Annotated in this window: 51 protein-coding genes and 3 pseudogenes (1 of these 54 only partly in view); 32 read left to right on the top strand and 22 right to left on the bottom strand. The window is 62.0% G+C overall.

The window, feature by feature from the left end; all coding sequences use genetic code 11:
• Positions 1-838 carry the 3' portion of a GNAT family N-acetyltransferase gene (locus tag AC0L14_RS07655; protein WP_473749094.1) on the top strand. It extends 5 nt beyond the left edge of the window, so the window shows 838 of its 843 coding nt (coding positions 6-843); the start codon falls outside the window, past its left edge; its stop codon occupies positions 836-838.
• A gap of 13 nt (positions 839-851) precedes the next feature.
• A complete protein-coding gene (locus AC0L14_RS07650) occupies positions 852-2,228 on the top strand; it encodes an aminotransferase class III-fold pyridoxal phosphate-dependent enzyme (RefSeq protein WP_473749093.1) in 1,377 nt (458 codons plus the stop codon).
• 40 nt (positions 2,229-2,268) lie between these two features.
• Here the strand turns inward: AC0L14_RS07650 and AC0L14_RS07645 are convergent, their stop codons facing one another.
• The 3 genes from AC0L14_RS07645 to AC0L14_RS07635 all read right to left on the bottom strand — a co-directional run bounded on the left by AC0L14_RS07645 (position 2,269) and on the right by AC0L14_RS07635 (position 5,238).
• Positions 2,269-2,745, bottom strand: coding sequence for an Lrp/AsnC family transcriptional regulator (locus AC0L14_RS07645; protein WP_123145906.1), 477 nt, complete (start codon positions 2,743-2,745; stop codon positions 2,269-2,271).
• 10 nt (positions 2,746-2,755) lie between these two features.
• Complete coding sequence (locus AC0L14_RS07640) at positions 2,756-3,829, bottom strand: tartrate dehydrogenase (RefSeq protein ID WP_473749091.1); 1,074 nt, start codon at positions 3,827-3,829, stop codon at positions 2,756-2,758.
• 83 nt (positions 3,830-3,912) lie between these two features.
• Positions 3,913-5,238 carry an NAD(P)/FAD-dependent oxidoreductase gene (locus AC0L14_RS07635; protein WP_473749090.1) on the bottom strand — a complete coding sequence of 442 codons (1,326 nt, stop codon included), beginning with the start codon at positions 5,236-5,238 and terminating at the stop codon, positions 3,913-3,915.
• A gap of 783 nt (positions 5,239-6,021) precedes the next feature.
• On the opposite strand from AC0L14_RS07635, the gene AC0L14_RS07630 reads away from it, so the two are divergent.
• The 10 genes and pseudogenes from AC0L14_RS07630 (at position 6,022) to AC0L14_RS07585 (ending at position 18,836) form a co-directional block, all read left to right on the top strand.
• Complete coding sequence (locus AC0L14_RS07630) at positions 6,022-7,686, top strand: ABC transporter ATP-binding protein (RefSeq protein ID WP_473749089.1); 1,665 nt, start codon at positions 6,022-6,024, stop codon at positions 7,684-7,686.
• 38 nt (positions 7,687-7,724) lie between these two features.
• On the top strand, positions 7,725-9,395 hold the full coding sequence (locus AC0L14_RS07625; protein WP_473637560.1) for a peptide ABC transporter substrate-binding protein: 1,671 nt from the start codon (positions 7,725-7,727) through the stop codon (positions 9,393-9,395).
• Between the two features lie 66 nt (positions 9,396-9,461).
• On the top strand, positions 9,462-10,412 hold the full coding sequence (locus AC0L14_RS07620; RefSeq protein WP_473637559.1) for an ABC transporter permease: 951 nt from the start codon (positions 9,462-9,464) through the stop codon (positions 10,410-10,412).
• 35 nt (positions 10,413-10,447) lie between these two features.
• On the top strand, positions 10,448-11,326 hold the full coding sequence (locus AC0L14_RS07615) for an ABC transporter permease (protein WP_473637558.1): 879 nt from the start codon (positions 10,448-10,450) through the stop codon (positions 11,324-11,326).
• Between the two features lie 57 nt (positions 11,327-11,383).
• Entirely contained in the window at positions 11,384-12,694 is a 1,311-nt protein-coding gene (locus AC0L14_RS07610) for an NAD(P)/FAD-dependent oxidoreductase (RefSeq protein WP_473749088.1), read from the top strand.
• Between the two features lie 65 nt (positions 12,695-12,759).
• Positions 12,760-14,187, top strand: coding sequence for a threonine synthase (gene thrC, locus AC0L14_RS07605; protein WP_473749087.1), 1,428 nt, complete (start codon positions 12,760-12,762; stop codon positions 14,185-14,187).
• A gap of 33 nt (positions 14,188-14,220) precedes the next feature.
• The gene (locus AC0L14_RS07600; RefSeq protein ID WP_473749086.1) at positions 14,221-15,165 is read left to right on the top strand and encodes a homoserine kinase; all 945 of its coding nucleotides are present in this window, start codon (positions 14,221-14,223) and stop codon (positions 15,163-15,165) included.
• Between the two features lie 38 nt (positions 15,166-15,203).
• Positions 15,204-16,290, top strand: a pseudogene (locus AC0L14_RS07595) (PLP-dependent aspartate aminotransferase family protein).
• Positions 16,290-17,324, top strand: a complete 1,035-nt coding sequence (tdh, locus tag AC0L14_RS07590; protein ID WP_473749084.1) for an L-threonine 3-dehydrogenase — start codon at positions 16,290-16,292, stop codon at positions 17,322-17,324. The pseudogene AC0L14_RS07595 and the gene tdh overlap by 1 nt, the downstream one beginning before the upstream one ends.
• A gap of 204 nt (positions 17,325-17,528) precedes the next feature.
• Positions 17,529-18,836, top strand: coding sequence for an NAD(P)/FAD-dependent oxidoreductase (locus AC0L14_RS07585; RefSeq protein WP_473749083.1), 1,308 nt, complete (start codon positions 17,529-17,531; stop codon positions 18,834-18,836).
• Between the two features lie 159 nt (positions 18,837-18,995).
• Here AC0L14_RS07585 and AC0L14_RS07580 read toward each other — a convergent pair whose 3' ends face one another.
• Complete coding sequence (locus AC0L14_RS07580; protein WP_473749082.1) at positions 18,996-19,934, bottom strand: ornithine cyclodeaminase family protein; 939 nt, start codon at positions 19,932-19,934, stop codon at positions 18,996-18,998.
• A 352-nt stretch (positions 19,935-20,286) separates the two neighbouring features.
• Here AC0L14_RS07580 and AC0L14_RS07575 point away from each other — a divergent pair, with 352 nt between their 5' ends.
• From AC0L14_RS07575 to AC0L14_RS07560, 4 genes are all read left to right on the top strand, one after another.
• Positions 20,287-21,105, top strand: coding sequence for a GNAT family N-acetyltransferase (locus tag AC0L14_RS07575; RefSeq protein ID WP_473749080.1), 819 nt, complete (start codon positions 20,287-20,289; stop codon positions 21,103-21,105).
• Between the two features lie 19 nt (positions 21,106-21,124).
• The gene (locus tag AC0L14_RS07570; protein WP_473749210.1) at positions 21,125-22,294 is read left to right on the top strand and encodes an alanine racemase; all 1,170 of its coding nucleotides are present in this window, start codon (positions 21,125-21,127) and stop codon (positions 22,292-22,294) included.
• Positions 22,295-22,355: 61 nt separating this feature from the next.
• Positions 22,356-23,630, top strand: a complete 1,275-nt coding sequence (locus tag AC0L14_RS07565; protein WP_473749079.1) for an NAD(P)/FAD-dependent oxidoreductase — start codon at positions 22,356-22,358, stop codon at positions 23,628-23,630.
• The gene (locus AC0L14_RS07560) at positions 23,627-25,081 is read left to right on the top strand and encodes an aldehyde dehydrogenase family protein (protein ID WP_473749077.1); all 1,455 of its coding nucleotides are present in this window, start codon (positions 23,627-23,629) and stop codon (positions 25,079-25,081) included. Before AC0L14_RS07565 ends, AC0L14_RS07560 begins: the two co-directional genes overlap by 4 nt.
• A 207-nt stretch (positions 25,082-25,288) precedes the next feature.
• Here the strand turns inward: AC0L14_RS07560 and AC0L14_RS07555 are convergent, their stop codons facing one another.
• The 5 genes and pseudogenes from AC0L14_RS07555 to AC0L14_RS07535 all read right to left on the bottom strand — a co-directional run bounded on the left by AC0L14_RS07555 (position 25,289) and on the right by AC0L14_RS07535 (position 30,910).
• A complete protein-coding gene (locus tag AC0L14_RS07555) occupies positions 25,289-25,969 on the bottom strand; it encodes an aspartate/glutamate racemase family protein (protein ID WP_473749076.1) in 681 nt (226 codons plus the stop codon).
• Between the two features lie 179 nt (positions 25,970-26,148).
• A pseudogene (locus AC0L14_RS07550) lies at positions 26,149-27,473 on the bottom strand (NAD(P)/FAD-dependent oxidoreductase).
• Positions 27,474-28,030: 557 nt separating this feature from the next.
• Positions 28,031-28,720: a 4-hydroxythreonine-4-phosphate dehydrogenase gene (locus tag AC0L14_RS07545; RefSeq protein WP_473749074.1), complete on the bottom strand. Its 690-nt coding sequence runs from the start codon at positions 28,718-28,720 to the stop codon at positions 28,031-28,033.
• 20 nt (positions 28,721-28,740) lie between these two features.
• The gene (gene pdxA / locus AC0L14_RS07540) at positions 28,741-29,754 is read right to left on the bottom strand and encodes a 4-hydroxythreonine-4-phosphate dehydrogenase PdxA (protein WP_473749073.1); all 1,014 of its coding nucleotides are present in this window, start codon (positions 29,752-29,754) and stop codon (positions 28,741-28,743) included.
• A complete protein-coding gene (locus AC0L14_RS07535) occupies positions 29,741-30,910 on the bottom strand; it encodes a four-carbon acid sugar kinase family protein (protein WP_473749071.1) in 1,170 nt (389 codons plus the stop codon). Before AC0L14_RS07535 ends, pdxA begins: the two co-directional genes overlap by 14 nt.
• 75 nt (positions 30,911-30,985) lie before the next feature.
• On the opposite strand from AC0L14_RS07535, the gene AC0L14_RS07530 reads away from it, so the two are divergent.
• From AC0L14_RS07530 to AC0L14_RS07515, 4 genes are all read left to right on the top strand, one after another.
• A complete protein-coding gene (locus AC0L14_RS07530; protein WP_473749069.1) occupies positions 30,986-31,882 on the top strand; it encodes a LysR family transcriptional regulator in 897 nt (298 codons plus the stop codon).
• A 192-nt stretch (positions 31,883-32,074) separates the two neighbouring features.
• Positions 32,075-32,743, top strand: a complete 669-nt coding sequence (locus tag AC0L14_RS07525; RefSeq protein ID WP_077378182.1) for a haloacid dehalogenase type II — start codon at positions 32,075-32,077, stop codon at positions 32,741-32,743.
• Between the two features lie 173 nt (positions 32,744-32,916).
• On the top strand, positions 32,917-34,047 hold the full coding sequence (locus tag AC0L14_RS07520) for a phosphotransferase enzyme family protein (RefSeq protein WP_473749068.1): 1,131 nt from the start codon (positions 32,917-32,919) through the stop codon (positions 34,045-34,047).
• A gap of 85 nt (positions 34,048-34,132) precedes the next feature.
• Positions 34,133-35,461 carry an aspartate aminotransferase family protein gene (locus tag AC0L14_RS07515; protein WP_473749067.1) on the top strand — a complete coding sequence of 443 codons (1,329 nt, stop codon included), beginning with the start codon at positions 34,133-34,135 and terminating at the stop codon, positions 35,459-35,461.
• A gap of 92 nt (positions 35,462-35,553) precedes the next feature.
• Here AC0L14_RS07515 and AC0L14_RS07510 read toward each other — a convergent pair whose 3' ends face one another.
• From AC0L14_RS07510 to AC0L14_RS07480, 7 genes are all read right to left on the bottom strand, one after another.
• Positions 35,554-36,831, bottom strand: a complete 1,278-nt coding sequence (locus AC0L14_RS07510) for an NAD(P)/FAD-dependent oxidoreductase (protein ID WP_473749066.1) — start codon at positions 36,829-36,831, stop codon at positions 35,554-35,556.
• Between the two features lie 201 nt (positions 36,832-37,032).
• On the bottom strand, positions 37,033-37,725 hold the full coding sequence (locus tag AC0L14_RS07505; protein ID WP_473526713.1) for an amino acid ABC transporter permease: 693 nt from the start codon (positions 37,723-37,725) through the stop codon (positions 37,033-37,035).
• Between the two features lie 19 nt (positions 37,726-37,744).
• On the bottom strand, positions 37,745-38,452 hold the full coding sequence (locus AC0L14_RS07500; RefSeq protein WP_473526712.1) for an amino acid ABC transporter permease: 708 nt from the start codon (positions 38,450-38,452) through the stop codon (positions 37,745-37,747).
• 56 nt (positions 38,453-38,508) lie between these two features.
• Positions 38,509-39,333 (bottom strand): amino acid ABC transporter substrate-binding protein, encoded by an 825-nt coding sequence (locus tag AC0L14_RS07495; RefSeq protein ID WP_473526711.1) that lies wholly within the window; start codon positions 39,331-39,333, stop codon positions 38,509-38,511.
• 16 nt (positions 39,334-39,349) lie between these two features.
• Positions 39,350-40,090 carry an amino acid ABC transporter ATP-binding protein gene (locus AC0L14_RS07490; RefSeq protein ID WP_192363894.1) on the bottom strand — a complete coding sequence of 247 codons (741 nt, stop codon included), beginning with the start codon at positions 40,088-40,090 and terminating at the stop codon, positions 39,350-39,352.
• Positions 40,083-41,597, bottom strand: a complete 1,515-nt coding sequence (locus tag AC0L14_RS07485; protein WP_473526710.1) for an NAD(P)-binding domain-containing protein — start codon at positions 41,595-41,597, stop codon at positions 40,083-40,085. Before AC0L14_RS07485 ends, AC0L14_RS07490 begins: the two co-directional genes overlap by 8 nt.
• A complete protein-coding gene (locus AC0L14_RS07480; protein WP_123151309.1) occupies positions 41,594-42,592 on the bottom strand; it encodes a LysR family transcriptional regulator in 999 nt (332 codons plus the stop codon). The genes AC0L14_RS07485 and AC0L14_RS07480 overlap by 4 nt, the downstream gene beginning before the upstream one ends.
• A 161-nt stretch (positions 42,593-42,753) precedes the next feature.
• Between AC0L14_RS07480 and AC0L14_RS07475 the strand changes: the two genes are divergently transcribed.
• Both AC0L14_RS07475 and AC0L14_RS07470 read left to right on the top strand, forming a co-directional pair.
• The gene (locus AC0L14_RS07475) at positions 42,754-43,236 is read left to right on the top strand and encodes a CMD domain-containing protein (protein ID WP_473526709.1); all 483 of its coding nucleotides are present in this window, start codon (positions 42,754-42,756) and stop codon (positions 43,234-43,236) included.
• On the top strand, positions 43,233-43,808 hold the full coding sequence (locus tag AC0L14_RS07470; protein ID WP_123151311.1) for a peroxidase-related enzyme: 576 nt from the start codon (positions 43,233-43,235) through the stop codon (positions 43,806-43,808). Before AC0L14_RS07475 ends, AC0L14_RS07470 begins: the two co-directional genes overlap by 4 nt.
• A gap of 121 nt (positions 43,809-43,929) precedes the next feature.
• On the opposite strand, the gene AC0L14_RS07465 is transcribed toward AC0L14_RS07470, so the two are convergent.
• Entirely contained in the window at positions 43,930-44,217 is a 288-nt protein-coding gene (locus AC0L14_RS07465) for a pyocin activator PrtN family protein (protein WP_473749064.1), read from the bottom strand.
• Between the two features lie 99 nt (positions 44,218-44,316).
• Here AC0L14_RS07465 and dusA point away from each other — a divergent pair, with 99 nt between their 5' ends.
• Positions 44,317-45,312: a tRNA dihydrouridine(20/20a) synthase DusA gene (dusA, locus tag AC0L14_RS07460; RefSeq protein ID WP_473526707.1), complete on the top strand. Its 996-nt coding sequence runs from the start codon at positions 44,317-44,319 to the stop codon at positions 45,310-45,312.
• 80 nt (positions 45,313-45,392) lie between these two features.
• On the opposite strand, the gene AC0L14_RS07455 is transcribed toward dusA, so the two are convergent.
• Positions 45,393-46,328, bottom strand: a complete 936-nt coding sequence (locus AC0L14_RS07455) for an AraC family transcriptional regulator (protein WP_473526706.1) — start codon at positions 46,326-46,328, stop codon at positions 45,393-45,395.
• A 174-nt stretch (positions 46,329-46,502) separates the two neighbouring features.
• Between AC0L14_RS07455 and AC0L14_RS07450 the strand changes: the two are divergent.
• Positions 46,503-46,748: pseudogene (locus tag AC0L14_RS07450) on the top strand (SDR family oxidoreductase); the annotation flags it as partial.
• 72 nt (positions 46,749-46,820) lie between these two features.
• The gene (locus tag AC0L14_RS07445) at positions 46,821-47,564 is read left to right on the top strand and encodes an SDR family oxidoreductase (protein WP_473749209.1); all 744 of its coding nucleotides are present in this window, start codon (positions 46,821-46,823) and stop codon (positions 47,562-47,564) included.
• A 24-nt stretch (positions 47,565-47,588) separates the two neighbouring features.
• Here AC0L14_RS07445 and AC0L14_RS07440 read toward each other — a convergent pair whose 3' ends face one another.
• Both AC0L14_RS07440 and AC0L14_RS07435 read right to left on the bottom strand, forming a co-directional pair.
• Positions 47,589-48,293, bottom strand: a complete 705-nt coding sequence (locus AC0L14_RS07440; protein ID WP_473526705.1) for a TIGR02281 family clan AA aspartic protease — start codon at positions 48,291-48,293, stop codon at positions 47,589-47,591.
• A gap of 7 nt (positions 48,294-48,300) precedes the next feature.
• Positions 48,301-48,534, bottom strand: coding sequence for a DUF1289 domain-containing protein (locus AC0L14_RS07435; RefSeq protein ID WP_095492971.1), 234 nt, complete (start codon positions 48,532-48,534; stop codon positions 48,301-48,303).
• 182 nt (positions 48,535-48,716) lie between these two features.
• Between AC0L14_RS07435 and AC0L14_RS07430 the strand changes: the two genes are divergently transcribed.
• Positions 48,717-49,712, top strand: a complete 996-nt coding sequence (locus tag AC0L14_RS07430; protein ID WP_473526704.1) for a nicotinate-nucleotide--dimethylbenzimidazole phosphoribosyltransferase — start codon at positions 48,717-48,719, stop codon at positions 49,710-49,712.
• Between the two features lie 104 nt (positions 49,713-49,816).
• Here the strand turns inward: AC0L14_RS07430 and AC0L14_RS07425 are convergent, their stop codons facing one another.
• Positions 49,817-51,337 carry a sensor histidine kinase gene (locus AC0L14_RS07425; RefSeq protein ID WP_473526703.1) on the bottom strand — a complete coding sequence of 507 codons (1,521 nt, stop codon included), beginning with the start codon at positions 51,335-51,337 and terminating at the stop codon, positions 49,817-49,819.
• A 75-nt stretch (positions 51,338-51,412) separates the two neighbouring features.
• Between AC0L14_RS07425 and AC0L14_RS07420 the strand changes: the two genes are divergently transcribed.
• From AC0L14_RS07420 to AC0L14_RS07405, 4 genes are all read left to right on the top strand, one after another.
• The gene (locus AC0L14_RS07420; protein ID WP_473526702.1) at positions 51,413-52,036 is read left to right on the top strand and encodes a thermonuclease family protein; all 624 of its coding nucleotides are present in this window, start codon (positions 51,413-51,415) and stop codon (positions 52,034-52,036) included.
• Between the two features lie 145 nt (positions 52,037-52,181).
• On the top strand, positions 52,182-52,793 hold the full coding sequence (locus AC0L14_RS07415) for a glutathione S-transferase (RefSeq protein ID WP_473526701.1): 612 nt from the start codon (positions 52,182-52,184) through the stop codon (positions 52,791-52,793).
• Positions 52,794-52,809: 16 nt separating this feature from the next.
• Positions 52,810-53,427 carry a uracil-DNA glycosylase family protein gene (locus AC0L14_RS07410; RefSeq protein WP_473526700.1) on the top strand — a complete coding sequence of 206 codons (618 nt, stop codon included), beginning with the start codon at positions 52,810-52,812 and terminating at the stop codon, positions 53,425-53,427.
• Between the two features lie 120 nt (positions 53,428-53,547).
• Positions 53,548-54,039 carry an Lrp/AsnC family transcriptional regulator gene (locus AC0L14_RS07405; RefSeq protein WP_006333679.1) on the top strand — a complete coding sequence of 164 codons (492 nt, stop codon included), beginning with the start codon at positions 53,548-53,550 and terminating at the stop codon, positions 54,037-54,039.
• A gap of 11 nt (positions 54,040-54,050) precedes the next feature.
• Here the strand turns inward: AC0L14_RS07405 and AC0L14_RS07400 are convergent, their stop codons facing one another.
• Entirely contained in the window at positions 54,051-54,617 is a 567-nt protein-coding gene (locus AC0L14_RS07400) for a DUF3299 domain-containing protein (protein WP_473526699.1), read from the bottom strand.
• A 436-nt stretch (positions 54,618-55,053) separates the two neighbouring features.
• Here AC0L14_RS07400 and AC0L14_RS07395 point away from each other — a divergent pair, with 436 nt between their 5' ends.
• Positions 55,054-56,181 carry a DUF7986 domain-containing protein gene (locus tag AC0L14_RS07395; protein ID WP_473749062.1) on the top strand — a complete coding sequence of 376 codons (1,128 nt, stop codon included), beginning with the start codon at positions 55,054-55,056 and terminating at the stop codon, positions 56,179-56,181.
• Between the two features lie 224 nt (positions 56,182-56,405).
• A partial coding sequence (locus tag AC0L14_RS07390) for a transposase (RefSeq protein ID WP_473749061.1) occupies positions 56,406-56,967 on the top strand: 562 nt, incomplete at its 3' end.

Raw genomic sequence — 56,967 nt, 5'->3', positions numbered from 1 at the left:
CACACAACAGATCATCCTTGAAGAGATGACACCGGGGCACCTGGAAGGTGCTGTCGAGTTGTCTCGCCAAGTTAGATGGCCGCATCGCCGCGAGGATTGGGAGCTGGTCCAGTCGGTCAGCCGGGGGATCGTCGCTCTGGAAGAAGAACGCGTGGTGGCGACCATCATGATGACCCCCTACGGCGACGATGCCGCCGCCATCAACATGGTGATCGTCGATGCGGCCATGCGCGGCCGCGGGCTCGGCCGAAAGATGATGGAAGAGGCGCTTGCCAAGGCGGGTGAGCGCACCTGTTGCCTGGCGGCGACACGGGAAGGTCTGCCGCTCTATGAGAAGTTGGGCTTCGTCACGAGTGGCGAGATCGAACAGCATCAGGGCGAGGCATTGCCTGTTTCCGCACCGGCCCGTGTATCCTGGGCCGAGAGCGGCGATCTTGCCCGCCTCGGGGTGCTGGATCGCGAGGCATTTGGCCATGACCGTTCGGCGCTGATGAAGCTGCTTCGCGAGCGCGCGAAGTTCGCTGTCATTCGCGATGAAGGCGATACCCAGGCCTTTTCCGCCATCCGGCCATTCGGCCGGGGGCTGGTCATTGGGCCGGTGGTGGCGAGAAACGGTACCGAGGCCAAAGCCCTGATCGACTTTCTGCTCGCCCATCATCAGGGCCAGTTCGTCCGTGTCGATACCGACGTTTCAACGGATCTTGCTGAATGGCTCACCGGGCGCGGGCTCGCGCCCGTCGGCGGTGGGATCACGATGCGACGCTCCATGGCCACGCCCAAAGAAAGCAAGCCCGTGCATCACCGCACATATGCGTTGGTCAGTCAGGCACTCGGTTGAATCGGAGGAAGAAATGCTGGCAAACTCACTGATCGAACTCGATCGCGCGCATCTGGTTCACCCGTTTTCATGCTATCGGAGCCACGAGGAAACCGGTGTGCGGGTGCTCAAATCCGCCAAGGGCGCGATGGTGACCGATGCAAGCGGGAAAACGCTGCTGGACGGATTCGCGGGTCTATGGTGTGTAAACATCGGATACGGGCAGGAAAGCGTCGTTGAGGCAGCGGCCAAGCAGCTAAGAGAGCTTCCCTATGCGACGGGATACTTCGGGCTGGGGTCCGAGCCCGCCATTCGTCTTGCTGCCAGACTTGCCGAACTGGCGCCCGGCGATCTGAACCATGTCTATTTCACGCTGGGCGGTTCCGACGCAGTCGACAGCACGATCCGTTTCATCCGCTACTACTACCATGCCAAGGGTACGCCGCAAAAGGACCAGTTCATCTCGGTCGAGTATGGCTACCACGGATCCTCGACGGCAGGGTCCGGTCTGACCGCGATCCCCGCTTTCCATGCGGGCTTCGGCGTGCCTTACGACTGGCAGCACAAGATTCCCTCGCACTACGCCTATCGCAATCCGGTCGGTTCCGATCCGCAGACGATTATCGACGCATCGGTCGCGGCCCTGCGCGCCAAGATCGCGGAACTCGGCGCGGACCGCGTTGCGGCCTTCTACGCCGAACCCATTCAGGGTTCGGGCGGTGTCCTCGTTCCACCGACAGGCTGGCTGAAGGCCCTGCACGCCGTGTGCAAGGAACACGACATTCTGTTCGTTGCCGACGAAGTCATCACTGCCTTTGGCCGCACCGGTCCGCTCTTCGCCTGTGAAGAGGACGATGTGGTGCCGGATTTCATAACCACGGCGAAGGGACTGACCTCGGGCTACGTGCCGATGGGCGCAGTCTTCATGTCGGACCATGTCTACAATACGATCGCGGACGGAGCCGGCAAAGCGCCTGTCGGCCATGGCTACACCTATTCAGCCCATCCTGTGAGCGCGGCGGTGGGGCTGGAATGCCTGCGTCTCTACGAAGAGGGCTTGCTCGAGAACGGGCGGAAGGCCGGGAAGCGCTTGATGGAAGGCCTTCGCTCGCTCGCCGACCACCCGCTGGTTGGCGATATTCGCGGTCGCGGCATGCTGGCCGCGGTCGAGTTGGTCACTGACAAGGAGCGCAAGACGCCGCTGCCGGCGGCAGCCGATCCGGGTCGCCGTATTTTCGACCGCGCATGGGCGAACGGCCTCATCATCCGCGCCTTCAACAGCGGCATCCTGGGCTATGCGCCGCCGTTGTGCTGCACGGAGGACGATATCGATGGAATCCTCGAACGCACGCGGATGACGCTGGACCACACCCTCGAAGACAAGGACGTGCGGGCAGCAATGAAAAGATGATCGTCCAGACTGCCGCCGCATGCGCGGGGCAGCCTCTTCCTCATCTGCCGAATATGGCGTCGAGCGGCAGGTGAGATTTCACGATAGGGGATTTCAGCACGACGAAGCTGAAATATTTGTCGATGCCGATGTCCATTTCGACAAGGCGCTCCATGACCGTCTGGTATTCGGTGATTCCCGCTGTGACAAACTTCACCAGGTAGTCGTAGCCGCCTGAAACAAGATGGCATTCGATGACGGAATCGATCTTCTCGACAGTGGCAAGAAACCGCGCGAAGTCGTTCTGCCGATGGTTCCTGAGCGTGATCTCGGTGAAGACCGTCAACGTCTGCCCGAGCTTGGAGACATCGATCTGGGCGGAATAACCGGTGATGAAGCCTTCCGCCTGAAGCTTCTTGACCCGCATCAGGCAGGGGCTCGGTGACAGATACACCAGCTCGGCAAGCTCGACGTTGGATATCCGCCCGTTCTTTTGCAGCTCGGAGAGAATTTTGATGTCGATCTTGTCGAGCTTCATCAGAAACCTGTCACACGTTCGAACCGCGGATCGTCCGGCAAACGGCGTCCGTTACTTCCTGCGTGGTCGCGGTGCCACCAACGTCCGGCGTCAGCACGCCTTCCCTTGTCACCGATTCCACAGCGCGCATCAGCCGGTCGGCCGCTTCGCTTTCCCCCAGATGGTCGAGCATCTGGGCGGCGGTCCAGAAGGTGGCGACAGGGTTGGCGATACCTTTGCCGGCAATGTCGAACGCCGAGCCGTGGATAGGCTCGAACATCGAGGGATGGCGCCGCTCGGGATCAATATTGGCGGTCGGTGCTACGCCGAGACTGCCCCCAAGCGCGCCTGCAAGGTCCGACAATATGTCGGCGTGAAGATTGGTGGCGACGATCGTATCGAGGCTCCGTGGTTTCAGCGTCATACGCGTCGTCATAGCATCGACCAGCATCTTGTCCCACGTGACGTCCGGGAATTCCCGTGCCACCTCGGCGGCGATTTCGTCCCACATTACCATGCCGTGCCGCTGCGCGTTGGATTTCGTAACAACTGTCAGGAGCTTTCGCGGCCGTGACTGCGCCAGCCGGAATGCATAGCGCATTATGCGGGTGACGCCGACGCGCGTGAAGATCGCGACCTCGGTTCCGACTTCCTCGGGAAGGCCGCGATGGGCGCGGCCGCCGTGGCCCGAATACTCGCCCTCGGAATTCTCCCGCACGATCACCCAATCCAGATCGCCAGGGCCAACGCCCGCCAGCGGCGAAGCAATGCCCGGCAATATCCTGGTCGGCCGCACGTTCGCGTACTGATCAAAGCCTTGGCAAATCGGCAGCCGGAGGCCCCAGAGAGTGATGTCGTCGGGCACATCGGGAGCACCGACCGCGCCAAAGAAGATAGCGTCGAAACGCTTCAGCTGCGTCACACCGTCCTCGGGCATCATCCGACCATGGGCCTTGTAGTAGTCTGAGCCCCAGTCGAAGTGCTGGACGCGCAGCTTGAAGTCGCCGCAGCGCTCTTCAAGTGTCTCAAGCGCCTGGAGACCGGCGGCAATGACCTCTGGGCCGATCCCGTCGGCCGGAATGGCGGCAATCTCATATACGCGCATCGTCACTTTCCCTGTTTTCGAGCTGGCCGCCTCGCGGCCTCGATCTCGTGTGCGACCGGTTGGACGTTGGCAAATCGGTCTTCTTAGAATTCAGCGACCTTGCCCCACGCAGCGGTCTTCAGACGCTCCGGCCTATAGGGACGCGGATCGACGATCGGCTCGCTGCCGGTGATGATGTCGGCGATCATATGCCCGGCGCCGGGGCCGATCCCGAAGCCGTGGCCGCTAAATCCCGCCGCCAGGATGAAGCCCGGAATCCCCTCGATTTCACCGACTGCCGGGATGCCATCGGGCGTGCTGTCGACATAGCCCGCCCAAGCATGAGAAATCGCGGTGCGCTGGAGTTCGGGCAGCAATTCGCAGGCTCTTTGATATGTCAGGCGAATCTGCCTCATGTCAGGTTTGGGGTCGAGAATCCGATTCCGTTCCATTGGTGTCACGTCGTCAAGTACCCATTTCCTCAGGCTTTCATGACCTTGACGCCAGCCCTCGAACGCTCCCGGGGCCAGACCGCGCCAGCGGCGGGCGAACATGGGCACGAACTCGCGGCTGAACCTGAGCTGCTGCGGCGTTGGATCGACGCGCGCCCGCCCGCTGATCGCCAGCGCGTATCCACCGTTGCCGCGCCGCGTCAGCGAGACGCGCGCGGTATGCAGGGCATCCGGCAGGCCATTTGCGCCCGGCGCTACGGCTAGAATGGACTGACGCACGGCAGCTTGCGGGAAACGAATACCAAGCTGGTTGCAGAAGGAAGAAGCCCACGCGCCTCCGGCCATGACCACGGTCGTTGTCCGGATGGTTCCCGCTTCTGTAACGACACCGCTGACCCGGCCGGCGCTCAACTCTATGCCGCGAGCCGCGCAGTATTGATGTACCGTGCCGCCGGCCGCCATGATGCCGCGCGCGGCAACGGGCACCGCCTTTGAAGGATCCGCCGTTCCGTCAGTTGGCGAGAACACGCCGCCCTTCCATTTGCGGCCGGTCGCCTTGCCCCGTTCGGTGGCTTCTTCCGCGCTCAGCATATGTGTCGTGACGCCGACCGTCCTTGCAAAATCGCGCCACTTTGCCCAACCTGCGAGTTCATCGTCGTTCTGCGAGAGATAGAGCAGCCCGCAACGGCGAAAGCCGGTGTCTTCGCCAGTCTCCTGCGCCACTTTTTCCCAGAGATCGAGGCTCTTGGTTGCCATCGGCAACTCGCGCGCGTCACGGTTCTGCTGGCGGCACCAGCCCCAGTTGCGGCTGGACTGTTCGGCGGCAACGCGCCCCTTCTCCAGCAGGGCAACGCTGACACCGCGGCGTGCGAGATAATATGCCGTGAATACGCCTACCACGCCGCCGCCGATGACGACGACGTCCGCCTCGCGAGGCAGGGAAGGGCTGGCATCGATGTGCATGAGCGGCGCGGGCATGGATGGGGACTCCGGTAATTTGAAGCATCCTAACCTGCCGCCTGCAGAGGCAGGCTGCGAAGTTTGTGCCTGGACGGAATATCGTGCGGCCAGCGGCCCCTAGGACGGGCAATTGTTCGGAGAAAAGCTCGCTGTCACCGGGGCAAGCAGGAGTACACTTCATACAGTCGCGTCATCCAAGGCATGGCTACTCACAGCGCGACGCACAGTTGCCGACCCTGATCGGCAGTGCCTTGGCCGACATTGCGATGGGCCGCACCGACACTGATCCGCTCGACCGAATTCTGGCACAGGGTGCCGACGCACGCCGGAAGCCCTGATTCCTGCCCGTCGTGGGGCCTATTACCGCATGAAGGATATGGTTGCCTGATCATGTCGCGGACGCCGAACAGCTGCAGAGTGAAATGCCGAACTGGACGTTCTTTTCAGAAGTTCCTGCCGCGCGAGGGCCAAGTTTCGATGACTCTGCGGAAACAAAACAGTCAAACTGGCTGAAAGAACGGAGCAGCCCTTCCTTATGGCAGGCAAGCTCCAGAGGACTTCCGATAGGCTGGCTTACGCCTTCGGAGATTTCTCCAAGAAAAGGGAACAGTGTCCGGTACACGGACCGGATTTCATCAAGGGAGCCGCCAGGATGAGCAGAATCCGTTTCTCGCAGCCTCAGGGCGCGAAGCGCCGAGATGGCCAGACGACGGCCGCTACAGTGAGGCGCTTCTGCTCAAAGGGCGATGATGCGGTCCGCAATAGCGTGGACCCGCTCGGTTGAAAGGGGAGGTGATCTCGATGATCGCAAGCATTCAGGCCGTAGCCCCCCACGATGTGGCGCTTTCGATACGCGACCTCACGGTGAATTTGCCGGAAGGCATGGAACGGACCCATGCCGTCGAGAACATCTCCTTTGATCTGAAGCGCGGACAGATCCTGTGCATCATCGGCGAATCCGGATCGGGAAAGTCTGTCACAGCCAATGCGATCATGGGGCTTCTGCCCAAGGTGATCCGGGTCTCCTCGGGCGCCATCCAGCTGGATGGGATGAACATCATAGGCCTGTCGCCCGACAAGCTGCGCAGCTTACGCGGCCGGGTTGTCTCGATGATTTTCCAGGATCCACTCTCGGCACTCAACCCGCTGATGACGGTGGGGGCGCAGATCGACGAAGTCATGGCGGCGCATGGCGTCGGCACTCCGAAATCCCGTCGCGGCCGCGCTGTCGAGTTGCTGACCGAGGTGGGGCTGCCCGACCCCGAACTCATGTATCATCAGTATCCGTTCCGGCTTTCTGGCGGGCAGCGGCAGCGGGTTATGATCGCCATGGCGTTGGCACTCGAGCCGACGATCCTGATTGCGGATGAACCGACGACCGCGCTCGACGTGACCACCCAGGCACAGATTCTGGACCTGATCCGCGACATTCAGCGCCGCAAGGGAATGAGCGTCATGTTCATCACCCACGACTTCGGGGTGGTGGCCGAGATCGCAGACAGTGTCGTCGTGATGGAGAAGGGCCACATCGTCGAACAGGGTAGCGCCCAACAGGTCCTGAAGTCGCCGGGCCATCCCTACACCCGGCGCCTTATCGCAGCCGTCCCGCACCTGACCGGTGAGGACCGCGTTCCTCTGGAGACGGCCGACAAGGCGCCGATCCTGAAGGTCGAAGGCCTGGTGAAGACCTACCGCAGCGGCAGTTCCCTGTTCAGCGCGCAGCGCGTCGTGCCCGCGGTCAACGAGGTGTCGTTCGATCTGGCGCCTGGACGCACGCTGGGCGTTGTGGGCGAAAGCGGTTCCGGCAAATCGTCGCTTGGCCGGCTTTTGATCAAGCTGCTGGACAGCGACGGCGGCGGGATTCTGTTCGAGGGCCGCGACATCGCCAAGCTTTCCGAAGCCGAATTCCGCCCGCTGCGGCCGCGGGTTCAGATGATCTTCCAGGATCCCTTCGCCTCGCTCAACCCGCGCTCGACGATCGGCCACATCCTGACCGTTGGCCCAGTCGCGCACGGGACGCCCTATGCCCAGGCGCGTGATGAGGCGAAGGCGCTCCTGGCCCATGTCGGACTCGATGCCGGCGCCTTTGGCCGCTTTCCGCATGAATTTTCCGGTGGGCAGCGCCAGCGCATAGGTATCGCTCGGGCACTGATGTTCAAGCCAAAGCTGCTGATCGCCGATGAAGCTGTGTCGGCGCTGGACGTGTCGATCCAGGCCCAGATCCTGCAGCTGCTCGACCAGATCCAGCGGGAGACCGGCGTGTCGATGATCTTCATCACCCACGACCTGCGCGTCGCCAGCCAGATCTGCGACGAGATCGCGGTGATGCAGAAAGGGCGGATCGTCGAACGGGGACCGCCCTCGCAAATCTTCCTCGACCCGCAATCAGCCTACACGCGTGAGCTGGTGGCGGCGATTCCTGGAGAGCAGCCGGGATCTACCCGTCCGGTTGCAGCAAATGGGTAAGAGCCACGGCGGATACCGCCAGAACAAGGGGAATTCCAATGACTGAACGCTCAGACACCAAATCAAACTACTCGCGGCGCGATGCACTGCGATTGATGGCGATAGGCGGGGCGGCAGGCCTCATTGCGCCCAATCTGTTGGGCAAGCCCGCCTTCGCCCAGACCCCGCCAGCGAGCCCAACCGGTCGCGTCGTCGTCGGACTTTCGCAGGAACCCACCGTGTTCAACCCTTTGATGCCGCATATCGAGGTCGACGACGCTGTGCATTTTTCGCTTTTCGATGCGCTCTTCCGCATGGATCCCAAAGGCGTTCTTCAGCCCAATCTTGCGGTCGAAGTGCCAAGCCAGAAAAACGGCGACATTTCAGAGGACGGTCTTAAGTGGCGCATCCGCCTGCGTGACGACGTCCGCTGGCACGACGGCAAGCCCTTCACGGCTGAGGATGTGAAATTCACTCTTGAGCTCATCACCAATCCGCAATTCCGCGCCTGGCGCACGGCCGGCCATTCGCTGGTGCGCGATATCAAGGTGGTCTCGCCGACCGAGCTCACCTGGCGGATGGAAGAGGCTTTCGCCCCCTACCTGTCGTTTCTCGCCGAAACCTTCATGGTTCCCAAGCACATCCTCGAAAAAGAGGCCGACCCCAACGCCGCCGCCTTCAATCAGGCGCCTGTCGGCACTGGCGCATTCAAGTGGGCGCAGCGCGTTGCTGGTGATCATATCGAACTCGTCGCGAACGCGGATTATGTCGGGGAGGGCCCCTATTTGGAGCGGCTCGTCTTCAAATACATCCCCGACATGACGGTGCTCTACACCCAGTTCAAGAGCGGCGACATCGATCTTGTCGACCAGGCATTCATAACCGCCGACCACTACGCGGAAGCCAGCAAACTATCGGATCGTGTGGTCAAGCTGGAGCCTGGGGCATCGGTCGAGTCGATCTATCTCAATCTTGAGAAGCCGCAATTCAAGGACCCGGCGGTCCGCCAGGCGCTCTACGCCGCAATCGATAGGAAAGCGATCCTCGAAGCAATTTATTACGGGGTCCACACTCCCACCGAGACGTTCATGCCGCAGAGTTCCTACTACTACAATCCGAACCTGCCGGCCCAGGAGTTCAACCTCGAGCGCGCGGGCCAGATCCTCGACGAGGCCGGCTGGGTACCCGGAGCCGATGGAATACGGGTGAAGGACGGGGTGCGTCTGTCGTTCGCCAACTCCACCACCTCCGGCAACCACCTGCGCGAGCAGACGCAGCAGTTCCTGCAGCAGACATTCGCCGAGATCGGGGTGGAGATGACCATCTCGAACCTGCCGGCCGCCGTCATGTGGGGCGATTTCTGGCTCAAATCGCAGTTCGAGTCAGCCATCTCCGGTGTAACAAATGTCATCGCGGGCGACCCCGACGTTTCCAACCGCCTGCACACCAAGGCGATCGTCGCGAAGGGCGGAAAGGGCTCGAACACAGGCCAATACTCCAACCCGGAGGTCGATGCGCTGCTTGAGAAGGGCACCCGCACCTTCGATCGGGAAGTGCGGCGCGCCATTTATCTGCGTGTGCAGGAAATCGTCCGTCAGGATCTGCCGTTCCTGCCTCTGTTTGCCTCCACCAACGTGTTCGGCCGCAAGGAAGGGCTGGAGGGTTTCGAGGCAAATTCCAACACCCGCGTCGCATCCTGGCATGCCGCCGGATGGTATTGGAAGGGCTGACATACATACGCCCCCGCCTCGCGGCGGAGGCCCGTCTTCGGCGCTGTCTTGAAAGAGGAGAGTTGAATGCGCGGCTTCCTGCTGAACCGGCTCTCGCAGAGCCTCATCCTGCTCCTGATCGTCTCGCTCATCGGGTTCCTCGTCCTGAACCTGCTACCGGGGGGGCCGCTGGCGCAATTCGGGCTGGATCCCGGCATGACGCAGGACGATCTCGATCGCCTGAAAGAACAATTGGGGCTGAACCGTCCGCTGTTGATGCAATATTTCGACTGGGCCTGGCGGCTTCTCCAGGGCGACTGGGGCCACTCCTTCCGCGACGGCGCGCTTGTGCTGGCAGTGATTGGCCGGCACGTCTTTGCCACGCTGCTGCTGATGGGTACGTCCACCGCGATTGCGATCGCGATCGGCACCTGGATCGGTATCCGCGGCGCCACGCACCGCTATTCGCTGTTCGACCATATGGCGACCGTCGGAGCCATGGTCGCGCTGTCGATCCCGACCTTCTGGTTCGGGCTCGTCGGCATCTACATCTTCTCCCTGCAGCTGGGCTGGCTGCCTGCAGGCAACATGTACACGATCGGCGACGGTTCTGTTCTGAACTATCTCCATCACCTGATCATGCCAAGCATCGTGCTGTCGCTGGTGCATGTCGCGATCTGGAGCCGCTACATGCGCACGGCGACGCTCGACGTGATCAGCCAGGATTTTGTCAACACCGCCCGCGCCAAGGGCCTGAGCGAGCGCCGAGTCATAATGAAGCACGTCGTCGGCAATGCGCTTTTGCCGATGATAACACTGGCCGGGGTGCAGCTTCCCAGCATCCTGACCGGCGCGCTGGTGACGGAGACAGTGTTTACCTGGCCGGGAATGGGTCGACTGTTCCTGGACAGCCTCGGCTACAGCGACTACCCGGTCGTGATGGGACTGCTGATGTTCTCAGCCATCCTCGTCATTCTCGGCAACCTGATCGCAGACATCGTGGTGGCGATCGTCGACCCGCGTATTCGTCTGGGTTGAGCGCGTAACCTCACGCCCAACAGGAGGCACCCGAAATGACCGCTCTCGCCGCAAATGCAGAACCAAGCCGCTGGTGGCGCAGCCGCACCGTGCGCCGGTTCATGAGCCATCACCTGGCGTTGCTGGGGGTGGCGATGATCATCGTTCTCACGCTGGCATGCGTGTTCGGCCCTCATCTCCTGCCCTATGATTCCCTATACATCGATTTGCGCGCCCGCTTTTCACCGCCGCTGACCGGCGACCACTATCTCGGGACCGATCCTTTGGGGCGGGACGTGGCGGCGCGACTGTTCATGGCGGGGAGGACCTCACTGCTGGTGGCTTTCTCTGCCATGCTGCTGTCGACGCTTATCGGAACGTTCGTCGGCGTGATCGCGGGCTACCGCGGCGGCTGGATCGGCGCAGCGCTGATGCGCACGGTCGACGGTTTCCTGTCATTCCCCTCCATCTTCCTGCTGCTGGCCTTGGCCGCGGCACTGAAGCCAAGCCCGGCCATGGTCACCGTGATCGTCGCTGTCACCAGCTGGATGGAGGTAGCCCGAATTGTCGAGGCCGAGGTGCGGTCATTGCGCGAGCGCGAGTTTGTGCTGGCCGGGCGCATGCTGGGACTGAGCGGCACGCACATCATGTTCCGCGAAATCCTTCCAAACGCCATGGGTCCGATCATCGTGGCCGCTACCCTGACAGTGGCGCGCGCGATCCTGCTGGAAGCCTATATCAGTTTCCTGGGTTATGGCATTCAGCCGCCGCTACCCAGCTGGGGCAACATGCTCGAGGGCGCCCAGCAGTATCTGGACAGTGCGCCCTGGCTGGCGATCATTCCCGGGGCCGCCATCACCATGGCAGTGACAAGTTTCAATTTCATCGGCGACGGGCTGCGTGATGCGCTCGACGTGCGAGACGACCGTGTCTGATCTGTCGACAAATGCGGCCCAATTCCGATCCCGAAAACCCAGTGAGAAGTGACTCACATGCACGAGCCGAAAGTCGCCGACAAGAACACACCCTACTGGTGGGAAGCGGCGCCCGTCATGCCGCTGCCGCCGCAGCCCCTGGCCAGGAAGGTCGATGTGGCGATCGTCGGCGCCGGCTACGCCGGCCTTTCGGCCGGGCTTGCGCTGGCGCGCGAGGGGCGTTCGGTTGCAGCTTTTGATGCGATGAATCCGGGCGAGGGTGCTTCAACGCGCAATGGCGGAATTACCAGCGGGAGTATCCGGCTGGACTACGCCACGATCACCCGGCGCTTCGGCGAAGAAAAAGCCATGACGATCGAGGCCGAGGGCAAGGTCGCGCGCGAATTCCTTTACGACTTCATCAAGTCGGAAAAGCTCGACTGCGACTTTCAACTGGTTGGCCTGTTCAAGGGCGCCATCGGATATGAACAGTACGAGAAGATGGCCCGCGGCGCCGAGGCGTTGGCGAAGAAACTGGGGATCGAATCTTACGCTGTTCCATATGCAAAGCAGCGCAACTACGTCGGCACCGACTTCTATCGCGGCGGCATGGTCCGGATGGACATCGGTGGGCTGCACCCGGCCAAATTCCACGCGGAGCTCCTGCGGGTGGCGCTCGCTTCGGGACTGGCGGTGCATTCGAACACGCCCGTGACCTCAATTGAAAGGGATAGCTCCGGGTTCCGCGTCGCGACTTCGGCCGGAACGGTGCAGGCGCGGCAGGTGCTGGTCTGCACAAATGGCTACACGGATGGCGCCAGTCCCTTCCTGCGCCGTCGGCTGGTTCCGGTTCGCAGCCGGATCATTGCCACCGAGGAACTCGCGCCTGAGGTGATGGCGCGCCTGATGCCGAAGCGGATGATGATGGGCGAGGGCCGCGAGCTTGGCTTCTATTACCGCCCTTCGCCCGACGGCAGACGCATCCTGCTCGGCGGGCGCGACAGCTCGCGTGCAGGCGATCCGGCAGCCCCCACGCTCCGTCTGCGAAACGGGCTGGGCGAAATTTTCCCAGAACTGGAGAAGGTTCGCCTTTCGCACAGCTGGTTCGGCAATGTGGCGATGCACCGCGACATGCTGCCCCGCATCTTCGAGAAGGACGGCGTGGTCTATGCCACCGGCTTCTGCGGCTCGGGCGTGGTCTGGGCGCCATGGGTCGGCACGCGTGCGGCTCACAAGCTGATGGGACATAGCGATCGGGCGCGCACCGCATTCGATTTCCGACCGCCTGCAGCCATCCCGCTCTATCGTGGCAATCCGTGGTTCCTGCCGGCCGTTATCAAGGGCTACGCCCTGCAGGACCGTATCGCCTGGTGGCGCGCCAGCCGCTGACAGGCCGAAGGGTGGCGGTCACTCGACCCTTGCCGAACAATTGCGGCGACAAGGAACAGCATCACATGCACTACATCTCCACGCGCGGCCATCCCGAACGCAGGAAGTTCTGCGAAATTCTGCTTGAAGGCCTTGCCCCGGATGGCGGCCTCTATGTGCCCGAGGTCTACCCTCGGCTGGATGATGCCACGCTGGATCGGTGGCGGGGCTTGTCCTACCCAATGCTCGCCTTTGAAATCCTGTCGCTCTACATCGACGATATTCCGCCCGCTGACCTGAAGGCCATCTGTGCAAAGACCTACAAGCCCGAGGTTTTTGGGACCGCCAGGATCGCGCCCGTGCGAACGCTTGAGACGGGTCTCCATGTGGCGGAACTGTCGAACGGTCCCACCCTGGCGTTCAAGGACATGGCGATGCAGTTGCTCGGCAATCTGCTCGAGTATGAACTGGCGCGGCGCGATGAGGAGCTGAATATCCTCGGGGCAACCAGTGGCGACACGGGCAGCGCGGCGGAATATGCCATGCGCGGCAAGAAGGGCATCCGCGTCTTCATGATGTCGCCGCACGGACGCATGAGCGCCTTTCAGCAAGCCCAAATGTTCAGCCTGCAGGACGACAACATTCAGAACATTGCCATCGAAGGGGTGTTCGACGATTGCCAAGACATCGTGAAAGCCGTGTCCGGCGATGCTGACTTCAAGAGGCGCCACCGGATCGGCGCCGTCAATTCGATCAACTGGGCCCGGCTGGTCGCTCAGGTGGTGTATTACTTCTCTGCCTATTTTCAGGTGACTGAAGAGAATTCGTCAGAGGTCGACTTCGCCGTTCCCTCGGGCAATTTCGGCAACGTCTGCGCCGGTCATGTTGCGCGCATGATGGGCCTTCCCATATCCCGTCTCGTCATTGCGACCAACGAGAACGATGTGCTCGATGAGTTTTTCCGCACCGGGGTGTATCGCGTGCGGGGCCGGGCGGATACCTATGAAACCTCGAGCCCATCCATGGACATTTCCAAGGCCTCCAATCTCGAGCGTTTCGTGTTCGACTTGCTCGGTCGCGACGCCAGCCGGACGAGATCGCTGTTCGACGATCAACTGCGCGAAAGCGGGTCGGTCGATCTCAGCGGAGATCCGGCCTTCGGAAGGGCGGCGGACCATTTTGGTTTCCGCAGCGGGAAGAGCACCCACGCCGACCGGTTGGAGACGATCCGTGGCGCGTGGCACCGCTTCAACGCGGAGATCGATCCACACACTGCAGACGGCGTGAAGGTCGCGCGCGAGCATTCGGTTTCGGATGTGCCGATGATCGTGCTCGAGACGGCCCTGCCGGTCAAATTTGCGGAGACCATCAGAGAGGCCCTGGGCCGAGAGCCAGTTCCTCCGCAACGGTTCGATGGCATAGAGGGTTTGCCGAGACGGTTCAAACTGCTTCCCGCCGATGCACAGACCGTAAAGACCTACATCGCCGAAACCCTGCAGGCCGCGGTCTGCTGAAAGGCTGCTTCCGCGACCGGGACCTTTTTCGCCATGGCCGTATATACCGAGCTGTCACCCGACGAAGTCGCAACCTTCTTTCAGGCTCTGGGCCTGGGACAGCCGAATTCCGTTCGCGGCAGCACGAGCGGAATTGAGAACACGAACTACTTTGTGGATACCGAGGCAGGCGAATATGTGCTGACCCTGTTCGAGCGGCTCACGTTCGAGCAATTGCCCTTCTACCTTCACCTGATGAAGCACCTTGCGGCGCGGCGAATGCCGGTCCCGGATCCGGTTGCCAACGTCAGAGGCGAAATCCTTCACACGCTAAAAGGCCGGCCTGCCGTGATCGTCAACAGGCTTCCTGGCGAGAGCGTGACGGCGTCGACAGAGTCGCATTGTCGCGCTGTCGGGGAGATCCTGGCGCGAATGCACGTGACCGGGAGCGACTACCCACGGCGACAGGCCAATCCGCGGGGCCTCGAATGGTGGAAAGAGGTGGTGCCGGTGGTCGGCCGCTGCGTATCTGAGGGACAGCGCTCGCTGCTCACAAGCGAACTGGCCTTTCAGAACCAAATTGCTGTGTCCTCTACCTACGAGCGACTCCCCAGGGGGCCGGTGCACGCTGATCTCTTTCGTGACAACGTGTTGTTTGAAGGTGGTCACCTGACCGGCGTCTTCGATTTCTACTTCGCCGGATGCGACACCTTTTTGTTCGATATTGCCGTGTGCCTCAATGACTGGTGCGTCGATAGTGGCACCGGCCGCCAAGACACTAAGCAAGTTGCCGCCTTTCTCGGCGCGTATGAGTCAGTTCGCGCGCTCACTGGACCCGAACGCTTATTGCTTCCTGCAATGCAGCGCGCTGGAGCATTTCGTTTTTGGCTATCGCGTCTCTGGGATCTGTACCAGCCCAGGGAAGCTGCGCTCCTCAAAGCACACGATCCAAGCCACTTCGAGCGCATGTTGCGCGTGCTCCGGGCAGAAATCGCATGAGCAAGACCGCGAAGATCACCAATGGAAGTGGAAGCACGATGGCACCGACTCTCAAAGACCACCTTCGCGAGCTGCTTTCGCAGATCGAGACGGAGGGCCTGTACAAGCGCGAGCGCGTCATCACCTTGCCCCAGTCGTCCGAGATCGAGGTTGGCGGCCGCAAGCTGCTCAATTTCTGCGCCAACAACTATCTCGGCCTCGCCGACAGCGAAGAGCTGCGCGAAGCGGCGAAGGCCGCGCTCGACCGATACGGCTACGGCATGGCCTCGGTGCGCTTCATCTGCGGCACACAAGAGGAACACAAGCAGCTCGAGGCAATGATATCGAGCTTCCTCGGTATGGAGGACACAATCCTCTACGGTTCCTGCTTCGATGCCAACGGCGGCCTGTTCGAGACGCTGCTTTCCGAGGAGGACGCGGTCATTTCCGACGCGCTGAACCACGCCTCGATCATCGACGGCGTCAGGCTCTCCAAAGCAAAACGCTTTCGCTATGCCAACAACGACATGGCGGCGCTCGAGGAGGAATTGAGGAAGGCCGAAGGCAGCCGCTTCAAGCTGATCGCCACCGACGGCGTTTGTCGGCGAGCACGGCCGCGGCACGCCGGAATATTGCGGCGTCGAGGGCCGGGTCCATATTCTCACCGGCACGCTCGGCAAGGCGCTGGGGGGTGCCTCGGGTGGCTACACGGCGGCGAGCAGGCCGGTGGTCGAATGGCTGCGCCAGCGCTCGCGGCCCTATCTATTTTCCAACACGCTGATGCCTGCGATCGCCGGGGCCTCGCTGAAGGTGCTGGATATGATCGAGCAGGGCGGCGGCTTGCGCCGCCGGCTCTACGACAACGCCTCGCGCTTCCGCGCCAACATGGAAAGAGCGGGCTTCACGCTGGCCGGAGCCGACCACCCGATCATTCCTGTGATGATCGGCGATGCCGCGCTGGCTTCGCAAATGGCCGACATGCTGCTTGAGCGCGGCATCTACGTGATCGGCTTTTCCTTTCCCGTCGTGCCCAAGGGCCAGGCCCGCATCAGGACGCAGATGTCAGCCGCCCATTCGGCCGCCGATATCGACCGGGCGGTGGCTGCGTTCGGTGAGGTGGGCCGCGAACTCGGGGTGATTGGCTGATGTCCAACATGATGCGCGCACTCGTTAAATCTCGCGCCGAACCCGGTATCTGGATGGAAGAAGTGCCAGTGCCGGAAATCGGCCCGAACGACGTTCTGATCAAGATCAAGAAGACCGCGATCTGCGGTACCGACGTCCACATCTACAATTGGGATCAGTGGGCGCAAAAGACCGTGCCGGTGCCGATGGTGACCGGCCACGAATTCGTCGGCACGGTCGCCGATTTCGGTGCGGCGGTGACCGAATACAAGATCGGCCAGCGTGTGTCGGGCGAAGGCCACATCGTCTGCGGCCACTGCCGCAATTGCCGGGCGGGCAGGGGGCACCTGTGCCGCAACACGCTCGGCGTCGGCGTCAACCGGCCGGGCGCCTTCGGCGAATATCTGGCGATCCTGCAGCACAACGTCGTGCCGATCCCCGACGACGTGCCCGACGAGATCGCCGCAATCTTCGATCCCTTAGGCAATGCGGTTCACACCGCATTGTCCTTTGATCTCGTCGGCGAGGACGTGCTGGTCACCGGCGCCGGGCCGATCGGCATCATGGCTGCACTCGTCGCTCAATGCGTCGGCGCGCGAAAAGTGGTCATCACCGACATCAACCCGGTGCGGCTGGCGCTGGCGAAAAAGCTCCGCGTTCAGCATGTGGTCGACGCGTCGAAGGAAAAGCTGCGCGACATCATGCCGGCGCTCGGCATGACCGAAGGTTTTGACGTCGGCCTCGAAATGTCGGGTGCGGCACCCGCCTTCCGCGACATGATCGACGCCATGAACAATGGCGGCAAGATTGCCATTCTAGGCATCGCGCCGACCGGCTTCGAGATCGACTGGAACAAGGTCATCTTCAAGATGCTGCATCTCAAGGGCATCTATGGCCGCGAGATGTTCGAGACCTGGTACAAGATGATCGCGCTGGTGCAGGGCCCGCTCGATGTCAGCGGCCTGATCACCCACCGCATCGGCGTGGACGACTATATTTCGGGCTTCGAGGCGATGAAGAGCGGCAATTCGGGCAAGGTGGTGATGGACTGGTGACGGCGGCCTTGGGGCTGGACTCCAGGGCTCGCCATTCGCGGCGTGAACGCCCGGGAACAACGCGATTTTTGAGTTCGTGAGGGCGATGATGACGCTTCTTTATCATTCAGGGCTATCGAATCCAGGACTTGATTGCCATCTGGCGCCTCTGACAGCGGGTAGTCGTGTTGAGAGGCATCCCTCAACGAGACCGGGTAAGCAGCAATGAAGACTCAAATAGTCGTCATTGGCGGCGGGGCTGGAGGCCTTGAACTCGTGCGGCGGCTCGGAGCACGTCTCGGCCGCAAGGATTTCGATATCATTCTTGTGGAGCGTAACCACACCCATGTCTGGAAGCCGCTCCTCCATGAGGTTGCGGCCGGATCACTCGACGCAAATCTTGACGAAGTGGGCTACCGCGGCCACGGGCACCGTTGGGGCTACCGCTTCTTCTATGGGTCGCTGGAGGCCATCGATCGCACCGCGCGGCAGGTCACAGTGGCGCCGATATTCGACGATGACGGGTCGGAACTGGTTGGTCGACATCGGCTCCGATACGACTACCTCGTTATCGCAATCGGGTCGGTTTCAAACGACTTCGGTACTCCCGGAGTCAAGGATCATTGCCTTTTCCTCGAAGACCGTCATCAAGCGGATCGCTTTCGATTGAAGTTGTTGAATCATTGTCTTCGAGTTTCCAGGACAATGTCAGCTGATCCAACCGACGACGCCTTTGTTGATATAGCTATCGTAGGTGGCGGTGCGACAGGCGTCGAACTCGCTGCTGAACTCTACAATGCTGCATCATCTCTTAGACATTATGGCCTGGAAGTCTTCGACGAGACCCGGTTGAGGGTCACTTTGATAGAGGCCGGGCCACGGATTCTTCCGGCTCTCCCAGATGCTTTAGCAAAGGCCGCGCATCAGGAACTTGAGGCCCTCGGCGTCCGGGTGCTTGCAAACACAGCTGTATCCGAAGCAACGGAAAAGGGGCTGAGGTGTGCTACCGGGGAGCAGATATACGCCAATATTTGCGTGTGGGCTGCAGGAGTGCAGGGGGCAAATATTCTAGGAGAGCTCGACGGACTTGAGGTGGCGCGTAGCAGGCAACTTGTCGTCCTTCCCACCCTCCAAACGAGCCGGGACGAGCGCATCTTCGCCATAGGCGATTGCTGCTTTTTCAAGCCAGAGGGGGCGGGCGGCCCGGTGCCACCACGAGCTCAGGCTGCCCACCAGATGGCATCGACCGCTTATTGCAACATTCTTCACTTGATTGCTAGGGAAACGCCGGAAGCATTTGTCTATCGGGACAAGGGCTCGTTAGTGTCGTTGAGCCGGTTTTCCACCGTCGGCAGCTTAATGGGAAACCTCGTCGGAGGGCGGATGGCGATCGAGGGGCGGCTGGCCAGGATGATCTACGTGTCTTTGTACCGCATGCACTTGGTGGCCATACATGGCTGGATCAAGGGCCTGGCTCTTATCCTGGTCGGCCATGCCAACCGCGTTGTCCGTCCGCGTCTCAAATTGCATTGACGTTGCTTAGGCTCGTGAACACGCTACGGCACAGGATCGAAGGATGCCGCTTCGGTCTGCATTGCACCTCGCCTGAGCGACGCCCGAGTGGCCTTGCCGCATGCCGCCATCGCTAACGGTGGTGCGTGGTACAGCAGCGCTGCGGGCTATCACGTTAGATCAGCGGTGGGACGCCTTTGCGCGGATCAGCGCGTCGGCCATGTAGAGATCCTGTAGTGAGATACCAGAACTGTCGAAGACCGTGATTTCGTTGTCGAAGCGGCGTCCGGGCGCACGCTTTTCAATGACGTCGCCGATTGGTGTTACCGCAAGCACGCCGGCGTCGATCTGGTCGCGCAAATGTTGGAACTCGCCGATCTGGACGGACTGGGAAAGCAGATCACAAAACAGACGTGCCCTGGGAAATAATTCGCTCGGCAATTCGCGCTTGCCCGGGGCGTCCGACCCCATGCTGACGACATGGGTTCCGGGTCGCACCCAAGCGGCATCGAACAGCGGTTCGCGCGAGGGCGTTGCCGTCACCACGATGTCGGCCGCGCGCACGGCTTCTTCGGGCAAGGCGGCGCGCGCCTTCAAGCCAATTTCGCCGATCTGGTCGACAAGAGCGTCACGTCGCAGCGAAGGCCGGGCCACGACCAACACGGTTTTGATGGGGCGGATGCGCGCCAGCGCCATGACCTCGAAACCCGCCTGGTTGCCGGCGCCGAATATCGCCAGAACCTTGGCTTGCTCGCGCGCAAGAAGATCGGTGGCAACCGCGTCGGCGGCGGCCGTCCTGTAGGCGTTGACCTTGCCGGCCTCGATTACGGCGCCGAGCCGACCTGTATGCTGATCGAGCAGCACGATGGTGGAGTTGTGGCGGGGAAGGCCACGTGCCGGGTTGCCCGACCAGAAGGAGCCAATTTTCACTCCGGTCAGGTCGTCCGACGAACCGGATTTGATTGAGAAGGTATTGGTCGCCTCCTGTGTGCGCCCGATAACAGCGGGAAAGACCCAGCTCTGCCGCGATGCTGCCGCCACGAGAGCGTCTCGCGCCGCCTCGAAAGCAAGTTCATGCGTGACGAGGGCTGCAGACTCCTCTTCGCTGATGTAGATCATCCAAAATTCCTCCTGAGCATCAAGCCGCTCGTCGCTTCAGAGTGTTCGGCCCATGGTGTTGGTCAGGCCCGAGATCGCATCGGAGGTGTGGACGTCACGCCGACTGGCAACCATGACGGGCGACGCAAGGTGGCAGATGAGTATTTCTCCCCCGATTTGCGCCATTTTGTATGCCGAGGGACGGGATCAAAAAGAATGATTCCGCCGAGTTGAAAGGGCAAAACAGCAGCGAAATCTGGCCGCCGGACGCGACTCTAAGGTCCGACTTCAATCTGACTTTGGATCAAGCGACAGCGTTACACTCATGGCCGTTGAGCATGACAGAGATATCGTCAGCGCCCCGAGCGAGCTGATGAAATTCGAGACCCGCCATGTGCCGGGCGCGCTAAAGCTGTCGCAGGAGATGGGCTGGCCTTATCGCCAGGAGGACTGGGAATTTGCCGTGACGGTCGGCAATGGCCTGGTCCTCGAGCGGGCAGGACAGGTGATCGGCACTGCCATGTCGTGGAATTACGGACAGGCCTATGCCACGGCCGGGATGATCATAGTCACTGGCTCCGCACAAGGCGGTGGCAACGGCTCCCGGCTCTTCGATGGGTTGCTTCAGGCCACGGACGGTCGCAACGTGCTGCTCAATTCGACGGAAGAGGGGCTCGCGCTCTACAAGCGACGTGGCTTCAATGCCTGGGGCACGGTGCTTCAGCACCAGGGCTCGCTGACCGTTGCCGTGACGCAGAGTACCCGCGACGACATCCGTCAAGCGACGGTCCCTGACCTGGCGGCGATCCAGGCCTTCGACGAACGGGCCACAGGCATGCCCCGGCCCTCGATGGTGGCTGGCCTCGCTGATGCGGGCAATGTTTTGGTCATCGAACGCGCGGGGCGTATTGCAGGCTACGCCATCGCCAGGCGGTTCGGCCGCGGCTACGTGGTCGGCCCTGTTGCAGCCGAAAGCGTCCAAGACGCGCGACTCCTGATCCTGGCCCAGCTTGCGACGCTTCACGGCCAATTCGTACGCATCGACGTCTATGCCGAACACGGATTGGGCGACTGGCTGGATAATCTGGGCCTCGCGCGTGTCGGTGATGCGATCGCGATGGTCAAGGGGCGACGGCCCGTCTCCGACGGGACGGCCCGCATGTATGCCCTGGCAAATCAGTCGTTCGGTTAGGAATGAGGTACGGGAAGCGATGGATACGAGCATCAAGATGCGTGAAGCGGCTCAAACGATCGATGCCTTAGTCACCCCGTCGCTGCTTCTGGACCGGGGACGGCTCGAGCGCAATATCCAGCGTCTGGCCGAGCATGCCAGAAAGCTTGGCGTGGTGCTGCGCCCGCATATGAAGACGGCCAAAAGCATCGACGTCACCCGGTATGTGTTCCCCGGCGAACCCGGTCCGATCACGGTCTCGACCATCGCCGAGGCGGAGTATTTCGCCGGCCACGGCTTTCGAGACATGACTTATGCGGTCGGCATGTCGCCGGCTTCGGCCGTCCGCGCCATGGAGCTTTGTCGCCGTACCGGCGCTGATGTGAAGCTGTTGCTCGATTCCGTGGAGCAGGCCGACGCCCTTGCCGGTGTACGCGAGGACACCGGCGTGACGCCGTCCGTCTTCATCGAACTGGACTGCGATGACCATCGCGGTGGATTGAAGCCGGACGATCCCAAGCTGCTCGAGGTGGCCAACAGGGTCGTCGCAGCAGGCGCCAACCTGGTCGGCGTCCTCGCCCATGCCGGCGAGTCCTATGGCTTGAGCACGGCCGATGCGCTGGTCAAGGCAGCCGAGGACGAGCGTTCGGCCACCGTGCGCGCCGCCGAAACTTTGCGCGCTCACGGCCATGCCTGCCCGATCGTCAGCCTAGGCTCCACGCCGACGGCGCACTTCGCCGAGAACCTCGAAGGCGTCACGGAGCTGCGCGCCGGGGTCTACATGTTCTTTGACCTCGTCCAGCACGGGGTAGGGGTCTGCGGTCTCGACGATATCGCGATTTCCGTGTTGGCCACGGTGATCGGGTCCAAGCCGGAAAAGGGATGGGTGCTGGTCGACGCGGGGTGGATGGCGCTTTCGCGCGACCGGGGAACCGCAAACCAGCAGATCGACCAAGGTTACGGCGTGGTCTGCGACGAAAAGGGGCGGGTGCTTGAAGATGTGATCGTGGCGCAGGCCAGCCAGGAACACGGTATCCTCGCCATTCGTGCTGGTTCTGGAAAGTCCATGCCCGATTTGCCGCTCGGGGCTCGGGTCCGGATTCTGCCCAACCATGCCTGCGCGATGGCCGCCCAGCATCACTTCTACGCCGTCGTCAACGGGGACAGTCCCAGGATCGAAGCGCGTTGGGAGCGGATCCGCGGATGGTAGGGGCTCCAATCGCAACGCTTTGCATGGCGCCCATGCAAACTGACGCACTGGTGGTGCAACTATGAAGCTTACATCTTATTGGCTGGACACCTCTCAGCCGTTCAATGAGGGCACGTCCAAACCGCTCGAAGGCCACTACGACGTGGCGGTTGTGGGCGGCGGCTTGACTGGATCCTCCGCGGCGCTGGCCCTCGCCAAGAAGGGCGCCCGGGTTGCACTGTTGGAGGCCGAAACGATCGGCAACGCCGCATCCGGCCGCAATGGCGGCATGTGCAACAACGGTTTTGCCCAGAACTATGCCATCATGGCCGGCAAGCACGGCAAGCCGGCCGCAAACGCGCTCTACAAGGCCTTCGACGCTGGCGTCGATATGGTCGAGCGGCTGGTGCAGGAAGAACGGATCGACTGCAGCTTCGCCCGTGTCGGCAAGCTCAAGCTTGCGGCCAAGCCTGAGCACTACGACATGCTGGCGCGCAGCCAGGAACTCTTGGCGGCCAATGTCGATCCCGGAACCAGGATGATCGCGCGCGCCGACCTGCTAACCGAAGTCGGCACCAACCGCTACTATGGTGGGCTGCTGTTTCCCAAGAGCGCCAGCATGCATGTCGGCCGGTTCGTCCGGGGTCTGGCGACCGCCGCGGCACGGCGTGGCGCCGAGGTCCATGAACGGGCTCCCGTCATCGCGATGCGCAAGGTCACCGCCGGGCATGAAGTAGAGACCCCGCGCGGCAAGATCGTCGCGCGTCAGGTCCTGCTGGCGAGCGGCATTTCCCAGGTTGGTCCGCTCGGATGGATACGCCGTCGCATCGTGCCGGTCGGCGCCTTCTTGATTGTGACGGAACCGCTGTCGCCTTCGCAACTCGAGCGCCTCATGCCGACCCGACGCAATGTCGTCGACACGCGCAACCTCGTTGTCTACTGGCGGCTCACGCCGGACAATCGCATGCTGTTCGGCGGGCGAGCGCGGTTTGCGGTGTCCAATCCTCAATCCGACGAAAAGAGCGGCCGCATCCTGAAAGCGGCGATGGTCGAAGTCTATCCGGAACTGGCCAGCACCCGGGTCGATTACTGCTGGGGCGGCATGGTAGATATGACCCGCGATCGCCTGCCGCGCGCCGGAGAGCGCGACGGCATCTACTACTCAATGGGCTATAGCGGACACGGCACCCAGATGTCGACGCTGATGGGCAGCATCATGGCCGAGGTCATGGACGGGCGCCCCGATCTGAACCCCTGGAAGGATTTCGACTGGCCGGCGATCCCTGGATACTTCGGGCGTCCCTGGTTCCTGCCGATCCTCGGTGCCTATTACCGCATGAAGGACCTCGTGACATGACCACGCCCCTTGAACACCTGTCCCGCAACGGCCGCCTGGGCAGGTTCTTCATCGACGGCGAATGGCGCGAGCCTCGGGGCACCGCCACGGGCGTCGTGGTCAATCCGGCCACGGAAGAGTTTGTGGCCCCGTTTCCGCTCGGAAACAGCGAGGACGTGGACGCGGCCGTCTCGGCGGCCCGCCGGGCATTCACCACCTGGAGCCGTACCAAGCCGGAACACCGCGCGGGTCTGCTTGATCGCCTGCAGGCGCTGCTCGAAGCGCGCAACGAACTGCTTGCGCAATGCTTGAGCCTCGAAATGGGCGCGGCGATCGGATATGCGCGCACCGCGCAGGTGCCACTCGCGATCGCCCATGTGAGGGTCGCTCGCGATGTCCTGACAGCCTTCCCCTTCGTCGAGCAGCGCGGCCACACCGCCGTCACCCACGAACCGATCGGTGTCTGCGCCCTGATCACGCCTTGGAACTGGCCACTCTACCAGATCACCGCCAAGGTTGCGCCGGCGCTCGCCGCAGGCTGCACGGTCGTGCTGAAGCCAAGCGAGCTCTCTCCTCTGGACGCCCTGCTGTTCGCCGAGGCTATTGAGGAAGCCGGCTTCCCTGCCGGTGCCTTCAACCTCGTCAATGGTGACGGCCCAGGCGTGGGTATGGGTCTCGCCTCCCACACGGATGTCGACATGATCTCCATTACCGGCTCCACCCGTGCCGGCATCGCGGTGGCCCAGGCCGCCGCGCCGACGGTCAAGCGGGTCGCGCAGGAGCTCGGCGGCAAGTCGCCGAACGTGATCCTGCCCGACGCCAATCTCGATCGCGCCGTTTCGCTGGGTATAGCCGCCGCCTTCCGCAATCTCGGCCAGTCATGCAGTGCGCCGACGCGCATGATCGTGCCGCGCGCGCTGCTTTCCGAGATCGAGTCAATTGCCCAGCGGGCCGCGGATGAGATCGTCGTCGGCGATCCTCTTTCGGAGGCCACCACCCACGGAGCAATCGCCAATCGTGCTCAGTTCGACCGGGTCCAGACAATGATCGGCGTCGGCGTTTCGGAAGGCGCAAAACTTCTCACCGGCGGACTGGGCCGTCCGGACGGCCTAGATGTCGGGCTCTATGTGAAGCCGACCATCTTTTCCGACGTGCGCACGGGCATGCGCATCGCTCAGGAGGAGGTCTTCGGGCCGGTCCTTTGCATCATCCCCTACGACACAGTCGACGAGGCCGTCACCATCGCCAATGACACCATCTATGGCCTCGGAGCCCATGTGCAGGGCAGGGATATGGACGTCGCCAAGTACGTCGCGTCCCGGATTCGCGCCGGTCAAGTGCATCTCAACTACCCGGCGTGGGATCCACACGCGCCATTTGGTGGCTTCAAGCAATCCGGAAACGGACGCGAATACGGCCTCGAGGGCATGTTGGAGTATCTCGAGGTCAAGTCCATGCTCGGTTATTTCTAGGCAACATCTTCGCCAAGCGCAGAGGGCGCCATCTATGCCAGTAGGCCGGGCGGATCGCTAACCAGTTAAAAGACTGCGCGGCTCGCTGTGCCTGTCGCCGAGCTCTACGAGAGGCGGCAGCTCGGTTTCGGCAGGCGGACATCGCGCGGGCCGAACAATATTGCGGGCAAGACTCGTATTAGGAATTTGCACCCTGTCCCACTTGTCCTATCGCTGCTCTAAACGCCGTTTCACGTTTTCAACCCCAAGCACGGGGCTAGTCAGAACTGGAAGACTGTGGGCCGTGCCCCGCACCGCACGAGCCATCGAGGCCTGCGCAAAAACGACCACATCGACCTTCTGCGACAGCTCTCCGAGAGCTAGGCGGATTTGCGCGTCATGGGCTTCGACGTCGCCGCCGGCGAGGAGTTGAAACGCTCCCTCAACAAGTACATCGTCGATCGCTACATCCTTGCCCGCCTCGTATGCCTTGCGCTTCATCAGATCCACGGTCGGCACCAGCGTTGTGGACAAGGTCGCCAGGACACCTATGCGGTTTCCATGCTCGACAGCGGCTTTGGCCATGCCTTCATCAATACGGATCAGCGGCACAGGACAAAGCGGCGCAATGGCATCGACTGCCGGTCCGAGAGTCGAGCATGTGACGACAATCGCATCCGCCCCGGCGTCGACTGCCGACCATACGTAGGTAGCAAGCCTTCGTTTCGTCAGATCGGATAGCGACCCGCGCTCAATGGTATTTCTCAGGAGGCTCTCGTCGAGGATCGCGAATGGCTTCCAGTCGGGCAAGTGTTCTTTGGCGAGGCCCTCGAACTCGGAAACAAGGCTGGAAACCGTGTGGATGAAAGCCAGCTTTCTGGCGGAAGCGCTCGTGGTTTGATTTGGCATGTGGTTTCCATCAAGTTGCTGGAAGCTGAGTTGGCGGAACTGGATGTCTTGACCAGTTCATCAACCTGGTCCCTCGTGAGAATCCTCTTCACCAAACGGTCCGGATCGCGCTTAGGCCAGCCGATATGCAGATCCGCGATCGCACGGCGCTCCTTGCTGTCGCCATGCGGTCAATTGCATCAGAAGTCGCCAACTTCAATTTTCGATCTGTCCGTGAAGCGCGACATGCGGAACGGAGTCGGATCGACGCATGCCGCGCCACCGGCGACCAGATCCGCCGCCAGATGGCCCAACCCGGGGCCGGCGCCGAAGCCGTGTCCGGAACAGCCTGCGGCGACGAACATGCCGCCGATGCTGTCCACCGGGGAAATCACCGGCACCGCGTCCGGTGTGGAATCGATATACCCGCCCCAGGTGGACACGACGCCGGCATCGGCAACGCTGGGGAACATCGCTTTGACCCGGGTCTTGATGGTCGCCAGCATCCGCTGGTCGGGCGCCGGATCGAGGACGCGGATGCGCTCGAAGGGGTCGGCTTGTCGAGATGCCAGCGACGCATTGAATCCGGGCCTTCGAAGAACGAGCGGCCGATGCCGATCTCGACCGCCTTCAGCCGTTTCATGAACATCGGCAGAAACGGGCGGACATAGCGGATGCCCTGCGGGGTGATCTCCAGGGTCGCCCGGCCGCTGACGGCGATCGTGTAGCTGCCATCGAGCCGGCGCGTCATGGCAAAGTCGGGGGTAAAGACGGCCTCGCCGAAATCCGGTGCCGGACCGGTCCGCAGGGCGGTCTGACGAACGCTGGCCAGCGGCATCGACACCGCATGCATACGCAGGAAAGCCGATGCCCAGGCGCCGGCGGCGCATAGCACCGCACTGGTGCGGATAAGGCCTTTCTCGGTGACGACGCCGCTCACTTGCCCATTGGTGATATCCAGGCCGCGTGCCGCGCAGTTCTGATGAATGGTCGCGCCATGCTTGCGGGCGCCCTCGGCGATCCGAGGGGCGGCGAGCCAGGGCTCGGCCTTGCCATCGTCTGCCGCGTGGACACCGCCCAGCCATTTGCGGCCTCCAGCCGCAGGAACGGCGGCAGTGGCCTCGTCGGCAGTAAGCATCCGCGTCTTGACGTCGAACCGCCGTGCAACCTCGCGCCACTTGTCCCATTCGGCGAGCTGCTTTGGATCGTCCGTCGCATAGATGAGCCCGCAACGGCGGAAACCAAGGTCGTGCCCGATCTCTTCGGTCAGCTCTTCCCACAGCCGCAGCGCCAGATTGGCAAGTGGCAATTCACGTGCATCGCGGTTCTGCCGGCGGCACCAGCCCCAGTTCCGGCTTGACTGTTCGCAGCCGACATACCCCTTTTCGATAAGCGCCACCGACAGGCCGCGCCGCGCCAGGAAATAGGCCGCGCTGGCGCCGACAATCCCGCCGCCGATCACCACGACGTCCGCTGACTTGGGGAGCGTTTCATCGCTGCTGATGTGGTGGATAATAGGGGACATGGGGGCCTCGGCAATCAAATGAGAGATTGCAGTATCGGCGACCGGTGCCGCAGAATGCACTGACTGCAGCCGCATTTCGGTATCTTGCACCGAATATCGCCGGCATCCGGCAAGTGACGGCGATTTTATTGTCGTCAAGAGCTGCGGCGCTGCCGTTTTTGACGCTTTAAAATCAATGTCATAGTCTCTTGACGAAGTTCCATAATCGTCTTCCGCGTGTTCGGTGGCATTCGGCGGCGCGGTATCTACGACAACATGAAGACCGCAATCGACAAGGCCGGCCGTGGCAAGGAGCGCGACCGTAAAATGCCTCAGCCCTGAGGACGTCACAGATTTGAAGCGCCGATTTGAATAATGTCCGTTTTGAGCGGCTGGTCGAAGCGGATGATCCCAAGCCTCGCTGATGCTGCCTCTGAGGTTCCGAAATAGGGGTCGCGTCGGAATGGATAGCGCAAGCTGGAGGCCAGCGGTTCTCGAGGGCTCCATCTTCCGGTCGGCCAAGTCGGCTCGAAGCTGCGATTTTGGCCAAGTGAAGAACGAAAGTCGAACGTTGCTGTCTACCAGGATCGTTCCTCACCTCCCATGCTCTCTTGATGTCCTTCGAGGCACGCCGAGATCGCCCGCAGCTGGAATTCCAGTGCGGGGCCCTCTGCCGGGAACCGGCCGTCCAGCGCAGAGGTACCGACGGTAAATCCCGCTGCGCCACTCTTGCGAATAGTCTCGATCTGATCCGGGCGATCCACCGATCCCGCGACAATGACGGGCTTGGGCACGGCTCGGCACACAGCGTCGATGAGAGACGGCACATTGCCTGCCGAGCGGTAGGCGAGAAGGTCGAGACCCGCGACCCCGGTATGGCTGGCGAGCGCGACAGCGCTTTTGACGATCTCGGCCTGCGATCCTTCGAGAATGCTCGGATGCCCGACAACCCGGCCCGGAAACGGATAGTAGCGGATTAGCGTTCCTTCCAGCAGCGGCAGCACGTCTTGGGCATGGGTGCCACCGAGCAGGTAGTCGACGCCGAGGTCGATCGCCGCCTTGACCGAGCGGACCTCGCTGTCGCGATCGAGCGATACGACCTCGAGATATGTACTGGCTCCGCCCGCGCGGATCTGGCGGGCGAGGCCGGCGAGCGCGTCGAGCGGCAGGCCGATGTCCTTGAAGCCGATGTGGCGGATTCCGGTGCGGAGCGCCGTTTCGACGTGGACGGCGGCGTCGGCCACGGTGCTGTCGTTGCGCGTCAGCATGAAGATAAAGTCGAATGGTGTCATGGGGTGCCGGCTTTCTGGTTCTGGAGGGAAGCCTTGAGCCGAAGGGCGTAGTCGAAGGCGGTCTCAAGGCTGGAGGGGTCGGCAACGCCGGACCCCGCGATATCGAAGGCGGTGCCGTGATCGGGGCTGGTGCGCACGAACGGCAGGCCCAGCGTGACGTTCACGCCATGGTCGAGGCCCATGTATTTGACCGGGATGAGGCCCTGGTCGTGATACTGCGCGACCACGATGTCGAAGCTGCCCTTGCGGGCCTGCATGAACACGGTGTCGCCTGGCCATGGGCCGGATGCGTCGATACTTTCGGCACGGGCCGCCTCGATTGCCGGCCGGATGATGCGGATTTCCTCGTCTCCGAAGAGACCGCCTTCGCCGGCATGCGGATTGAGGCCCGCGACAGCGATGCGCGGATGGGTGATGCCGAGCGCCTGCGCGCCGGCATGGGCCAGCCGGATCGCGTCCATCTGCGACGCGAAATCGCCTTTGCGGATCGCCTCGGACAACGAACAATGGATGGTGACGAGGACCGTGCGAATGTCCTCGTTCGCCAGCATCATGGCGACCTTGGGAGCCCCGCCATGATCGGCTAGGATTTCGGTGTGGCCGGGATAGTGCAGACCGGCGGCGGCGAGTGCTTCCTTGTGGATCGGCGCCGTAACGATGCCGCCCACGCGACCGTCCCGCGCCAGTCGGATGGCGAGGACGATGGCGTCGAACGCCGCGCGTCCACTGGTGGCCGAAACCTGGCTGACCGGTGGCAGGACGCGAAGCTGCGAGGAGCAAAGCAGGTTGAGCGTTCCGTCCTCGAGCACGGTCTCATCGACGGAAGCGATCGGCCGGACCCGCACATCCATATCCAGCGCGCAAAGGGCGTGGTTCATCACCAGCGGATCACCGACGACGATCCAGTGCCGCTTGTCCGGCCGACGGAGATACATTTTTGCGATGATCTCGGGGCCGATGCCGGAGGGATCACCCATGGTCACGGCTAGAGGAGCGTCATGGGCGGTCATGGATCAGAGCCTTTCGTGAAAGCGGTTTGGCCAGCAGGTCGCAGGCGGCATCAAGGAGTGCCGAGGGTGAGCCGAACCCTCCCGCCTTCATGGCGATGGTGAGCGACGTTCCGTCCTCCCGTTCGGCGCGGCCGACCGGAAAGCCGGGCTCCAGCTCGCGGGTGAGACAGAAACGGCTGATGCCGAGGCGGTCGAGGATCGCCGCCATCGTCTCGCCGCCGGTGGCGATCACCGCGTCATAGTCATGCCGGGCGACCGCTGCGGCTGCTTGTCCGGCGAGGTTCGTCGTCACCGCGCTGGCATTCTCCTGCCGTTGCAGTGGTGCCCGAAGGCAAATCACACGGGCGTCGCCGGGAGCGTCGGCCAGGTCGGTGACGACGGGAACGCCTTGTACCCGCAAGGTCTCGCATTGGACGCGCGTCACCGGATTGGCGCTTCCTGCGACGATCACCACCCGCCCGGCGGCTTGGCCGGTTGCCGGGCGCCCATCCAGCACGGCAGGGACCAGCGATGCTAGCGCGATGGCGAGACCAGGAGAGCCCACCCAAAGAACAGTCTCAGGATTGGGGATGCTGGCGACCTGCCGGTTCAGTACCTCCTGGCTGTCGGCGTCGAGGATCAGAACGGACCCTTTCGTCGCCGCATCGCCGGAACTGTCTGGGGCGAGAATGGTCGGTATCCCCAGGGACGGGTCGACCAGATCGGCAATGTGCGATGTGCCTGCGGGATGGACTGGATCACGGCCGTAGACGCTTTGACTCACAGGGATGCCGTTCACCGTCTGGATCCCGCCGACGGTGAGCCGCCCCGCTTCGGGAAAGGCTGGAGCGATGACAAGCTTGCTCCGGCCGCTGGCGCGAAAGGCGGCGGCGACTTCCTCGCGGATATGGCCGCGCAGGGTCGAATCGATGGTTTTGAACAGAAGGCGGGCATTCGAGAGGGCCGACACGGCGTCGGCCGTAGCCTTTCTTGCCTGCCAGTTGTCGGAGGCGCGGCTGTTGGTATCGATCGAAGCGACAGCTCCATTCTCCGCGCCGTCGACCTGTCGCTTGATCATAGGTGCATAGCCTCTCGCGAGAAAGGCCGCCGCGCCGTCGGTAGCACTGGTCAGGTCATCGGCGATTATCCCGACGATGAGGGATGTGTTCTGCTTCATTTGGGTGAGAATAGCAGAACGGTCAGAACCGGTTATCCATATGATCTGACGATTTGTGGTGATATGAAGTCACCAATGAAGCGCTCTGAAGTACCTTCGCTCGACGACCTGCGCGCCTTCCAAACAGTGGCGCGTCTGGGGTCTGTGCGTGCTGCGGCTGCCGAACTCGCTCTGACGCATGGTGCGGTCAGCCGCCGCGTCTCCAAACTGGCCGCCGATCTTGGTCTGCGCTTGCTCGAAGCGGACGGGCGCGGGGTGCGTCTGACCTCCGATGGCGCGAAGCTGGCGGAGGCAACCGGCAAGGCGTTCCATTTAATCACTGATGCCTTGGCAGAAATCAGATCCAGCTCGACGCCCATTCCGATCATCCTGTCCTGCGAGCGCTCGCTGGCGATGCGCTGGCTGATCCCCCGCTTGTCTGGATTTCAGGATCGATACCCGGATGTCGAGGTGCATCTGTCAACCGGCGGCGGAGGGCTCGACTTCGCGCGTGACCGGGTGACGCTTGCGATCCGCCGACTCGATTTTCTGGTGGACCCGGAATGGACCATCATCAGGCTGATGCCGGAGCGGGTTGGTCCGGTCATGCTGCCATCCCTGCGCAAGCGGTTCGAGAGTGGCGACTATGTGGCGCTCGGATCACGGACGCGACCGGATGCATGGGAAGCGTGGTTGGACGCGCACATGGATGCGCCGCGTCCTCGAGCGACCCGATTGCTGGATCATCATTTCCTGATGGCAGAAGCCGCCCTAGGTGGTCTTGGCGTTGCTCTTGCCCCCCAGGCGATTGCAGCGGATGACGTCGCGAATGGGCGATTGGAAGCACCACTCGGCTTTCATCGCGACGGGACGGACTACGGCCTGATCCATCCGAAGTCGATCATTGTTTCAACCGGCCTCTCCGCGTTGCGAGATTGGCTGACCGCAGAGTCCGAGAGATCGTTCAAGCGGCAGGTGCTTGAGAACAGCTAAACTAAGAAAATAAGGTCGCCTTTGCGCCCGTATCGGCTCAGACGGGGCGAAAGAGACAGCACTGCGAAAGGGCGTGCTGGTTTGGCGGTCGACCGGAGGGCCATCTGCTGAATGACCATGCATTGCGGCACATTCTGCCAAACGCCTGCGTTTATGCTCGGCTGATAGAGCAGATTGACAGGAACCAAGGACATGGATCGCTTCCGGCCGAAATACGTGACTTTTGATTGCCACGGCACGCTCATCAATTTCCAAATGGCGGAAGCCGCCAGGGACTTGTTCGGTCATCTTCTAGATGGGCCGCGCATGGACGAGTTCATCAGAAACTTCCAGGGCTACCGCCTCGATGAGGTGCTGCAGGACTGGAAGCCTTACGCAGATGTCGTTCACAACGCACTAGAGCGCACCTGCCGCCGCAACAGCGTCGCATTCCGTGCCGAAGACGCCGAAACGATCTACAACCGCATCCCGACCTGGGGGCCGCATCCGGACGTGCCCGAGGGATTGGCCAAACTGGCCAAGGAAATTCCGTTGGTCACCTTGACGAACTCCATGGTGGCCCAGATTCCGTCGAACGTGGCAAAGCTCGGCGCACCCTTTCATGCCGTCTTGACCGCTGAAGAGGCGGGTGCCTACAAGCCGCACTTCAAGGCGTTCGAGTACATGTTCGACATGCTGGGTTGCGGCCCGGAGGATATCACGCATGTGTCCTCGTCTTTCCGCCACGACCTGATGTCCGCCTATGATCTGGGGATCAAGAGCAAGGTCTGGGTCAATCGCGGCCACGAACCGGCCAATCCCTTTTACGAATACACCGAAATCCGCGATGTGACGCAGCTGCCAGGCGTTTTCGGACTCTGAGGGGCGAGGATAGGCCGGAGACACGCAGAGCACGGCGCCCATTTTGCGAGGGCGGCCAGCGGCGCCGTCTGAAACACCGCGAGAAATAGACCTGGGGGGCGCGCCATCGCTGGAGCGTTCCATCTGTCGAAAAATGAAGAACAACCGTCCCCAACAGGCGAGGATCTTTCGAATTGGGTGCTTATGGTGATCTGGTCCCCGATGAAGAAGCTGGTCAACTCGATGGCTCTATGGCGGCAGGACGCGACCGTCTGGCTTACGCGGCACCTTTGACCGAAGCCTATTTTCGCGCTGCCGCCGCAAGCCTGGCGATGCGGCCGGGCGCCTCCGAACCAGACATGTCGGCGGCACTGCTGAAGCGCCACTACGGATTGACGGGATCGATCGCGACATTGTCCTCCGAGGTTGAGCGCACCGTTGACGTCACCCTGTCGGACGGCCGCCGGTTGATCCTGAAGACGTCGGCAACAGCGGAGGCGGTCGACAGCTTTCGTTTTCAAACCGCCGCCATGGCCGGATTGCAAGGGTTCACGGGCTTCGTTGCACCCGAAGTGCTCCGCACGACCAGCGGCGCATTGATGTTTGAGCAAGAGGGGACATGCGGGTACTTGCAGACCCGGATCGAGGGCATTCCGCTCCACCAGGCGACGCCAACTCCCGACCTGCTTTTTCGAACCGGCAGTGCTCTCGCCCAGCTGGACCTGGCTCTTGAGCTGGTCAGTGTGCCCGCGGCTCACCGTCCCGTTCTTTGGCATGTCGGTTGCTGGTCGAGGTTGATGGAACTGGAGCAATACCTGCCATTCGGGAGCATTGCCGATAGCGTACGCGTCGCGATGGCGGAGTATGCGGAGTTCGTTGCGCCACAAATCTCTGACGTGGCGTGGCAGGTAACTCATAATGATCCCAGCCCATTCAATATGATAGTGACTGGCCAGGGAATGGGTTTCATCGATTTCGGCGATGGCTGCTGGAGCCCCAGGATCCAGGATCTGGCGATCGCAGCAAGTCACGTCGTACAGGATTCGACACTTCCTTTGGGGGGAGCCGAGCACCTTATTGCCGGCTACGCCTCTGTCACTGCACTTTCGGCTGTGGAAACAAAACTGCTCGTCGGACTGATGCGGGCGCGACAAAGCGCGTTAATCCTGGTCAACTACTGGCGATCCCACCTTTTTCCGGCCGATGCCCAGTACATCAAAAAGAATGTCTCGCGTGCCGAGCACGGACTTTCCATCCTGGCGCCTCTTGGTGCCACATCGGGCGAGGCGGCCGTCCTGGCGGCAACGTCGTCGTTTCAGCCGTAACGCATTTCGGTTCGCACGACCGGCACGGTAGCCAAAAGACGAACCGCGAATTGATCAAGGTACTCTTTCAGATAGGCAGCAGCACATGTCCACAGATCTCATGCCTAATCGATACAGGCCCGGCGAATCCGACCTTCCGAGGCGCGAGTCCGAGCTAATTGCTCGCCGTGACGAAGTACTTGGGGCCTCCTATCGGCTCCAGTACCGCCGGCCCGTGCACTTCGTTCGCGGCGAAGGCATGTGGCTCTACGACCCTGACGGGCGTGCCCATCTTGATTTCTACAATAACGTGCCGTCGCTCGGCCATTGCCACCCAGAAGTAAACGCCGCAATGGCAGAGCAGGCGGGCCGGATAAGCGCCAACACGCGCTATCTCGAGCCAAAACTTATCGACTATGCCGAGCGTCTGGTCGGCACTTTCCCAAGCGAGCTCGACCGGGTGGTTTTTACGTGCACGGGGAGTGAATCCAACGATCTGGCCCTGCGTATTGCGCGATTTGCGAGCGGCAACGAAGGCGTGATCGTCTCGACCTATGCGTATCACGGCACCAGTGCGGCTACCGCCGCGGTTTCCCCGAACCTGGGCGACGCGGTCAAGCTCAGCCCATTCGTGCGCATGGTATCCCTACCTGGGCCGGCAGGGGTGCCGGAAGCCCAGGCTGCGGACTTTTTCGAGGCACAGATTCGTTCGGCCATTGTGGATTTGAACCGTCGTGGCATTTGCGTTGCGGCCCTGCTCATCGACAGCATTTTTTCCAGCGATGGCGTATGGGTCGATCCCCCTGGCTTCATTGCCAGTGGAGTTGCGGCCGTGCGAGAGGCAGGTGGTCTCGTCATCGCCGACGAAGTTCAACCGGGCTTTGGGCGAACCGGCGCTCATATGTGGGGCTTTGAACGGCACGGGATCGTTCCGGATCTTGTTACCCTCGGCAAGCCGATGGGCAACGGATTTCCAATTGGCGCTGTCGTTGGTCGCAAAGCACCGATGGAGCAATTTGGTGCCACCTCTCGCTACTCGAACACATTCGCCGGAAATACGGTTGGCATAGCGACCGCAGACGCCGTGCTGACGATCCTGCAGCGTGACCAGATCCCCCAAAAAGCGCTTGCCATGAGCCAGCGCCTCCGAGCCGGGCTGGAGAAAATCGCGCAGCAGCCTTACGGAGTTCGTGCAATCCGAAATGCCGGTCTTTTCTTTGGCGTCGACATAGGGCCTGAGGGCACCCCAGCGGCAAGCCGGCGGGCAATGGCGCTGGATGTGGTGAACGCAATGCGGGACGACGGCGTCCTTATCAGCACGACAGGGGCCAACGAGGATTCGCTTAAAGTGCGCCCGCCGCTCGTTTGCCAGGCCGAGCACGTCGACCTCTTCCTTGCAGCCATGGAGCGGGCGCTCATCAATGTCGCAGGCTAGACCGCATGCCTGCGAGCAGGTGGCCAGGTCCTAGTTCAATGCGTGCCGAGATTGGCGGTGTCGGTCGGCCACTTTGGGGCCTCTCGGCGGGATCAGGGAAGCATATCCTTCAGCCGATAATAGGTGCCCACCATTGGCAGGAACCACGGCTTGCCGGTATGCAGCGGGACGGCATTCCAGTCCATGCCACCGATTGGATTGGTATCTGTGCGGCCCATGGCAATGTCCGCTAGCACACTTCCGATCAGCGTCGAGAGCTGCGCGCCATGTCCTGAATAGCCCATGCCGTAGATCAGGCCATCGGCGGCGCCGGCGCGGGGATAGCGGTCATGAGTGCAGCCGACGAGACCGCCCCAGCAATAGTCGATTTCGACATCGGCCAGTTGCGGGAACACATCGAGCATCTGCTTGCGCAAAAGCTCTCCGGAACGCACGTCTGTCTTCTGGTTAGAGGCAGCCGAGAACTTCGCACGCCCGCCGAACAAGAGTCTGTTGTCCGGGGTGAGTCGGAAGTAGTTGGCGATGTTGAGCGAGTTCGTGTAGTTCCGATTGCCCGGCAGGGTTGCCGCGACCTCCTCGGGGGTAAGCGGGCGCGTCACGACGATGAAAGATGCAATTGGCATCATCCGTCGCCGATAGTAGTCAAAATTCTCGGTTGTATAGGCGTCGGTCGCAAGGATGACCCGGCGGGCAGCGAGCGAGCCGGTCGGCGAAGTGATCCGCCAGCCATCTGACACCCGGATGCAGGACTGGACGGGATTGTGCTCCCAGATCGTCGCACCATGGCGAGCGGCTGCGTCCGCCATGCCATTGGCATACTGGCCCATATGCATCATCGCCGACTTGGGTGACAGCACGGCGCCGTGAAAGGCCTCCGAACCCAGCTCCTTGCGGACATCGCCACGTGAGAGCCACTCCACCGAGGGGCCCACTTCGCGGCGAAGCTCCTCGCACATGGCCTGCAGCCCCTTCACATGCGATGGCTTGGATGCAAGCTTGAGCTTGCCTCCTCTGCGGAAGCTGCAGTCGATGCCCTCTTCAGCAATGATGGCTTCGATCATGTCGATCGAGTCGTCGTAGGAGCGCCAGAACCGACGAGCCTTGGCCTCTCCAAAGTGCGCTTTGGCCGCACCAAAACTGGCGAAGTGACCACTGTTGAGGTGCCCGCCATTGCGCCCCGATGCACCATATCCGACATGCTCGGCCTCGATGAGTGCGACCTTCACGCCAGACTTGGCCAGTTTGCGCGCGGCATTGAGACCGGTGAAGCCCGCCCCAATTACGGCGACTTCGAAATCGCCGGAGAGGGGTTCGCGGGTCGCCCCAGCAAAGGCTTTCGACGTATCATGCCAATAGGAGGTAAACTTCATTTTGAACACCTCTCGCGCTCGTCGGGACGCCGACAGGATGAAGTGTAGCTCCGCTCCCGCGCTGTGAGGTGCGGCCCTTGCTATGGGCCCCCGCAACAATCAGTCGTCCTAGGCGGCGAAACCGCAGGAGATGCGGCGGCGGCGCAGCCTCCGCCTCGCAGCCGCCGCCCAGAACCTCCGAAAACTACCGCGAGGTCGCCCTTAGGTTCGCGCCCTAAGGGCTGCTTCCACCCGATCGGCGCCATTTGTGACGATATAGGCGATCACCATGTAGATGACGACAGCGATCAAGAAGGCTTCGAGGTAGTAGAAATTCAGCGCGGCGGTCAACTGGGACTGCGCAAAGATGTCAACGACCTCGATAGCGAATCCGAGAGAAAGCGCCTTCATGATCACCATGAACGAGTTGGCGAGGTCCGGGATTGCGGCTACGATCACCTGGGGAAGCATGACCCGCCGGAACAATTGGCTGCGTTTGTAGCCCAACGAGTGGGCCGCGTCCGCCTGACCGGTGTCAAAGGAGTTGAGGGCGCCCTTCACGACTTCCGCCTGGAAAGCGGCGACGCAAGCAGTCAACGCAACGATGAGCGTGATCCAGTTAGGCGTCAAGTGACCGTTGAATTCTATTCCAACAAGCGAGACCAGGAACTGGAGTGCGGGGGGAAGGCCGTAGTAGGCGAGGAAGATCACGATCACCATCGGGACCCCCTTGAAGGCGACCTTGTAGGCCACGACGAGTTCCCGCAGCACTGGTACCCGCCGATATTCGACCATCGCAAACAGGCTGCCTACGATCGTAGAGAGGACGAAGATCGCAAGCGCCATGGCGAGCGTCACAGGAACCGCGCCAAGGATGTCCCAGAGATCGGGAAGAAGAACTTCGGAATCGAACATGTGATAACCTCCTCTTCGATCAGACGCTTGCCATCATGGTATCCTTGGCCGGCGTGGCCGTTGGCTTGAACTTCGAATTCCGCATTTCGAAGAAGCGGACGACGAGCCATGCCACGAGGCACAGCAGCGCATAGATCACTGCCAGCACGAGATAGGTTTCGAACTGGTACTGGTTGTAGTCCCTCTCCATGACCAGATGCGCGGTTGCCATCACGTCCGCCGCCCCGATGTACATGACCAGCGCAACGTTGTGGATCAGGTAGATGATGGAGTTGCCGTAGCCGGGCAACGCGATGTGCACCGCCTGCGGCCCGACGACGCGAAGGATCTTTTGACGGACCGTGTATCCGAGACTGTCCGCGGCGTCATGCTGGCCGCGATCGACGGCCAGGTATGCCGGCCGCATGACCTCAGACAGATAACCTCCGTGGTAGAGGCTGAGCCCCAACATCGCAGCCACGGTGGGCGAGACGAAATCCTCGACCTCGAACAGGTCGACTATCAAGGGAAGTCCGTAGAAGGCGACGAACAACTGGAGGACGACTGGGACGCTCCGGGCATAGGATACGTAGAGGTCGGCCAGGTGACTGATCCCCGGTATTCTGCGCACCCGGAATGTGGTCCCGATCAGCGCTAGGCAGAAGCCGACGATCATGGCCGTGAATGTGATCGCGAGTGTCAGCGGCAATGCCTTGAGCAGCTCGGAGATCATTATGGAAAGGTCCACAGTGGAACACTCCTTCTTTCAGTCTTGGGCCTGATCGCCGGTGTCTCAGCCGGGCGTTACTTCATATGCGTGGTGATGTCCTCGCCGAACCATTTCTGCGAGAACTTCGCAAGCGTGCCGTCGGCCTTGAGTTCCTTCAGCGCCTTATCGATGTCTTCGGAGAGGGCCTTGTTCTCCTCAGAGCGGTGGATCAGGACGAAGGTGTTGTTGATAGCGACGGGCTCGCTCGCCTTGATGTCGAGCTTCTGCTGGTCGATGACCGTCTGCTCGCCAAGGTTGGACGGCAGAACCAGCGCGTCGTACTTCCCGTTCTGGACCTCCTTCAGGCGATCCGGGTACGGGATGCCCGCGCTCGATGCGGTGATTTCGATCTGGTAGTCTGGGTTCTGTTCCCGCCACTGGGTAGCGAACTTGTAGATGCCGCCGCCGGCCGTGACGGGCACGATCTTCTTTCCGACGAGATCCTTCATCTCGTTGATGCCGCTGTCCTTGCGGCTATAGATCTTGATCAAGCTGGCGCCAATCGGGCTCTCCGGAATGAGAAACTGCTTTTCGCGAGCGGGCGCACGGTAGTAGCCGCCGGTTGCGATGTCGTACTTGCCAGTGACAAGTCCGGTCTCCTGAGCGATGTCGGCTGCGCCTTCCATCTCGAACTTGTACTGGGGCAGCTTCGCGTTGATGGCCTTGAGGACGTCGGGCTCGTAGCCCTGCGGCTCGACGCCGATCGCACCCCAGGACAGCGGCTTGGATTCGGCTGCCGTCGCGATCTTGATGGTGCGCACATCCTGGGCGTGGGATACGCCAGCCGTTGCGAGGGCGAATGCGACGCCGGCTACGGCGAGGGCGAAAGTAAGGCGGGAAGTTGACTTAATAGAAGGCATGTCAGGCATCCTTTCTCTACTGGATTGTAAGCTCGGAATTGAGGAATTGGGCAAGGCGTGGATTCGACGGCGCGTCGAAGATCTCGGTCGGGCTGCCGTCGGCGGCGACGACGCCCCGATCCATGAAGACGATGCGGTTCGAGATGTTCTTTGCGAACTGCATCTCGTGGGTGACGAGCAGCGAGGTGATCCCCGATGACGTGACGTCCTTGATTACCCTAAGAACTTCGCCAACGAGTTCGGGATCGAGCGACGACGTGGGTTCGTCGAAGAGCATCACGTCTGGTTTGATCGCGAGCGCCCGCGCGATGCCGGTCCGCTGGAGCTGGCCACCGGAGAGCTGGGACGGGTAGCTGTCCAACTTGTCGGAGAGGCCTACCCGATTGAGCTCCTTCAGGGCGATCGCCCGCGCCTCGTCCTTTGACTTGCGCTGCACGACCACCAGCGGATCCATCACGTTCTGAATGACCGTCATGTTCTTGAAGACGTTGAACTGCTGGAAGACCATGGCCGTCCGGAGCCGGATCGCCTGTATCGCCGTGTTGTCCGGGCGCTGGTAGTCCATCTTGAGCTTATCGAACGCGATAGTGCCGGACGCCGGCTTTACCAGGTAGTTGATACACTTCAGCAGCGTGGTCTTGCCGGTGCCGCTGGGGCCGATGATCGACACCACGTCCCCGCGCTTCACAGAGAGATCGACGCCGTTCAGAACCTGCGTGCTTCCGTAGGACAGCTTTAAATCTTTGAGCTCAAGCATTTCTGGTCGGTGTCCTTTCGGGAGATGGTTCGGGAAGCGTCAGGCAATCGCTCGCCTCGTCCGTCGCGGTTTCGTCATCTGCCCATTCGTCTCCGAGGAGTTCGAGCGTGTGGAAGGCTTGCAGATCGGCGAAATGGCGCTCGCGGTCGGCGACGAAGAGCGCCCTGACGATGCCACGCGCTAGCCGGTCGGCGCCTTCGCTGATGGCAGGAATGTCACCCGTGAGTTTGCCGTGGCTCAGCGTAGCTGGGAAGTTGAAGCAGTGTATCCGGGAGAGCGCCGGGCAGGCACCCGGCTCTGTTTCGAGGAATTCAAACGCGTTTCCAAGATCGGGCGAGGCTTCGAGTTCGCCGTTCGGCATGTCAGCCGGTACGGGGAAGCGGTCACGCCACAGGCGGATGTAGGGTGCGACGGCAGCGAATTCCGGCCTGCTTGTCAGATCGATCTTGAAGCCCGTGCCGAAGACCAGGAAGTCGACTGGATATCTGCCTTTCGGCGTCGTCACCACGAGGTGATCGCCGTCCTGCTCCAGCCCGGTAATTGGGCTTCCCAAGTGTAGATGAGCCTGCGGGAACGCGCTGACGCGCAGAACGCTGGGGCGGGGTGGCGGCGTCTGTGCCCGCATGGCGTAGTCGAGAAAGCTCCACTTCCATTCGTCGGGTAAGCCTGCGAAACCGTGCACCACGCCCTGGCTGCCGATGCCGGTGAACTTGTTGATCTGTGGCAAGTCTGTGCGGCGCACGAACATGTCGAGCCGAGCCGCCCCGGCCTCGAGAGCGGTGGCGGCGTTATCCATCGCAGAAGCGCCGGCTCCTACGACGCCGATCCGCTTGCCGCGTAGCGACGCGAAATCGATAACGTCGGCGGTGTGAGCCCAGTACTTGCGCTCGATGTCGTCGGCGATGGGAGGAACGAAGGGGCCGCCCAGGCCGTCGCGGCCCGTCGCGAGCACCACGTGGCGGGCGATCATCGTTTTGGTGTGGCCGTCCTGACGGCATACGATGTCGAGCATGTCGTCCGGGCGCGGGAGGATAGCGTCGACAGTTGTCGCGTTGCGCACCGGGAGGTCGAGCACACGGCGGTACCATACCAGGTAGTCCATCCACGTCTCGCGCGGCGCCCTGTCGAGCGCCACCCAGGCGTCGCGCCCATGCAAGGCTTCGTAGTAGGCGCGGAACGTCAGCGCCGGCAGCCCCATCGCAGGCCCTGTCAGTTGCTTCGGGGAGCGAAGAGTTCGCATCCGTGCGAAGGTGACCCATGGACCCTCTCGACCGGCGGGTGCCTTGTCGAGGACGATGTGGTTGGCGACACCGAGCCGCTTCAGCATGGCTGAGGCGACAAGCCCAGCCATGCCGGCGCCGATGATCACCACATCGATTACACGTTGTCCGTCGACGACGCGGGTCGGAACCCAGGCCTTGGCCGGCAGTTCCAGCCAAGCGAGGTCCTGCTGCAGGCGCGCCTCAAGAGCGTCGAGACTGCTCGGAAACGCTGACATGTCGCTCACGATGGCGCTTCCTCGGATAGCAAAGTTTGCCCGTAGACGGTGTCGGCCAATGCGTCGTCGCCGGACGAGTCGTGCAGGCGGCAGCCAGGCATCGCCAAGGCAACCGTGCGCGCCGCATCGATCACGGCGGCGACGGTCGGCGTCATCGGCAGTGCGGCAGGTGAAATTGCGCCGAACAGGAAGGGGATCGTGTGGTCAAGCACGCGCATTATGATACCCTCGAGCGGAACGCCGCAGACGGTCGCCGGCTCGACGATCGCGACCCCCAGTCCAGCGCGGGCCATCGTGAGGGCCGTCATCGAGGCGTTGACGTCGATGATCCGCTGCGGCGTGACGCCTGCACGTTCGAGTGCCTCGTCGACGCGGTGCCGCAAGCGGTAGGGGTTCGCCAGGGTGATGATGCGGCGGTCCGCGAGATCGGCAAGGCGCACCACGTCGTTTCCGGCAAGCCGATCGCTCACGGCGAGAGCGACGACGCATGGGGCGTCGGCGACCCAGTGGACTTCAAGGCCGGGGTGTTCCAGCGGAAGGCTTGCGATTCCGAAGTCCGCCGAACGGGCAAGCACGGCCTGCACCACGTTCTCGGCCGCCAGCGCCTGCACATGAAGATGACGCGGAAGCAGGTCTGGCGCGACGGCCGCGATCGCCTGGGGTAGAACGCCGGCCGCAAGTGAAGGCGTGGCCGCGATCGTCAGCGAAGCCGGCTCATCGAGACCGATAGCGTTTGCCCGTTCGCGGATGTGGGCTAGGCTGGCGAGATGGCGCTCTACCTCGGCGTGGAAGAGTAGACCGCGCGCGGTCGGGCTGATTCGCGGTCCGCTTCGATGCAGCAGCGCATAGCCGATATCGGATTCTAGATCCTGGATAAGCCGAGTGACCGCCGGCTGAGATCGGCCAAGCAGCCGTGCCGCTCCGGTCACGCTACCGGCGGACATCACGGCTGCGAACGCTTCAAGTTGTCGGATATCGAAAGAGTTAGAATGCATACTGGACATCAACCACTCTCTGTCATGTCATTAAAGCATGACATTTCCCAATTGACGATGGGTAATAGATAAATTTTCTGCATTGAAGGCCAGATATCATTCTTATTTGACATAGTGGCCCGTCGCGCCTACCTAGATCGCATGCCTGCTGACGTACCGAGGGGCTTGCTTTGAGACTCATCGAAAACCTTGCCCCCGCAGGGCCGGGTTCCGCGCTTGCGGAAGCCATGGAGAAACGTTCGGAGATTTTGCGCCTCAGCGAAGCGGCCCACGATGCCGTGCTACTGCCGCGCGAACCCGGCGGCCTGTCTCATGGCCTCAGGGCCGCGCTCGCCGCCCGGATGGCGCGCCTCAATCGCACCCCGGCGCTCGCAAGCCACTACGACACCCTGGTCGCCCGCGCCGACGAACCGACGACAGCCTCGCTCGTCAACCCCGGCACGAACGTGACGGACCGGCGTACCGCGGAGATAGTCCGTCACGCCGATCGGCTCACGCTCGCGCCACGCGAGGCCACGCGCGCCCATGTGGACGCGTTGCGCGAGGTTGGCGTAGCCGACGCTGATATAGTCCGGCTCTCGGAGCTCGCGGCCTTCGTCAACTACCAGGTGCGCGTCATTGCGGGTATCACGCTGATCGGAGGAATGCGTTGAGCGAGGTCGTCCACACTTTCACCACCACGATACCGCGCTGGCAACCCTATGTGGTTCCAGTCGATCTCGCGACTGCTACCGACGAGCAGCGTGCGGCGATGCAGGTGACGCCGTCCAGCAAGGGCATCTCCCCCTATGTGCTCACGCTTGCGCATGACCCAGAGTCGCTCGCGGTCCGCTCGCCCCTATTTAATCTGATCATGTACGGGCGCGACGGCCTGGCGGGCAGCGAGCGCGAGCTGGGCGCCGTCGCCGCTTCCGTCGTCAACCGCTGCGTATACTGCGCCGCGGTGCACGCCTCGCGGTTCAACCACCTGACGAAGCGCACGGACGTCATCGAGGCTGTCTTCGCCGATGGTCTTGAGGCAACGCTCGACGAGCACCTCCAGGCAATCTTCGACTTCTCGGCACGCCTGTCGACCACGCCGCCCGAGGCGACCGTCGCCGACGCGCAGGCGCTTGCCGACGTCGGGCTCAATGAGCTGGAGTGTCTCGACTTGGTCCTGTCCGCTGCCATCTTCGGCTGGGCGAACCGCTTGATGCATACGCTCGGCGAGCCGATGATGGATTGAATACTACAGACGGCCCGAGATTGAAGGCATGCAATCGATCATCTGCCACGATCGATCAAGCGCCTCCAACGCCGCCTCGCAGTGCCGGCAATGGCACAGCCGACCAGCGATGGGGGAAACTCTACCGGACTGGATAGGGACAAAAGCCGTGCAACGGCCTGCATTCCCGGGCTGCAGCTGCTTGCCGCTTGTCGATATAGCCGGCCAAGTCCTGCAGATGGATGTCTTTAGCACATTTCTGACTATTCTCGATCCGTACGACTGGTAGAGCGATGTCGACTGAGCCGAGCTTCCTAAGCATCTTCTGTAGTGTCAACTGGGAGAAGAAGTCGCGCCGGACATCTTCAAGCGGAATGATGACTTTGCAACTATATTGCGCCATGAGTAGGAAAGCAGTGTTTGGCGACATCTCGGTTTACCTTTGAAAATTCGGCCAAATGCGCCACATATCATAAAAGTCAGCAATGTCGATCCGCCTGATAAGTTATAAGTTAGAAAGAATGTGTAAGTGATTGATAATGCAATTAAATTTGCCATTGCACCTATGATGGATTGGACGGACCGGCATTGCCGGTTCCTCCATCGCCAGTTGACGCGCCGGGCATTGCTCTACACCGAGATGGTCGTCGCCGACGCGGTCATCCACGGCGAGCGCGAGCGCTTGCTCGGCTTCGATGGTACGGAACATCCGGTCGCGTTGCAGCTCGGCGGCTCCGATCCGCAGAAGCTTGCCGAGGCGGCCCGCATCGGCGAGGCCTTCGGCTATGACGAGATCAACCTCAATGTCGGCTGCCCATCCGACCGCGTCCAGTCGGGTACGTTCGGCGCCTGCCTGATGAAAGCACCGGTTCTGGTCGCCGATTGCGTCACGGCGATGAAAGCCTCTGTCGGCATCCCCGTCACCGTCAAATGCCGCATCGGCGTCGACGAGCAGGATCCTGAGCCGGCGCTCGATGCGCTGGCGGACGGGGTTTTCGCGGCCGGCGCAGACGCGCTGTGGGTGCATGCCCGCAAGGCGTGGCTGGAAGGGCTGAGCCCTAGGGAAAACCGCGACATCCCGCCGCTCGACTACAATAGGGTGTATCGGCTGAAGGCCAAAAATCCAAACAAATTCATCGGCATCAACGGCGGCATTCAATCCCTTGAAGAGGCGCTCGACCACATTGATCATGTCGACGGCGCCATGCTCGGCCGCGCCGCTTATCATACGCCGGGCATTCTGGCAGGCGTCGACGCGGCGTTTTACGGCGACAAACCCAAAACGTTCGATTTTGCCGCGCTGATCGATGCCATGGCGGATTATGCGGCACGCCATATCGAGCGGGGCGGGCGGCTTGGCCATGTCACCCGTCACATGGTCGGCCTGTTCCACGGTGTGCCCGGTGCGCGCCGTTACCGGCAGATCCTTTCGACCGATGCGACAAGGCCGGACGCCGGACCCGATGTGCTGAAGGCAGCTTTCGCCGCAGTCGATTTTAGCGGGACGGACGCCGAAGCAGCCTGACTGTCCAATCGCGCAAGATCATGCGGTCGCTTGCGTGTCTTCCGCGGTCTGTTCAGCAAACCAGAGGACCGTCGGTCAAGCTAAGCAGCGCTCGCCCGCTCGGCGTCCTGCATTTCTTCTTTGATCGCGTGCGACATGGATCGAGTGCGCAGCGCATCGCGCTTCGGCGGCGCCTGGAATGTGCGGCGATATTCGTGGGTGAATTGCGAGATGCTCTCGTAGCCCACCTCGAACCCAGCGCTGGTTGCCGAAAAGCCTTCATCGAGCATAAGGCGGCGTGCTTCGATTAGGCGAAGCCGCTTCTGATACTGTCCCGGCGTCAGCGACGTCATGTGCTTGAAGTGCTTGTGGAAGGCGGTGAGGCTCATCGCCGCTGCCGCCGCCAAGCGCTCGACGGGAATACGCGATCGATATTCGGTTCTAAGAATCGCGATGGCCGCCGCGAGACGGGTCGCGTGACTGTCGGGATCCGCAAGCGACCGCAGGGCCGCGCCGTGCTGACCGGAGAGGAGCCAATAATGCAGTTCGTGCATAATGCCGGGGCGCAGGAGCGACGTAGCATCCGGTCGGTCCAGCAAGCGCATCAGCCGCGCTGCGCAATCCAGAATCGCGGCATTGGTGTCCTCAGCGAACAAGGTGCGTGTCTCTGACGGGCGCTGCGCACGCACGCTGCCCAACTGCGCTGCCATCTCGCGCAGGAGCGTCATCTCGAGTTCGACCGCGACGGCCAAATAGGGCTCGCGCCGGCTTGCCTGCACGATCCGTCCGACGACCGGCATGTCCGCGCTCACGATCACGGATTGCCCGGCGGAGAAAACTTGCTGCTCCCTGCCCACGGTCATGAGCTTGGCACCCTGCAGAACCAGACAAACCAGCGGCCGATAGACCGAGTGAAAGTCGCCAGGTGGTGACTCAACGCACATCATCCGCAGGCCCGGCACTGGCGTCAGCGCCAGGCCGTCCCGGTTGGCATGGCGGGCGGCATAGGTGTGAACGGCATGTTTGAGGACGTCCATGCAATGTCTCCTGCAGCGGCGCGATGCTGGCGATCCTAGCATGCGGGCGGACAAACATCACGTGGGCTGCAGGATCGAGCAAGTTTTGCGCATGCGTTGGCAAGCTGTCGACCGCATCGCCCTGTAGGAAATGTCCCAACCGAACACGCCCGCTCGACAAGGAAGGGGATCTATATGTCTGGACAGAACGTGTCACCGAGACGAGCCCGTGCTGGCGATGTCGCCATGGCACTTCGCGGGCGCATGATCTCCGTGACCGCGATGGCGCCGGGCGTCGTCAACACCGTCCTGTTTACTGACAGGAAGACGCCGGAGCAGATCGCCGACTTCGCCGCGCGCACGCCACATCAGCGCATCGGCGAGCCTACCGACATTGCCGACGCAATCGCGGCGCTCTGCAGCGGGACGGTGCCTGGATCAACGGGCAGACGGTATTCGCAAACGGCGGGATCGTTTGACCCCGATTGGCTGGAATTGATGGAGCACAGAACGATGAAAATGACCGGAAATACGATCCTGATCACCGGCGGAGGGTCCGGAATCGGGCGGGAACTGGCGCTGCGCTTCAATGCGCTTGGAAACACTGTGATCGTCGCGGGACGGCGCAAGGAGGCGCTCGAGCAGACGATCGCCGGGCGTGAAGGCATGTACGCGATGGTCGGCGATGTCGAAGATCCGGAAGCAATTATGGCATTTACCAAGCACGTAGTCGCCGAGCACCCGGCGCTCAACGTGCTCATCAACAATGCCGGCGTCATGCGCCGCGAGGATCTCACCAGGGCCCGCGATCTGCGCGACGCGGAGAAGACGATCGTCACCAACCTGTTCGGACCGATCCGCCTCACCAACGCGCTGATCGACCATCTGGCGGCCCGGCAGAATGCCGTGATCGTCAATGTCTCGTCAGGCCTGGCCTTCGTGCCGCTGAGTGGCACGCCGACCTACAATGCCAGCAAGGCGGCGATCCATTCCTATACGGTGTCGTTGCGCGAGCAACTCAGGGGCGAGGTCGAAGTGATCGAGCTTGCGCCGCCCGCGGTTCGCACGGAACTCACGCCCGGCCAGTCGACGCGCGACGAGTATATGCCGCTCGATGCGTTCATTGACGAGACGATGGCGTTGTTCAGCCGGGAGCCGACGCCCAAGGAGATCCTGGTGGAGCGCGTGGGCTTCCTGCGCTGGGCGGAGCGGGACGGCCGGTTTGATCAGGCGGTCGAGATGCTCAACGCTCATTGAGCGGCGCCGAAGCAGCCCGACTGTTCAATCGCGCAAGATCATGCGGTCGCCGCGCACGTCGAAACCGGACAGTGAGCCGATGAAATTCATGCCGAGCAGGCTCTGGCCGAGCATGCCGGGCGCGGCGATCATGACCGGCATGTCCTTGCGTACGATCCCGCCGATCGCCAATTCGTCGGTTCTCACGGCGGCGGCGCGTGCCATGCCGTTGGCGGTGGAAACCGGTATGGTGAAATTGAGAGCGGCTGGATTGAATCCGGCCGCTTGCGCGTCCTGCGCGGTCAGCACGGTGCTGGTTGCGCCGGTATCGACCACGGCTCGGACCGGCGTGCCGTTGACCATGATGCGCGCTTCGAAATGGCCATTGCCGGCCTTGTCCAGGGTCACCGTGGCATGGCCGTCTTCAAGGCCCAATGCCAGCGGACTGCCGGGAACAAGGCCGGCCGTTACCCGGCTGGCGAAATCCTGCAATTCATAACGGTATTGGTAGCCGGCGATCAGTGCGAGCACGATGACGGCCCAGGTGCCCAGATTGCGGGCCATCGCGCCCAAGGGTCTGCCTGATCTGAGCAGGCCGGCGCCGATGAGCGCGACCAAAGCGCCAAGCCAGATCAGCCGGCCGAAATCGTAATTGTCGACGCCGAATGTGCTGCCGGCGGAATCGTTGAGCATGAGCAGGGCCACACCTACCCCGATCAGGATCATCAAAACCCAGAAAGATCGGTTCATATGTGGCTCACGAGAGAGCGTCGCGTTCGCGCGCGAGGCGGGTGCGGCGGGTTTCCCGGCGCGGTCTGCGTTCAACCGTTTCCAGCCGGGCCGGCAGCTCGGCCATGACGCTGCGGCGGATTTCAGGGGTCATCTCGATCCAGGCGCCGATTTCCTCGCGCGTGCGACCGCAACCGAAGCAGAAGCCGGTTTTCATGTCGATCGAACAGACCAGGATGCATGGGGATTCGATGGCCGTCATGATATTCTCTCAGGGTTCCGTCAGGAATCCCTTGTCTCGTCTCCACATGGTGCAACGGCAAGGCCAATGCAAGCCCTCCGGAATGCGCCGCCGACAACCGCTTTCGCGTCAATGCAGGCAGTTGTGCCGGCCGAGCAAGGCGGCTATGCCGCTCACCAACTCTGGAAACGATCACCAACGACATGACCAGCGCGCTGCCCTTCGACGATTTTCGCAATCTTCTGGCGACCCTGCCGCCGGCCGATACGGCGGCCGAAGCCCGCGTCCGTGCGCTGTTTGCCAAGGCCGACAAACCCACAGGTTCGCTCGGCCGCATCGAGGGCATCGCCGCGTGGCTCGCTGCCTGGAGCGGCCGTGCGCCGCCGGCAGTGAACCGGCCCCTGGTGGCGATCTTCGCCGGTAATCACGGCGTCGCTCGGCACGGCATTTCGCCACGGCCTGTCGCTGCCACGGCGAACGCCGTCGAGCTTTGCGCGGCCGGGGGTGCGGCGGTCAACCAGATCTGCATCGCCAATGATCTCGGGCTGAAAGTGTTCGATCTAGCGCTGCACATTCCGACCGCCGACATCACCGAGGACGCAGCACTTGACGAGCGCGGCTGTGCCGCCACCATGGCCTTCGGCATGGAGGCGATCGCCGGCGGCACCGATCTGCTTTGCCTTGGCGACCTCGGCGTCGGCAATTCCACCGTTGCAGCGACTTTGTTTGCCGCACTGTTTGGTGGCAAGGGCGCCGATTGGGTCGGATCCGGATCGGGCGCCGATGCATCGATGCGGGCGCGCAAGGCGGAAGTGGTCGATGCCGCGCTAGCCTTCCACGGCACAAGTCTCAGGAATCCGCTGGAAGCGTTGCGCCGGGTTGGCGGCCGTGAATTCGCGGCGATCGCCGGCGCCATCCTCGCCGCCCGGATGCAGAAGATTCCCGTCCTGCTCGATGGGCTAGTTGCGACTGCCGCCGCCGCGACGCTGCATGCCGCCAACCCCGCCGCGCTCGACCACTGCCTGCTTGCCAGTCTGTCGCCAGAGCCTGCGCATGCTCGGGCCGCCGAGCGGCTCGGCTTGCGCCCGCTGCTTGATCTCGGCGTGAGCCACGGCGAGGGGGCAGGGGCGGCACTTGCGGCGGGCCTGGTCAAAGCCGCTGCGCTCACCAGCTCGGGCATGGCGGCGGCGGTTCATTAAAGCGCGTCGCGTTCGACCCGCCTCATGCGACGCGCTTTAGGTTGTTTTTCGCATGTCGTTATCGCAAAACCGCTGCACACTTTTGCGCGACATGCATTAAGCGTCTATCGCCGGCGCGCAGCAACGGCTTTGGTCGGCAGCGCCGGCAATTCCTCCATAACCCGGCTCAACGGGAAGATGGCGATCGCCTCGGTGCCTTCGCGCAGTTTGGAATGGAGTTCGAACTCGCCGCCATGCATGGCGAGCAGGCTCTGGACGATCGGCAGGCCAAGCCCGGTGCCTTGTTCGGCGCTCTTGATGGCGATCGAGCCCTGGCCGAAGGCGGACAGCACGACCGGAATCTCGTCTTCCGGTATGCCAGGCCCGTTGTCCTTGACGGAGAGGTATTGGCCGCCGCCCGCCGTCCAGCCGACGCGCACGCGGATCTCGCCGCCAGTTCCGGTGAACTTGATGGCGTTCGACAAAAGATTGAGCGCGATCTGTCGCACCGCGCGTTCGTCGGCGAACAGGCGCGGCAACGCGTTTTCGAAATCCTGGACGATCCGGATATCCTTGTTGCGCGCCTTCAGCTCCATCATGTGACAGCAATCCTCGACGACGGATAGCAGCATCATCGGCTCTTCATTGAGCTGGTATCGGCCGGCTTCGATGCGCGACAGGTCGAGGATTTCGTTGATCAGGTCGAGCAGATGCTGGCCAGAGTCATGCACGTCACGAGCATAGTCGCGATAGGTCGGGTTGCTCATCGGGCCGAGCACCTCGTTCGCCATCACCTCGGAGAAACCGAGAATGGCGTTGAGCGGCGTCCGCAATTCGTGGCTCATCGAGGCCAAAAACCGCGACTTTGCCAGGTTGGCGTCCTCCGCCCGTCGCCGCGCTTCGTCCGACATCGATTTCGCGGTGTCCAATTCGGCGATCAGCGCATCCTTTTCGGAGCGGAACGAGAGCAACATCAAGGACGAGCGGTTGAGCTGGCGCGCCACATAGGCGAAGAAGGGAAGCGAGACGATCAGCAACCCGGCCATGATCAGTTCGACCGGCATCCACTGCCTGGCGCCGGTATAGGCATAGGCGGCCACCGGAACGGCGAAGGTCGCCAGCAACGCACCGCGCAGCGATGACGCCGTAATCGCGGTCGCCGCCATGGCAAGCAGCAGCACCACCGCCTTGATCAGCTGAAACTGGTCGACCTGGCAAGCATCGCAACCGAGCCAGGCGAACCAGGCCCAGCCCAGGCCGCAAAGGAAATGGCCTATCAGGAATTCACCGTGCGTTTGCAGCGGGTTGAGTTCGGCAGCTTCCGTTCGGTCGACGCGCCTCGCCATGAACACGACGATCGTGTAGCAGATGAGTGTAAAAAGGGCCCAGACGCCAATTTCCTTACCGACGCCAGCAAACAGACCGGTCGCGGCGGTCGCCAGGACGAGAAGCGGAACTATGATCGCGCCGCCTATCATCGCACCGGCGTGGAGTTTCAACAGCTCGCGGTCGAAATCAGGATTTCCGGCCTGCTGCGAAAGACGGTCGCGCGTCTTGCGCACCGCGCGCGCCACATCGCTGTTGCGATGGGGTTTCCGGCGGTCCACAATAAACTTGTCCGCTGTGGTCGAGCGTTGCGAGGGCATGGAGACTTCAATTTATGCGGGCAGCGGTTTCAAATTGTTAAGCTACGTTCGAATGATTAACCAACGGTTTGCCATATGAGCCGATCGTGGTCGCGGCGGCCGCGACAGCGATACGTCCCGCCGCGGCCGCGAAGCCTTTGGCGCCGGCTGGTGGACTACGCACTGGCCGTGCTTGTCCTCGGTCTGCTGATCCTTCTGGCGGCGCGGCTTGATCGGATCGAGACCCGCAAGACCGAGGGTGCCGCCGTCGTCAATGACGGCGATACGATCACGCTCGGTATCGAGCGCATCCGTATGCGCGGCATTGACGCGCCCGAATATTCGCAGGTCTGCCGCAAGGGCGGCGCCGGCTATCCCTGCGGCAAGCTGGCGCGGCAGTCGCTGGTGCGTCTGATATCAGGCAAACCCGTCTCCTGCACCGGCTGGCAGCGCGATCGCTACGGCCGGCTGCTCGGCGACTGCAACGCCGGCGGCAAGGATCTTAACCGCGCCCAGGTCGAGGCCGGCTGGGCGGTTGCCTATGGCGATTTCGAAACCGAAGAAGCCGCTGCCCGCTCCGGCAAGGCCGGCATCTGGGCCGGCACTTTCGACGAGCCGCACGATTGGCGCGAGAGCCACGATCACGAAGTGACCGAAAGGAAGCACGGCACTTTGGCTTCGATTGGCGATGCCTTGCGAGAAATTTTTCGCTTCCGGTGATGGTCAACCCTATAGTTGTTGCAACAGACCTGATCAGCGACGTGGCGTCCATTAGGACGCACAAGGCATGCGCTGGGATTCTTGATTCGCACGTACTTTCCGGAAATCGATTCCGGTTTTGGGCCGATCCGATAGGAGGAATGGAATGAAACTCTTCGACGGCGGCCGGGCGCCCAATCCACGGCGGGTTCGCGTCTTCCTTGCCGAAAAGGGGCTTCAAATTCCTCTGGTGCCCGTCGACATGGGCGCGCTGGAGCACAGAAAGCAGCCGGTCAGTTCGCGCAACCCGCTGCAGCGCCTGCCGGTGCTCGAACTCGACGACGGCACCGTCATCACCGAATCCGTCGCCATCTGCCGCTATTTTGAGGAACTGCATCCGGAACCGGCTTTGTTCGGCCGCGGCGCGCTCGGCAAAGCGCTGGTCGAGATGTGGCAAAGACGCATGGAGCTTAACTTGCTTAGTTGCGTCACTGCCGCGTTCCGGCACATCCATCCGGCGATGAAGGAATGGGAGATCCCACAAATCCCCGAATGGGGCGAGGCCAACAAGCCGAAAGCCGTCGGATTCCTGAAACTCCTCGACGACGAGTTGGCGAACCGGGAATTCGTCGCCGGCGATGCCTATTCGATCGCCGACATCACCGGGCTGATTGCCATCGACTTCATGAAGCCGGCGCGTATCAAGGTGCCGGAAGACTGTGCCAACGTGCTGCGCTGGCATCAGGCGATCTCCAGCCGGCCGAGCGCTGCCGCCTGAGAATGAGTTCCCGAGAATGAGCGAAGAGCTGGAAAACTTCGCGGCGAGGGTACGCGCCTGCCGTATCTGCGTCGAAAACCCGGTCGGCCGCCCGTTGCCGCACGAGCCGCGCCCGGTGCTCAGGCCGTCGTCGAGCGCCCGCATCCTGATTGCCAGCCAGGCACCGGGCACCAAGGTGCATATGTCAGGCATGCCGTTCACCGACGCCTCCGGCGATCGGTTGCGGAACTGGCTGGGCGTCAGCAGCGAAGAATTCTACGACACGACAAAATTCGCCATCGTGCCGATGGGCTTTTGCTTTCCCGGCCAGGATGCCAAGGGCGGCGACCTGCCGCCGCGCCGCGAATGTGCACCGGCCTGGCGTGCGCCGCTGATGGCGCTGATGCCGCATATCGACCTGGTGCTGACGATCGGCAGCTATGCACAATCCTGGCACATGGGCGCCGCGCGCCGGTCCTCGCTGACGGAGACCGTGAAGGATTGGCGCACCATCTTGGATGTGCCCAGCAACCCGAAAGTGCTGCCGCTACCGCATCCGTCGTGGCGCAACACCGGCTGGTTGAAGCGCAATCCGTGGTTTGAAATGGATTTGCTGCCGTTTCTGAGATCGGAAATCCGCTATCGCCTCGGCTGAAGCGTAAGCAAGAAATCACTCGCTTTTGCGCCATCTGGCAGAATTTCTTTCTTGTGAATGGCCTAAATAAGAAGGACTATAGCCAATCTATTCCTAGTCTATCCCCGTGGGAGCACCGAAATGGACCGCCTTGACAGAAAAATCCTCCGCCTCTTGCAGGAGGACGCGACGCTTGCGGTCGCCGATGTCGCCAAGAAAGTCGGACTGTCGACCACGCCCTGCTGGCGCCGCATCCAAAAGCTCGAGGAGGAAGGCGTGATCAAGCGGCGCGTCGCCATCCTCGATCATGAAAAGGTCAATGTGCGCGTCACTGTGTTCGTGTCGATCCGCACCAATTCGCACAGCCATGAGTGGCTGCGGCGCTTTTCGGAGGTCATCCAGGAATTTCCGGAAGTGGTCGAGTTCTACCGCATGAGCGGTGACGTCGACTATCTCCTGCGCGTGGTAGTGCCCGATATCGCTGCTTACGACGCCTTCTACAAGCGGCTGATCGCCAAGATAGAGATCCGCGACGTCTCGTCGTCGTTTGCCATGGAGCAGATCAAGTACACCACCGAAATGCCGCTGGACTACATGGTTCTGGACAAGGAATCGGGCGCCAACGCTGCCTGAGAATTTTTTGCTTAATTCTTCTTTTTGTTGAGAAAACGCCACGGCGAGTTTGCCGGCTGGGTGATGGTGTCCGGCACCACATCGACATCCACCACCTCCGCCTTGCGCACCGCGTAGCCCGATTGGATGACGCTGGCGCCGTCGAGGATGAAGAGCTGACTTTTCTCCATGCCCGGCTCTAGGACGCCGGTCACAGAAACCGGCTGATAGGCTTCCGACATCCTATAGGGGCGGGCGGGCGTGACGAGGACGATCTGATTGGGCGGCGGCGTCGGCATGTGGCTGCACGCACCTGTCCACGGCACCAGCAGGAACTGATAGACGAGATCGCCGTCCCGATCGAGCGGCAGTGCGTATCCCGCCAGTTGGACGGCCTTGTCTCGCAAATTGAGAGACAGCGTCTCGCCACGGTCAGGCATTTTTGCCGCGACCATCGGCAATCCGACACTTTCGGCTGCGGGCTGGGTCGCCGGGCGCAGGTCCTTCCAGAATATGCGCGCGGTTTCGGCCGAAGCGGTGGCAATGGAGAGGCCCAGTGCCACGGCTAAGGCCGAGCCTGATTTGAGACGATCGCTCATTGGCTTCATCCTTCGCCAGTCCGTGGCTGGATCGGGTAAACCCGTCGTGAAGTATCGGCAACGGAGTGATCCACTTGTTATCGCAGAATGCAACTTCGAGTGCCATGCCCGTGGGGTTAACCGGGGCAAACCGTCGTTGAGGCTGCCGCCCACAGTGAAGGGCGCGGCGGCACCGGCTCGGGGAGTTCGATCCGAAGAAAGGCGAGGAAATCGCCGAAAGCGTCTTGCCCGGTCGCCTCAGCGGCGCAGAATAACCCGACCAAGCGACGCCAGTAGACAGACCCCATCTTCGAATATCGCCTGAGCCTGGAGAAGTTCAATGCCGACCAGCCATGATCTCAACGGGCTGATGAAATTCCTCAGCCGTGACGAATGGAGCGAATGTTTCGCGGAAGTGTTCGACGATCATTTCGGCCCGATCCTTGGCGACGGGGACATGGAATTCGAAGAACTCGCCGAGGTCCTCGGTGACGACAGAGTAATGAATCTTTGGGGCTGCGCCTTCGAGGATTTCCTGACCCAGGATTTCGAGGGCGAACCCAGCAACATCGTCGATGAGTATCTCAAGCGCAGAGGCTGGAAGGAAAATGCGCAAACGAGAGCCTATATGGGCGCGCTGCGTACCTCCGTCATGAGCTTGTATGAGGTGAGCGACGTCGTTCCGGGACAATCGCTTATGGCGCGCGATCTTCTCCGCGGTGGCGAGCCGATCGCAGTCAAAGAGGGCACCGCCACCAAGACCTTGAAGCAGTGGGACAAGATAGCGGCGAGAATCGTGCCCGTCCTCGGGAAGAATATCCTTACCGGCGGCATTCTTCCTTTCACCCGAGAGGCCACCGACTCCTTGCTCGATGGTCTGTTGGACGTGTTCGGCAAAAGGACCGCAAGAAAGCTGCCGGCCATGAGGGATGAAGACCTGCGGGCGGTGGCGTTCATGTTCACGCTCGTATGGGTGTTCGACGCCCTAGACAAGGTGATGAACATGCCGATGCTCCAAAATACCGAGGGCGACGAATTCATGTTTCATGATGTCCGCTTTCCCTTGGCCTCCGGCGTGATGCAGAAGGACATCGCCGCCCGGCTGAACGGCATAGCGGGCATGTCGCAGGAAAATGCACAATTCTGGAACTGGTTGGAATACATGCCGCAAGGCGAGGACAAACCCAAGGAGGCGGGCACGCTTTCCCTGGACACGGCAATGGACAACGGTTTGCGCGTGTTGGGCAATGTCGAGTTGAAAGGCGGTTTCCTGTGTCTATCCGCCAATTCCGCCGAGCGGGCGGAAAAAGGGACGGCCCTGATCCAGCGAGCCCTCGGCGATCTGGTCCGAACACCTCTTACCGAAATCCGCACCATACAGCAGATGATGGCCGAACGGCCGGCCATGGAGGGCAGGACGCCCTCATCGGAGATGCCGCCGGAACTCGCTGAACAGGTCATTCACGAGTACCTGGATCAACACTATAGGGAACCCTCGATCAGCCGGTCCAAATGCTTGGGGGCAAGACACCGCGTCAGGCCGTCAAGACCCAAACTGGCCGGCAAAAGGTCGCCGAGTGGCTAAAATATTTGGAAAACCAGACCGCGAGGCAGCCTGACCGCGCCCATCCTGTGGCCGTTTAGTCGTCCGTGAAGAACGCGGAACGCTTTGATTTAATTTAAGATTTTCGCCTGAATTTGGGTTTCGTTTTGCCGGAAATCGTGGCTTTGGGCGGCGATTTCCGGCAAAATGTTTGCATCTGCGTTGCGTGATTCGATGGCGTTTCGACCGGAGAGGGGAAGCAAGCGATGCGGCCGAAGGAACGGCGAGACAGTGGCCAGGCGGACCTGTTGCGGTCCCGGCTCGACCAGATCCTGAACATGGAACATGCACTGGTGAAGCTGGCGACGGCGATCGACTGGCGCTGCCTGGAAGAGAAGCTCGGCGAGGTCTACGACGATGGCCCCGGCCGGCCGCCGCTGCCGACGCGGCTGATGGCGGGGCTGGCGATCCTGAAGTCGATGCACAACCTGTCCGATGAAGGGCTGTGCGAGCGCTGGCTGGAAAACCCCTATTATCAGCTGTTCTGCGGCGAGGAGTTCTTCCAGCACCGCCTGGTCTTCGACCGCACCTCGCTGACGCGCTGGCGCCTGCGCATGGGCGAGGAGCGGCTGACGGCGCTGCTGCAGGAGAGCCTGGCGGCGGCGACCCGGCTGGGGGCGGCCAAGCCGGCCGACTTCCGCGCGGTGATCGTCGACACCACCGTGCAGGAGAAGGCGATCACCTTTCCGACCGACGCCAAGCTGATGCATCGCGCCCGCGAGCGGCTGGTCAAGCTGGCCGGGAAGCACGGCATCCGCCTGCGCCAGT

The organism is Mesorhizobium sp. WSM4841 (assembly GCF_055811515.1).
This window is presented reverse-complemented; position numbering and strand designations above follow the sequence as displayed.

Bases quoted from the DNA above. Each gene is read 5' to 3' on its own strand.
- AC0L14_RS07635 (WP_473749090.1), bottom strand. From the start codon at position 5,238: ATGCCCGCGCCGCTCATGCACATCGATGCCAGCCCTTCCCTGCCTCGC.
- AC0L14_RS07405 (WP_006333679.1), top strand. From the start codon at position 53,548: ATGGACCGCCTTGACAGAAAAATCCTCCGCCTCTTGCAGGAGGACGCG.
- AC0L14_RS07555 (WP_473749076.1), bottom strand. From the start codon at position 25,969: ATGCCAAATCAAACCACGAGCGCTTCCGCCAGAAAGCTGGCTTTCATC.
- AC0L14_RS07455 (WP_473526706.1), bottom strand. From the start codon at position 46,328: ATGGACGTCCTCAAACATGCCGTTCACACCTATGCCGCCCGCCATGCC.
- AC0L14_RS07425 (WP_473526703.1), bottom strand. From the start codon at position 51,337: ATGCCCTCGCAACGCTCGACCACAGCGGACAAGTTTATTGTGGACCGC.
- AC0L14_RS07645 (WP_123145906.1), bottom strand. From the start codon at position 2,745: ATGAAGCTCGACAAGATCGACATCAAAATTCTCTCCGAGCTGCAAAAG.
- AC0L14_RS07435 (WP_095492971.1), bottom strand. From the start codon at position 48,534: ATGACGGCCATCGAATCCCCATGCATCCTGGTCTGTTCGATCGACATG.
- AC0L14_RS07620 (WP_473637559.1), top strand. From the start codon at position 9,462: ATGCGCGGCTTCCTGCTGAACCGGCTCTCGCAGAGCCTCATCCTGCTC.
- AC0L14_RS07505 (WP_473526713.1), bottom strand. From the start codon at position 37,725: ATGTTCGATTCCGAAGTTCTTCTTCCCGATCTCTGGGACATCCTTGGC.
- AC0L14_RS07575 (WP_473749080.1), top strand. From the start codon at position 20,287: ATGAAATTCGAGACCCGCCATGTGCCGGGCGCGCTAAAGCTGTCGCAG.
- AC0L14_RS07440 (WP_473526705.1), bottom strand. From the start codon at position 48,293: ATGAACCGATCTTTCTGGGTTTTGATGATCCTGATCGGGGTAGGTGTG.
- AC0L14_RS07515 (WP_473749067.1), top strand. From the start codon at position 34,133: ATGTCCACAGATCTCATGCCTAATCGATACAGGCCCGGCGAATCCGAC.
- AC0L14_RS07465 (WP_473749064.1), bottom strand. From the start codon at position 44,217: ATGTCGCCAAACACTGCTTTCCTACTCATGGCGCAATATAGTTGCAAA.
- AC0L14_RS07600 (WP_473749086.1), top strand. From the start codon at position 14,221: ATGGCCGTATATACCGAGCTGTCACCCGACGAAGTCGCAACCTTCTTT.
- AC0L14_RS07545 (WP_473749074.1), bottom strand. From the start codon at position 28,720: ATGCTGACGCGCAACGACAGCACCGTGGCCGACGCCGCCGTCCACGTC.
- AC0L14_RS07580 (WP_473749082.1), bottom strand. From the start codon at position 19,934: ATGATCTACATCAGCGAAGAGGAGTCTGCAGCCCTCGTCACGCATGAA.
- AC0L14_RS07495 (WP_473526711.1), bottom strand. From the start codon at position 39,333: ATGCCTTCTATTAAGTCAACTTCCCGCCTTACTTTCGCCCTCGCCGTA.
- AC0L14_RS07535 (WP_473749071.1), bottom strand. From the start codon at position 30,910: ATGAAGCAGAACACATCCCTCATCGTCGGGATAATCGCCGATGACCTG.
- AC0L14_RS07510 (WP_473749066.1), bottom strand. From the start codon at position 36,831: ATGAAGTTTACCTCCTATTGGCATGATACGTCGAAAGCCTTTGCTGGG.
- AC0L14_RS07525 (WP_077378182.1), top strand. From the start codon at position 32,075: ATGGATCGCTTCCGGCCGAAATACGTGACTTTTGATTGCCACGGCACG.
- AC0L14_RS07640 (WP_473749091.1), bottom strand. From the start codon at position 3,829: ATGCGCGTATATGAGATTGCCGCCATTCCGGCCGACGGGATCGGCCCA.
- AC0L14_RS07625 (WP_473637560.1), top strand. From the start codon at position 7,725: ATGACTGAACGCTCAGACACCAAATCAAACTACTCGCGGCGCGATGCA.
- AC0L14_RS07395 (WP_473749062.1), top strand. From the start codon at position 55,054: ATGGAATTCGAAGAACTCGCCGAGGTCCTCGGTGACGACAGAGTAATG.
- thrC (WP_473749087.1), top strand. From the start codon at position 12,760: ATGCACTACATCTCCACGCGCGGCCATCCCGAACGCAGGAAGTTCTGC.
- pdxA (WP_473749073.1), bottom strand. From the start codon at position 29,754: ATGACCGCCCATGACGCTCCTCTAGCCGTGACCATGGGTGATCCCTCC.
- AC0L14_RS07490 (WP_192363894.1), bottom strand. From the start codon at position 40,090: ATGCTTGAGCTCAAAGATTTAAAGCTGTCCTACGGAAGCACGCAGGTT.
- AC0L14_RS07610 (WP_473749088.1), top strand. From the start codon at position 11,384: ATGCACGAGCCGAAAGTCGCCGACAAGAACACACCCTACTGGTGGGAA.
- AC0L14_RS07560 (WP_473749077.1), top strand. From the start codon at position 23,627: ATGACCACGCCCCTTGAACACCTGTCCCGCAACGGCCGCCTGGGCAGG.
- AC0L14_RS07480 (WP_123151309.1), bottom strand. From the start codon at position 42,592: ATGTCCAGTATGCATTCTAACTCTTTCGATATCCGACAACTTGAAGCG.
- AC0L14_RS07615 (WP_473637558.1), top strand. From the start codon at position 10,448: ATGACCGCTCTCGCCGCAAATGCAGAACCAAGCCGCTGGTGGCGCAGC.
- tdh (WP_473749084.1), top strand. From the start codon at position 16,290: ATGTCCAACATGATGCGCGCACTCGTTAAATCTCGCGCCGAACCCGGT.
- AC0L14_RS07400 (WP_473526699.1), bottom strand. From the start codon at position 54,617: ATGAGCGATCGTCTCAAATCAGGCTCGGCCTTAGCCGTGGCACTGGGC.
- AC0L14_RS07570 (WP_473749210.1), top strand. From the start codon at position 21,125: ATGGATACGAGCATCAAGATGCGTGAAGCGGCTCAAACGATCGATGCC.
- AC0L14_RS07420 (WP_473526702.1), top strand. From the start codon at position 51,413: ATGAGCCGATCGTGGTCGCGGCGGCCGCGACAGCGATACGTCCCGCCG.
- AC0L14_RS07650 (WP_473749093.1), top strand. From the start codon at position 852: ATGCTGGCAAACTCACTGATCGAACTCGATCGCGCGCATCTGGTTCAC.
- AC0L14_RS07410 (WP_473526700.1), top strand. From the start codon at position 52,810: ATGAGCGAAGAGCTGGAAAACTTCGCGGCGAGGGTACGCGCCTGCCGT.
- AC0L14_RS07585 (WP_473749083.1), top strand. From the start codon at position 17,529: ATGAAGACTCAAATAGTCGTCATTGGCGGCGGGGCTGGAGGCCTTGAA.
- AC0L14_RS07415 (WP_473526701.1), top strand. From the start codon at position 52,182: ATGAAACTCTTCGACGGCGGCCGGGCGCCCAATCCACGGCGGGTTCGC.
- AC0L14_RS07445 (WP_473749209.1), top strand. From the start codon at position 46,821: ATGAAAATGACCGGAAATACGATCCTGATCACCGGCGGAGGGTCCGGA.
- AC0L14_RS07565 (WP_473749079.1), top strand. From the start codon at position 22,356: ATGAAGCTTACATCTTATTGGCTGGACACCTCTCAGCCGTTCAATGAG.
- AC0L14_RS07530 (WP_473749069.1), top strand. From the start codon at position 30,986: ATGAAGCGCTCTGAAGTACCTTCGCTCGACGACCTGCGCGCCTTCCAA.
- AC0L14_RS07630 (WP_473749089.1), top strand. From the start codon at position 6,022: ATGATCGCAAGCATTCAGGCCGTAGCCCCCCACGATGTGGCGCTTTCG.
- AC0L14_RS07430 (WP_473526704.1), top strand. From the start codon at position 48,717: ATGACCAGCGCGCTGCCCTTCGACGATTTTCGCAATCTTCTGGCGACC.